This window comes from Streptomyces sp. NPDC001599 (assembly GCF_042893535.1).
Taxonomy (GTDB): Bacteria; Actinomycetota; Actinomycetes; order Streptomycetales; family Streptomycetaceae; genus Streptomyces.
The window spans coordinates 1-55898 of record NZ_JBIAVA010000028.1 but is presented as its reverse complement, the minus strand read 5'-3'; the positions used below and the strand labels follow the sequence as shown (position 1 = coordinate 55898).

At 71.8% G+C, this 55898-nt stretch carries 51 protein-coding genes, 3 tRNA genes, 1 pseudogene and 1 riboswitch (1 of these 56 running past the window's edge); of the genes and pseudogenes, 24 read left to right on the top strand and 31 right to left on the bottom strand.

The features are described from left to right. Positions 1-719 carry the 3' portion of a class I SAM-dependent methyltransferase gene (locus tag ACFYZ3_RS37760; protein ID WP_388527729.1) on the top strand. Its footprint begins 124 nt before the window's first position, so the window shows 719 of its 843 coding nt (coding positions 125-843); the start codon falls outside the window, past its left edge; its stop codon occupies positions 717-719. Positions 720-787: 68 nt separating this feature from the next. Here ACFYZ3_RS37760 and ACFYZ3_RS37755 read toward each other — a convergent pair whose 3' ends face one another. The 5 genes from ACFYZ3_RS37755 to ACFYZ3_RS37735 all read right to left on the bottom strand — a co-directional run bounded on the left by ACFYZ3_RS37755 (position 788) and on the right by ACFYZ3_RS37735 (position 2217). After that, positions 788-1216, bottom strand: a complete 429-nt coding sequence (locus ACFYZ3_RS37755; RefSeq protein WP_011029785.1) for a MaoC family dehydratase — start codon at positions 1214-1216, stop codon at positions 788-790. Positions 1217-1221: 5 nt separating this feature from the next. Next, positions 1222-1674 (bottom strand): MaoC family dehydratase N-terminal domain-containing protein, encoded by a 453-nt coding sequence (locus ACFYZ3_RS37750; RefSeq protein WP_388527727.1) that lies wholly within the window; start codon positions 1672-1674, stop codon positions 1222-1224. A 95-nt stretch (positions 1675-1769) separates the two neighbouring features. Beyond that, positions 1770-1934 carry a 50S ribosomal protein L33 gene (gene rpmG, locus ACFYZ3_RS37745; RefSeq protein ID WP_003948671.1) on the bottom strand — a complete coding sequence of 55 codons (165 nt, stop codon included), beginning with the start codon at positions 1932-1934 and terminating at the stop codon, positions 1770-1772. A gap of 91 nt (positions 1935-2025) precedes the next feature. Next, positions 2026-2098 (bottom strand) — tRNA-Met (locus ACFYZ3_RS37740). A 46-nt stretch (positions 2099-2144) separates the two neighbouring features. Next, a tRNA-Thr gene (locus ACFYZ3_RS37735) sits at positions 2145-2217 on the bottom strand. 246 nt (positions 2218-2463) lie between these two features. Between ACFYZ3_RS37735 and ACFYZ3_RS37730 the strand changes: the two genes are divergently transcribed. Beyond that, positions 2464-3768 (top strand): amidohydrolase family protein, encoded by a 1305-nt coding sequence (locus ACFYZ3_RS37730; RefSeq protein ID WP_388527724.1) that lies wholly within the window; start codon positions 2464-2466, stop codon positions 3766-3768. Positions 3769-3873: 105 nt separating this feature from the next. After that, positions 3874-4530, top strand: coding sequence for an SDR family oxidoreductase (locus ACFYZ3_RS37725; RefSeq protein ID WP_361010101.1), 657 nt, complete (start codon positions 3874-3876; stop codon positions 4528-4530). 6 nt (positions 4531-4536) lie between these two features. On the opposite strand, the gene ACFYZ3_RS37720 is transcribed toward ACFYZ3_RS37725, so the two are convergent. From ACFYZ3_RS37720 to ACFYZ3_RS37710, 3 genes are all read right to left on the bottom strand, one after another. Further along, positions 4537-4755, bottom strand: a complete 219-nt coding sequence (locus ACFYZ3_RS37720) for a hypothetical protein (RefSeq protein WP_388527721.1) — start codon at positions 4753-4755, stop codon at positions 4537-4539. Between the two features lie 66 nt (positions 4756-4821). Continuing rightward, positions 4822-7470 carry an FxSxx-COOH system tetratricopeptide repeat protein gene (gene fxsT / locus ACFYZ3_RS37715; RefSeq protein ID WP_388527719.1) on the bottom strand — a complete coding sequence of 883 codons (2649 nt, stop codon included), beginning with the start codon at positions 7468-7470 and terminating at the stop codon, positions 4822-4824. A 162-nt stretch (positions 7471-7632) separates the two neighbouring features. Further along, positions 7633-7714, bottom strand: a tRNA-Tyr gene (locus ACFYZ3_RS37710). Positions 7715-7949: 235 nt separating this feature from the next. On the opposite strand from ACFYZ3_RS37710, the gene ACFYZ3_RS37705 reads away from it, so the two are divergent. After that, on the top strand, positions 7950-8438 hold the full coding sequence (locus ACFYZ3_RS37705) for a YajQ family cyclic di-GMP-binding protein (protein WP_059299986.1): 489 nt from the start codon (positions 7950-7952) through the stop codon (positions 8436-8438). Positions 8439-8545: 107 nt separating this feature from the next. On the opposite strand, the gene ACFYZ3_RS37700 is transcribed toward ACFYZ3_RS37705, so the two are convergent. Beyond that, entirely contained in the window at positions 8546-8812 is a 267-nt protein-coding gene (locus ACFYZ3_RS37700; protein ID WP_003974334.1) for a GlsB/YeaQ/YmgE family stress response membrane protein, read from the bottom strand. A gap of 139 nt (positions 8813-8951) precedes the next feature. On the opposite strand from ACFYZ3_RS37700, the gene ACFYZ3_RS37695 reads away from it, so the two are divergent. Further along, positions 8952-10196 carry an APC family permease gene (locus tag ACFYZ3_RS37695; RefSeq protein WP_388527715.1) on the top strand — a complete coding sequence of 415 codons (1245 nt, stop codon included), beginning with the start codon at positions 8952-8954 and terminating at the stop codon, positions 10194-10196. 77 nt (positions 10197-10273) lie between these two features. Here the strand turns inward: ACFYZ3_RS37695 and ACFYZ3_RS37690 are convergent, their stop codons facing one another. From ACFYZ3_RS37690 to ACFYZ3_RS37630, 13 genes are all read right to left on the bottom strand, one after another. Then, on the bottom strand, positions 10274-10867 hold the full coding sequence (locus ACFYZ3_RS37690; protein ID WP_388527712.1) for an SMI1/KNR4 family protein: 594 nt from the start codon (positions 10865-10867) through the stop codon (positions 10274-10276). A gap of 96 nt (positions 10868-10963) precedes the next feature. Continuing rightward, a complete protein-coding gene (locus ACFYZ3_RS37685) occupies positions 10964-11380 on the bottom strand; it encodes a YccF domain-containing protein (protein ID WP_388527710.1) in 417 nt (138 codons plus the stop codon). Further along, complete coding sequence (gene htpX / locus ACFYZ3_RS37680; RefSeq protein ID WP_361010086.1) at positions 11377-12240, bottom strand: zinc metalloprotease HtpX; 864 nt, start codon at positions 12238-12240, stop codon at positions 11377-11379. The genes ACFYZ3_RS37685 and htpX overlap by 4 nt, the downstream gene beginning before the upstream one ends. A 223-nt stretch (positions 12241-12463) precedes the next feature. Then, positions 12464-14011: an NADH-quinone oxidoreductase subunit N gene (locus tag ACFYZ3_RS37675; RefSeq protein ID WP_388527707.1), complete on the bottom strand. Its 1548-nt coding sequence runs from the start codon at positions 14009-14011 to the stop codon at positions 12464-12466. Next, complete coding sequence (locus tag ACFYZ3_RS37670; RefSeq protein WP_388527704.1) at positions 14008-15612, bottom strand: NADH-quinone oxidoreductase subunit M; 1605 nt, start codon at positions 15610-15612, stop codon at positions 14008-14010. Before ACFYZ3_RS37670 ends, ACFYZ3_RS37675 begins: the two co-directional genes overlap by 4 nt. 6 nt (positions 15613-15618) lie before the next feature. Further along, positions 15619-17613, bottom strand: coding sequence for an NADH-quinone oxidoreductase subunit L (locus tag ACFYZ3_RS37665; protein ID WP_388527701.1), 1995 nt, complete (start codon positions 17611-17613; stop codon positions 15619-15621). Further along, a complete protein-coding gene (gene nuoK, locus ACFYZ3_RS37660; RefSeq protein ID WP_011029757.1) occupies positions 17610-18002 on the bottom strand; it encodes an NADH-quinone oxidoreductase subunit NuoK in 393 nt (130 codons plus the stop codon). The genes ACFYZ3_RS37665 and nuoK overlap by 4 nt, the downstream gene beginning before the upstream one ends. After that, the gene (locus ACFYZ3_RS37655) at positions 18002-18595 is read right to left on the bottom strand and encodes an NADH-quinone oxidoreductase subunit J (RefSeq protein ID WP_388527698.1); all 594 of its coding nucleotides are present in this window, start codon (positions 18593-18595) and stop codon (positions 18002-18004) included. The genes nuoK and ACFYZ3_RS37655 overlap by 1 nt, the downstream gene beginning before the upstream one ends. After that, entirely contained in the window at positions 18592-19206 is a 615-nt protein-coding gene (locus tag ACFYZ3_RS37650; protein WP_388527695.1) for a NuoI/complex I 23 kDa subunit family protein, read from the bottom strand. The genes ACFYZ3_RS37655 and ACFYZ3_RS37650 overlap by 4 nt, the downstream gene beginning before the upstream one ends. Further along, a complete protein-coding gene (locus ACFYZ3_RS37645; RefSeq protein WP_361010066.1) occupies positions 19206-20174 on the bottom strand; it encodes a complex I subunit 1 family protein in 969 nt (322 codons plus the stop codon). The genes ACFYZ3_RS37650 and ACFYZ3_RS37645 overlap by 1 nt, the downstream gene beginning before the upstream one ends. Beyond that, a complete protein-coding gene (locus ACFYZ3_RS37640; protein WP_388527692.1) occupies positions 20171-21472 on the bottom strand; it encodes an NADH-quinone oxidoreductase subunit C in 1302 nt (433 codons plus the stop codon). The genes ACFYZ3_RS37645 and ACFYZ3_RS37640 overlap by 4 nt, the downstream gene beginning before the upstream one ends. Next, the gene (locus tag ACFYZ3_RS37635; protein WP_388527689.1) at positions 21469-22152 is read right to left on the bottom strand and encodes an NADH-quinone oxidoreductase subunit B; all 684 of its coding nucleotides are present in this window, start codon (positions 22150-22152) and stop codon (positions 21469-21471) included. The genes ACFYZ3_RS37640 and ACFYZ3_RS37635 overlap by 4 nt, the downstream gene beginning before the upstream one ends. After that, complete coding sequence (locus ACFYZ3_RS37630; protein ID WP_059299971.1) at positions 22143-22583, bottom strand: NADH-quinone oxidoreductase subunit A; 441 nt, start codon at positions 22581-22583, stop codon at positions 22143-22145. Before ACFYZ3_RS37630 ends, ACFYZ3_RS37635 begins: the two co-directional genes overlap by 10 nt. Before the next feature lie 195 nt (positions 22584-22778). Between ACFYZ3_RS37630 and ACFYZ3_RS37625 the strand changes: the two genes are divergently transcribed. The 7 genes from ACFYZ3_RS37625 (at position 22779) to rarD (ending at position 31931) form a co-directional block, all read left to right on the top strand. Continuing rightward, the gene (locus ACFYZ3_RS37625) at positions 22779-24005 is read left to right on the top strand and encodes a sensor histidine kinase (protein WP_388527686.1); all 1227 of its coding nucleotides are present in this window, start codon (positions 22779-22781) and stop codon (positions 24003-24005) included. A 113-nt stretch (positions 24006-24118) separates the two neighbouring features. Then, positions 24119-25486, top strand: coding sequence for a sensor histidine kinase (locus ACFYZ3_RS37620; protein ID WP_388527683.1), 1368 nt, complete (start codon positions 24119-24121; stop codon positions 25484-25486). Positions 25487-25765: 279 nt separating this feature from the next. Next, positions 25766-26425, top strand: a complete 660-nt coding sequence (locus tag ACFYZ3_RS37615) for a response regulator transcription factor (protein WP_275898184.1) — start codon at positions 25766-25768, stop codon at positions 26423-26425. A 270-nt stretch (positions 26426-26695) separates the two neighbouring features. Beyond that, positions 26696-28633 (top strand): 2-oxoacid:acceptor oxidoreductase subunit alpha, encoded by a 1938-nt coding sequence (locus ACFYZ3_RS37610; protein ID WP_388527680.1) that lies wholly within the window; start codon positions 26696-26698, stop codon positions 28631-28633. Continuing rightward, the gene (locus ACFYZ3_RS37605) at positions 28626-29684 is read left to right on the top strand and encodes a 2-oxoacid:ferredoxin oxidoreductase subunit beta (RefSeq protein ID WP_388527677.1); all 1059 of its coding nucleotides are present in this window, start codon (positions 28626-28628) and stop codon (positions 29682-29684) included. The genes ACFYZ3_RS37610 and ACFYZ3_RS37605 overlap by 8 nt, the downstream gene beginning before the upstream one ends. Before the next feature lie 179 nt (positions 29685-29863). Beyond that, on the top strand, positions 29864-30718 hold the full coding sequence (locus ACFYZ3_RS37600) for an SDR family oxidoreductase (RefSeq protein WP_388527674.1): 855 nt from the start codon (positions 29864-29866) through the stop codon (positions 30716-30718). 160 nt (positions 30719-30878) lie between these two features. Further along, positions 30879-31931, top strand: a complete 1053-nt coding sequence (rarD, locus tag ACFYZ3_RS37595; RefSeq protein WP_388527671.1) for an EamA family transporter RarD — start codon at positions 30879-30881, stop codon at positions 31929-31931. 21 nt (positions 31932-31952) lie between these two features. On the opposite strand, the gene ACFYZ3_RS37590 is transcribed toward rarD, so the two are convergent. Further along, positions 31953-32597: a CGNR zinc finger domain-containing protein gene (locus tag ACFYZ3_RS37590; protein WP_388527668.1), complete on the bottom strand. Its 645-nt coding sequence runs from the start codon at positions 32595-32597 to the stop codon at positions 31953-31955. A 21-nt stretch (positions 32598-32618) separates the two neighbouring features. Here ACFYZ3_RS37590 and ACFYZ3_RS37585 point away from each other — a divergent pair, with 21 nt between their 5' ends. Together ACFYZ3_RS37585 and ACFYZ3_RS37580 are read left to right on the top strand one after the other, a co-directional pair. Then, positions 32619-33089 carry a VOC family protein gene (locus ACFYZ3_RS37585; protein ID WP_388527665.1) on the top strand — a complete coding sequence of 157 codons (471 nt, stop codon included), beginning with the start codon at positions 32619-32621 and terminating at the stop codon, positions 33087-33089. A gap of 184 nt (positions 33090-33273) precedes the next feature. Continuing rightward, on the top strand, positions 33274-34284 hold the full coding sequence (locus tag ACFYZ3_RS37580) for a M28 family metallopeptidase (RefSeq protein WP_388527662.1): 1011 nt from the start codon (positions 33274-33276) through the stop codon (positions 34282-34284). A gap of 39 nt (positions 34285-34323) precedes the next feature. On the opposite strand, the gene ACFYZ3_RS37575 is transcribed toward ACFYZ3_RS37580, so the two are convergent. From ACFYZ3_RS37575 to ACFYZ3_RS37550, 6 genes and pseudogenes are all read right to left on the bottom strand, one after another. Then, a complete protein-coding gene (locus tag ACFYZ3_RS37575; RefSeq protein ID WP_388527659.1) occupies positions 34324-35709 on the bottom strand; it encodes a tetratricopeptide repeat protein in 1386 nt (461 codons plus the stop codon). 214 nt (positions 35710-35923) lie between these two features. Then, a pseudogene (locus ACFYZ3_RS37570) lies at positions 35924-36049 on the bottom strand (flavodoxin); the annotation flags it as partial. A 113-nt stretch (positions 36050-36162) separates the two neighbouring features. Further along, a complete protein-coding gene (locus ACFYZ3_RS37565; protein ID WP_388527656.1) occupies positions 36163-37065 on the bottom strand; it encodes an ABC transporter permease in 903 nt (300 codons plus the stop codon). Next, positions 37052-38059, bottom strand: coding sequence for an ABC transporter ATP-binding protein (locus ACFYZ3_RS37560; RefSeq protein ID WP_388527654.1), 1008 nt, complete (start codon positions 38057-38059; stop codon positions 37052-37054). The genes ACFYZ3_RS37565 and ACFYZ3_RS37560 overlap by 14 nt, the downstream gene beginning before the upstream one ends. A 53-nt stretch (positions 38060-38112) precedes the next feature. Next, positions 38113-39351: an outer membrane lipoprotein carrier protein LolA gene (locus ACFYZ3_RS37555; RefSeq protein WP_388527651.1), complete on the bottom strand. Its 1239-nt coding sequence runs from the start codon at positions 39349-39351 to the stop codon at positions 38113-38115. Positions 39352-39610: 259 nt separating this feature from the next. After that, positions 39611-40621, bottom strand: a complete 1011-nt coding sequence (locus ACFYZ3_RS37550; RefSeq protein ID WP_361010018.1) for a polyprenyl synthetase family protein — start codon at positions 40619-40621, stop codon at positions 39611-39613. 734 nt (positions 40622-41355) lie between these two features. Continuing rightward, a riboswitch (cyclic di-AMP (ydaO/yuaA leader) is annotated at positions 41356-41528 on the top strand. Between the two features lie 4 nt (positions 41529-41532). Here ACFYZ3_RS37550 and ACFYZ3_RS37545 point away from each other — a divergent pair. Then, complete coding sequence (locus ACFYZ3_RS37545; protein ID WP_388527648.1) at positions 41533-42027, top strand: transglycosylase SLT domain-containing protein; 495 nt, start codon at positions 41533-41535, stop codon at positions 42025-42027. A gap of 52 nt (positions 42028-42079) precedes the next feature. On the opposite strand, the gene ACFYZ3_RS37540 is transcribed toward ACFYZ3_RS37545, so the two are convergent. After that, positions 42080-42889 carry an HAD family hydrolase gene (locus ACFYZ3_RS37540; RefSeq protein ID WP_388527645.1) on the bottom strand — a complete coding sequence of 270 codons (810 nt, stop codon included), beginning with the start codon at positions 42887-42889 and terminating at the stop codon, positions 42080-42082. Between the two features lie 365 nt (positions 42890-43254). Between ACFYZ3_RS37540 and fahA the strand changes: the two genes are divergently transcribed. The 8 genes from fahA to ACFYZ3_RS37500 all read left to right on the top strand — a co-directional run bounded on the left by fahA (position 43255) and on the right by ACFYZ3_RS37500 (position 52843). Further along, complete coding sequence (gene fahA / locus ACFYZ3_RS37535; RefSeq protein ID WP_388527642.1) at positions 43255-44502, top strand: fumarylacetoacetase; 1248 nt, start codon at positions 43255-43257, stop codon at positions 44500-44502. 292 nt (positions 44503-44794) lie between these two features. Beyond that, positions 44795-45733 carry a M56 family metallopeptidase gene (locus ACFYZ3_RS37530; protein WP_109035760.1) on the top strand — a complete coding sequence of 313 codons (939 nt, stop codon included), beginning with the start codon at positions 44795-44797 and terminating at the stop codon, positions 45731-45733. Between the two features lie 215 nt (positions 45734-45948). Further along, on the top strand, positions 45949-46737 hold the full coding sequence (locus tag ACFYZ3_RS37525) for a GntR family transcriptional regulator (protein WP_388527639.1): 789 nt from the start codon (positions 45949-45951) through the stop codon (positions 46735-46737). A 42-nt stretch (positions 46738-46779) separates the two neighbouring features. Continuing rightward, positions 46780-47007, top strand: coding sequence for a ferredoxin family protein (locus ACFYZ3_RS37520; protein ID WP_030145386.1), 228 nt, complete (start codon positions 46780-46782; stop codon positions 47005-47007). A gap of 20 nt (positions 47008-47027) precedes the next feature. Continuing rightward, a complete protein-coding gene (locus ACFYZ3_RS37515; protein ID WP_388527747.1) occupies positions 47028-48395 on the top strand; it encodes an ABC transporter substrate-binding protein in 1368 nt (455 codons plus the stop codon). Then, a complete protein-coding gene (locus ACFYZ3_RS37510; protein ID WP_388527636.1) occupies positions 48392-49291 on the top strand; it encodes an ABC transporter permease in 900 nt (299 codons plus the stop codon). The genes ACFYZ3_RS37515 and ACFYZ3_RS37510 overlap by 4 nt, the downstream gene beginning before the upstream one ends. Then, the gene (locus tag ACFYZ3_RS37505; protein ID WP_388527634.1) at positions 49269-50093 is read left to right on the top strand and encodes an ABC transporter ATP-binding protein; all 825 of its coding nucleotides are present in this window, start codon (positions 49269-49271) and stop codon (positions 50091-50093) included. The genes ACFYZ3_RS37510 and ACFYZ3_RS37505 overlap by 23 nt, the downstream gene beginning before the upstream one ends. Before the next feature lie 11 nt (positions 50094-50104). Next, positions 50105-52843 carry a fumarate reductase/succinate dehydrogenase flavoprotein subunit gene (locus ACFYZ3_RS37500; protein WP_388527631.1) on the top strand — a complete coding sequence of 913 codons (2739 nt, stop codon included), beginning with the start codon at positions 50105-50107 and terminating at the stop codon, positions 52841-52843. Positions 52844-52881: 38 nt separating this feature from the next. Here the strand turns inward: ACFYZ3_RS37500 and recQ are convergent, their stop codons facing one another. Next, positions 52882-54918, bottom strand: a complete 2037-nt coding sequence (recQ, locus tag ACFYZ3_RS37495) for a DNA helicase RecQ (protein ID WP_388527629.1) — start codon at positions 54916-54918, stop codon at positions 52882-52884. 232 nt (positions 54919-55150) lie between these two features. Here recQ and ACFYZ3_RS37490 point away from each other — a divergent pair, with 232 nt between their 5' ends. Next, on the top strand, positions 55151-55750 hold the full coding sequence (locus ACFYZ3_RS37490) for a Uma2 family endonuclease (RefSeq protein ID WP_388527626.1): 600 nt from the start codon (positions 55151-55153) through the stop codon (positions 55748-55750). Positions 55751-55898: the final 148 nt, after the last annotated feature.

Here is a 55898-nt window from a genome sequence, read left to right as displayed (position 1 = left end):
GTCCGCCCTACCCCGACGACCTGGTGGCGCGGGTCGTCGCGGGGAGTCCGGGCCCCGACGTCCTCGACGTCGGCTGCGGCACGGGCATCGCGGGCCGCCAGTTCCAGGCCGCCGGCTGCGCCGTGCTCGGGGTCGAGCCGGACGCACGGATGGCCGGCTTCGCCCGGGGCCGCGGACTGCCGGTCGAGGTGGCGGCCTTCGAGGCCTGGGAGCCCGCCGGCCGAGCCTTCGACGCGGTGATCGCCGCCCAGTCGTGGCACTGGGTGGACCCGGCCGCCGGCGCCGTGAAGGCGGCACAGGTGCTGCGCCCGGAAGGGCGCCTGGCGATCTTCGGGCACGTGTTCGAGCCGCCGGCCGAGGTGGCCGAGCCGTTCGCGGCCGCCTACCGTCGAGCGGCACCCGAATCGCCGTTCAGCGATCAGCCGGCGCGGCGTCCGCTGGAGATGTACCTGGCGGGGTACGCGCAGATCGCCGACCGGATCCGCGAGTCCGGGCGGTTCCACGAACCGGAGCAGTGGCGGTTCGACTGGGAGCGGTCGTACACGACCGACCAGTGGCTGGAGCTGCTCCCCACCACCGGCGGCCTCACCCGGCTCCGCCCGGATCGACTGACCGGAATACTGGAGGCGGTCGGCCGCGCCGTCGACGCTCTGGGCGGCCGCTTCACGATGCGGTACACGACGCTGGCGACCACGGCGGTACGCGTCGGCACCCGCTGACCCGCTGACCCGCTCCCCCCTCTGGACCGGCCTGGACCGGCCCGGCCAGAGGGCCGGGAGACGGTCCGTCAGCCCAGTCGTACGACCGCGCGGGACATGCCGAGGACCTTCTGGCCCGCGCTGGTGGCCGTGAGGTCGACACGGACGGTGTTGTCGTCGAGCTTGGCCGCCACCTTGCCGCTGACCTCGATCACGGCACCCCGGTCGTCGTTCGGGACGACGACGGGCCTGGTGAAGCGGACGCCGTACTCCACGACCGCACCCGGGTCGCCGGTCCAGTCGGTGACCACGCGGATCGCCTCGGCCATGGTGAACATGCCGTGCGCGATGACGTCCGGCAGGCCCACCTCCTTGGCGAACCTCTCGTTCCAGTGGATCGGGTTGAAGTCGCCGGAGGCGCCCGCGTACCGCACGAGCGTGGCGCGGTCCACGGGGAAGCTCTGCGCGGGCAGTTCGGTGCCGACCTCGACGTCGCTGTATGCGATCTTCGACTGCATCGCGCTCACGCCTCCTCGGCCGCGCGGGCCACGAGTTTGGTCCAGGCGGTCACGACGTGCTCGCCGGCCTCGTCGTGGACCTCGCCGCGGATGTCCAGGATGTCGTTGCCGGCCATCGACTTGATCGCCTCGATGGTCGAGGTGACCGTGAGCCGGTCACCGGCCCGGACCGGGCGGGCGTAGGCGAACTTCTGGTCGCCGTGCACCACGCGGCTGTAGTCCAGCCCGAGCTGCGGGTCCTCGATGACCTGACCGGCCGCCTTGAACGTGATGGAGAACACGAAAGTCGGCGGGGCGATCACATCCGGATGACCGAGCGCCTTGGCGGCCTCCGCGTCGGTGTACGCCGGATTGGCGTCACCCACCGCCTGAGCGAACTCGCGGATCTTCTCCCGGCCCACCTCATAGGGCGCGGTGGGCGGATAACTCCGCCCCACGAACGACTGGTCGAGCGCCATGGGCTCGCAACCTCCTGCTGCTGCTCGTCATGCCTGGGACAACGACACGAGGCCGCCCCCAAACCTCGGGGACGGCCTCGTGTACGAGCCTGTTTCTATCGCGTTTCGCGGTGCGCGGTGTGCGCGTTGCAACGCGGGCAGTGCTTCTTCATCTCCAGTCGGTCCGGGTTGTTACGCCGGTTCTTCTTGGTGATGTAGTTCCGCTCCTTGCACTCCACGCAGGCCAGCGTGATCTTCGGGCGGACGTCGGTGGCAGCCACGTGAGTGCACTCCTTGACGAACGGATTGATGGTATTAACGCAAGAAAGAGTAGCCGATTGAAGGACCGACCCCGCAATCGGCTACTGAGAGTAGCGGTGACCGGACTTGAACCGGTGACACAGCGATTATGAGCCGCTTGCTCTACCGACTGAGCTACACCGCTGTGATGCGATCGGGCCCCGCCTCGCGACGGGAACCTCTCACACCAGAGCCCCAAAACGGAATCGAACCGTTGACCTTCTCCTTACCATGGAGACGCTCTGCCGACTGAGCTATTGGGGCGAGCGATGAAGACATTACACGGTCGCCCGCCGTTCGCCCAAATCCGTTTCGCCGCCCCTGCCCCGTCCCGTCCCGACCGCACAGCGGGGCGGCCCCACCGCGCGGACGGCACCGGCACGGCGGCGGGACGGCACCGGTACGACTATTGCGCTCCTCCGCGCCACGGGCTGATCACCGTCCTAGGCTCGACTCACTCTGCGTGATCTTGCGTCCCCCACTGCGCAGCCCCGAGCCCAGAGGAGCGCGATGCCCGACAGCCAGCCGCAGCCGCCCCACTCGCCCTCCCCCTCGGACCCCGCCGACCGCGGCTCGCTCCTGCTCTGCGGGGCGCGGCTCACCGACGGCCGGACCGTGGACGTACGGCTGCACGGCGGACGCATCGAGGCGGTCGGCACGGCCGGCAGCCTGACCCCGGGCCGCGCGTCCGGTTCCGGCGGCCACCTGGACCTGGGCGGCTACCTGCTCCTGCCCGCCCCGGCCGATCCGCACGTCCACGCCGACACGGCACTCACGGCCGACGTCCCCGGCCCCGTCTCCTACGACCCCGAGGACGTCCAGCGACGGGCCACCGAGGCCGCCCTGCTCCAGCTGGCCCACGGCACCACCGCGCTGCGGGCGCACGTGCGGGTGGGCGACGTCGCCGGCCTGGGTGCGCTGACCGCCGTACTGCGGACCCGGCGCTCCCTGCGCGGCCTCGCCGAACTGAGCACGGTGGCGATGCCGAGGGTGCTGACCGGCGTGGCCGGTGCCGACGGGCTGGCGATACTGCGGGACGCGGTCAAGATGGGCGCGGACGTGGTGGGCGGGTGTCCGGACCTGGACCCCGATCCGGCGGGGTACGTGGAGACGGTCCTGGAGGTCGCCGCCGAGCACGGCTGCCCGGTCGACCTGCACACCGACGCCGCCGACCCGGCGCGGCTGGCCCGGCTGGCGGCCACGGCGGGCGGGTTGCGCCCCGGAGTGGCCATCGGCCCCTGCGACGGCCTGGGCCGGCTGCCCGCCGAGGCGGCCTCCCGGGCCGCGGACCAGCTCGCGGCGGCCGGTGTGACGGTGGTCTGCCTGCCGCAGGGCGCCTGCGGAACGGCGGACCACCCCGACGGCACGGCTCCGGTACGGCTGCTGCGGGCTGCCGGGGTGCGGGTCGCCGCCGGGAGCGGCGCGCTGCGGGACGTGTCCAACCCGGTCGGGCGCGGCGACCCCCTGGAGGCGGCGTACCTGCTGGCCTCGCGGCACGGGCTGCGCCCCGAGGAGGCGTACGACGCGGTGAGCGCGGCGGCACGCTCCGCCCTCGGCCTGCCGGAGGTGCGGGTGGAGGCGGGCTTCCCGGCCGAACTGGTCGCCGTACGCGGGGACCGGCTGGCGGGCGCGCTGTCGCTGGCGTACAGCCGGATCGTCGTGCACCGGGGGCGCGTGGTGGCGCGGACCAGCGCGGTACGGGAGTACGGCGACTCGACCACCGCGTCCGACCTGGGGCTGCCTCGGCAGGGGGGTGCGGGGCGGGGACGGCGCGAGGGGCGCGGCGGACCTGGCCGGCGGGGGGACACGGGCTGAGCGCGGCCGGGGCGCAGGGCTGAGAGGCTGAAGGGCTGACGGCCCGGCGCCGGGGTGGCCGAAGCCGTGCGGCGCGGGTGGTCGTCGGGGCGTACGGTCGGAGACATGCGCATTGTCATCGCTGGTGGTCATGGTCAGATCGCGCTGCGGCTGGAGCGGTTGCTCGCCGCGCGCGGTGACGAGGTGGCGGGCATCGTCCGCAAGGCCGAGCAGGCCGACGATCTGCGTGCGGCGGGCGCCGAACCGGTCGTGCTGGACCTGGAGTCGGCCTCTGTCGAGGAGGTGGCGGAGCGGCTGCGGGGCGCGGACGCGGCGGTCTTCGCGGCGGGAGCGGGGCCCGGCAGCGGGGTGGCCCGCAAGGACACGGTGGACAAGGCGGCGGCGGTCCTCTTCGCGGACGCGGCGGTCCGGGCGGGTGTACGGCGCTTCGTGATCGTGTCGTCCATGGGCGCCGACCCGGGGCACCGGGGGGACGAGATCTTCGACGTCTACCTGCGCGCCAAGGGCGAGGCGGACGCGTACGTCCGCTCACTGGACGCCTTGGACTGGACGATCCTGCGCCCCGGCGCCCTGACGGACGACGCGGGCACGGGCCTGGTGCGTCTGGAGGCGCACACCGGCCGCGGCCCCGTTCCGCGCGACGACGTCGCCGCGGTCCTGGCCGAACTGGTCGACACCCCGGCCACGAACGGCCTGACCCTGGAGCTGATCAGCGGCTCGGCGCCCGTGTCGGTGGCGGTGAAGTCGGTGGCCGGGAACTGAGGGCGGCTAGAAGAGGGGCAGCTGTCCGGGGAAGTCGGGGACGACGTACCCGTCCAAGGACGGCTGCGCCGCACCGAGTTGCGCCGACCGGCGCGAGCCCGGACAGGACACCAGCTCACCGCTCCCCCGGGCACCGGGGGGATCATGGCGCGCGTACCGCCCCGCGACGACGGCGATCTCGCGACGGCACACTGGGCAGGTTCTGCGACGGGAGGACGAGGCCATACCCCCAGTCTGCCCGCCCGGCCGACACCACGAGCGCGCCCACGGCGCTGCCTGAACGGTGCCTCGTCAACGGCGTTTGCGGCCGACGCGGCGTTTGCCCTTGCCCGGCTTCCCGCCAGTCAGCTGCTGCGCCTCATGCGTCCGGCCCATCGTGGTCAACACGGCGGCGAGATTCTGGGTGGCACGCTCTGTTCTGGGATGCTTCGCGCCGAAGAGGCGTACGTAGCTGGCGCGCACATCTTTCAAGAGAGCGACCGCCTCCGGGTACTGACGGAGAGCATGCAGGGTCTTGGCGAGGTTGTTGGCCGAGGTGAGGGTGTCGGGATGGTCCTCGCCCAGAACACGGCCACGACGCGCAAGAACATCCTCAAGCATGCGGCGGGCCTCCGCATGGTCTCCCAATTCGTTCAGGGTGCCGGCGAGGTTGTTGGCGGAATTGAGGGTGTCGGGATGGTCCTCGCCCAGAACACGGCCACGACGCGCAAGAACATCCCCATGCATGCGGCGGGCCTCCGCATCCTCCCCCAAGTGATTCAGCGTGCCGGCAAGGTTGTTGGCGGAAATGAGGGTGTCGGGATGGTCCTCGCCCAGAACACGGCCACGACGCGCAAGAACATCCTCAAGCATGTGGTGTGCCTCCGCATCCTGTCCCAATTCGTTCAGGGTGGTGGCGACGTTGTTGGCGGAGGTGAGGGTGTCTGGGTGGTCCTCGCCCAGGACACGGCGACGACGCGCGAGAACATCCCCATGCATGCGATGGGCCTCCGCGTGCTTCCCCAGGTACGACAAGTTGGTGGATGCGTCGTTGGCCGAGTGGAGGGTGTCGGGATGGTCCTCGCCCAGAACACGACGGCGACGGACAAGGGTGTCCTCGATGATGAGGTGGGCTTTCGCGTAGTCGCCCAGTTCGACGGTCGCGTGCCCCAGGAACTGTGCGCAGGTGAGGGTGTCGGGGTGGTCCGGCCCCAGATCGGTGCTCCAGGCCTGGTGCAGCGCCGCGCTGAGGTCGTGGGCGGCGCGTGGCAGGCCGCTGCAGATGAGGAAGTGAGCCGCTTTCGAGAACGTGGCGCGCAGTGCGGCCTGGTTGGCGAGCGCCGTGGTGACGTGGGGAGCGGTGAGGTGGGCCGTGAGAGAGGCCCACGCCGGCCAGTCGGCGGGAGACTGCGGATCCCCCGGGTCGACTGCGGCAAGGACGGCGGTGACGTCGTCGCGGATCGCGGCGACCGGGTCGGGACCGGTCTGGGTGCGGAGGATGGCCTGGGTCAACCGGTGGATCTGGAAGGCGTCGTAGTCGGTGCGGGCCAGTCCGAAGCGGCCGAGGGGCTGGAGGGCGTTGCGCAGCCACATCGGGTCGTCCGGGTCGCCGGGAATGGTGGCCAGTTGGGGGCGGGCCGCCTCAAGCCAGGCGGTGGGGATGGGTTCGGGGCCGAGGAACGCGCCGAGGCGGAGCAGAGCGGTGGCGTCCGCGTGGCCGTCGTCCACGAGGCGGGTGACGGCGATGTTGACCGTCGCGGCCAGCGGCGCAGGATGGTCACGCACGTCGCTCTCGTGCAGGAGGCGTGCGGTGTCCGTGGTCAGAAGCCGACGGTAGCGGTCCAGGGTCATGCCGCTGCGCAGAACTCCCGAAGCCTGGGCGAGCGCGAGCGGCAGGTCGCCGAGGTCCTGCGCCAGGAGATCGGCGTGCTCGGTGGTCATTCCCGAGATACGGCCCTTGAGGTAGGCGAGGGAGTCGGTGCGGGTGAACACGTCCAGGTCGCTCTGGTGAGCGATCCCGTGCCAGTCGGGGTTGCGTGAGGTGATCAGAACGTGGCCCGGCCCCTCGGGGAGCCAGGGCTCGATCTGATCGGGGTGTTCGGCGTTGTCGAGGACGAGAAGCCAGCGGTGCCGCGTCCGCAGGTGCTGGAGGAGGGCACGGGCGTTGGGTTCGGAGCCGGCGTCGGACTTGGCCATGCCGAGGCGGTCGGCGAGTTCGGTGTAGCGGACGGGCAACTGGTCGGCCTGTTCGGCGTCGACCCACCACACGAGGTCGTACTGGCTGGCGAAGCGGTGGGCGTACTCCAGGGCGATCTGGGTCTTTCCGATGCCGCCCATGCCGTGGAGCGCCTGGACCACTGCTTGGCGTCCGCTGAGCAGCCCGGTGCGAAGCTGCCCCATGACCGCCTCGCGGCCGGAGAAGTCGGGGTTGCGGCGACGGACGTTCCACACCTCGGGCAGGCCGACGCTACTGGGCAGTCGCGGGCGCTGTGCATCGGCTGGCGTGGGCGTGTCGGCGGAGGCGGCACCGGGGAAGCCGACTGGACCGGTAGGGGGAACCGGTCCGTGAACGGCTTCGAGCAGGGCGGCGGTGGCGGCGGTCTCGTCCAGCCCGTGAACGTCTGTGCGCAGTATTCCGGCCAGGAGGGCGGGGATGTCGTCGTCGGTCAGGAGCTCGATCGCCACCGGAACGAGACGCCCCCGCAGGGCCACGGCGGCCGACCACTCTTCCCTGGTCCATCGTTTGGGGTCGAAGTAGTGCCTGGAGAACAGGGCCACCACGGCGTCGGCCTTGCCGAGAGCCAGGTTCATCTTCTGGACGAAGTCGTCCCCGGTGCGCCAGTGCCACCGGTCCAGCTCGACCTGGTGCCCGGCATGCTGGAGCTGCCAGCCGGCCCACTCCGCCCAGGCCTGGTCCGGGCCCGCGTAGCTGACAAAGATACGTTGCGTGGTGTCGGTCACCGTTGACCCCCGAATCCCCTGACGCTCACAACGTGGAGCACGAGCCATGATCTCGCGTACGGCGTGGGCCAGGGCGGGGAACGCCCAGATCTCATGGGCCCCGGGAACGACGAAAGGGTCTGTGATCAGCATTGCTGCTGTTCACAGACCCTCTCGGTCGTGTGGCGGCGCCAGGATTCGAACCTGGGAAGGCTGAGCCGGCAGATTTACAGTCTGCTCCCTTTGGCCGCTCGGGCACACCGCCGGGGTTTGCTGCTCGTCGAACCGCTCTTCGGCGGTGCTCCGTGGCAACGACGTAAACAATACCTGATGTGGAGGGGTGCTTCGCCACCCGATTGATCGCCGCTCGGATCGCGGCGGGTGGCTAGGCTTGTCCGGATGCGGCCGAGGACCCCGCCGGGCCCGGCGGCCGCCGACGTATGCCGGTACGGACCCGATACGCGGCCCGACACGCACCCAGATACAAGGAGCCACAGGACATGGCCGACTCCAGTTTCGACATCGTCTCGAAGGTCGAGCGGCAGGAGGTCGACAACGCCCTCAACCAGGCCGCCAAGGAGATCTCGCAGCGCTACGACTTCAAGGGCGTGGGCGCCTCGATCTCGTGGTCCGGGGAGAAGATCCTCATGGAGGCCAACTCCGAGGACCGGGTGACCGCGGTCCTCGACGTCTTCCAGTCCAAGCTGATCAAGCGGGGCATCTCGCTCAAGGCTCTGGACGCGGGCGAGCCCCAGCTCTCCGGCAAGGAGTACAAGATCTTCGCGTCGATCGAGGAGGGCATTTCCCAGGAGAACGCGAAGAAGGTGGCCAAGCTCATCCGCGACGAGGGCCCCAAGGGCGTGAAGGCCCAGGTGCAGGGCGAGGAGCTGCGGGTCTCCTCGAAGAGCCGGGACGATCTGCAGACCGTGATCGCTCTGCTGAAGGGCCAGGACTTCGACTTCGCGCTGCAGTTCGTCAACTACCGGTGAGTTGCTGAGCGGGCGACGTAGTGGGCCGGTGGCGCGTAGGCCTTCGTTGACGGAAAAGGGTGGGCACCCCGGTGGTGCCCACCCTTTCGCGTCCGGTCCGCGCGCGTTCAGTCGCGGGAGTTGCCGAACAGGAGCCGGTAGGCGACCAGGAGCACCAGCGAACCGCCGATCGCCGCCGCCCAGGTGGCGCCGTCGTAGAAGTCCTTGCTGATCGGGTGGTCCAGCCAGCGGGCCGATATCCAGCCGCCGAGGAAGGCGCCCGCGATGCCGATGAGGGTGGTGCCGATGAGCCCTCCGGGGTCGCGGCCCGGCAGCAGGAACTTGGCGATGGCTCCGGCCAACAGTCCGAGGATGATCCAGCTGATGACGGTCATGCCGTGACCCTGCCCTTTCTCCCTGTGCCCACACTGTGCCAGTGCTGCGGGCCCGTTCCTCCGCGGTGTTCATGTCCTCTTGGTGGCGAGGACGTTCCGACCGCGCCGGGTGGTTGCGCTGATCAGTAGGGTGCGACCCATGACACCTGCGGGTTCGGAGCTGCGTCGCACTCTTGGCCTGGGCGACGCCGTCGTCGTGGGACTCGGTTCCATGATCGGCGCCGGGATCTTCGCCGCCCTGGCACCGGCGGCCCACGCCGCCGGCTCGGGTCTGCTCCTCGCCCTCGCCGCGGCAGCCGTCGTCGCCTACTGCAATGCCACGTCGTCGGCCCGGCTGGCCGCCCGGTATCCGGCCTCGGGCGGCACCTACGTCTATGGGCGTGAACGGCTCGGGGAGTTCTGGGGCTACCTCGCGGGCTGGTCCTTCATCGTCGGGAAGACGGCCTCCTGTGCTGCCATGGCCCTCACTGTGGGCGCGTACGTCTGGCCGGATCAGGCGCACACCGTGGCGGTCGCCGCCGTGGTGGCGCTGACCGCGGTGAACTACGGCGGCATCCAGAAGTCCGCCTGGCTGACGCGGGTGATCGTGGCGGTGGTTCTCGCTGTCCTCGCTTCCGTGGTGGTGGGGTGTCTCGGGTCCGGGCGGTCCGACGCCGGACGGCTGGACATCGGCTTGTCGGGCGGAACGGGCGGGGTCCTTCAGGCGGCCGGCCTGCTGTTCTTCGCGTTCGCGGGGTATGCGCGGATCGCGACCCTCGGTGAGGAGGTGCGGGACCCGCGGCGCACCATTCCGCGCGCGATCCCTCTGGCGCTGGGTCTCACCCTGGCGGTGTACGGGTGTGTCGCGGTGGCTGTCCTTTCCGTGCTGGGTCCGGTCGGTCTGGGGCAGGCGACGGCGCCCCTGGCCGACGCGGTACGGGCGGCCGGCCTGCCGGGGCTGGTGCCCCTGGTGCGGGCGGGCGCCGCCGTGGCCGCGCTGGGCTCGCTGCTGGCGCTGATCCTGGGCGTTTCGCGGACGACGCTGGCCATGGCCAGGGACCGTCATCTGCCCCGGGCGCTGGCCGCGGTGCACCCGCGTTTCCAGGTGCCGCACCGGGCGGAGCTGGCCGTGGGCGCGGTGGTCGCGGTCCTGGCGGCGACGGTGGACGTGCGTGGGGCGATCGGCTTCTCCTCCTTCGGTGTGCTGGCGTACTACGCGGTGGCCAACGCGTCGGCCTGGACGCTCGACCCGTCGGGGCTGTCGCGGGTCGTACCGGTGCTGGGGCTGGTCGGGTGCGTGGTGCTCGCGTTCTCGCTTCCGGCGGTGTCGGTCGTGGTGGGTGTGGGTGTGCTGGCGGTGGGTGTGGTGGCGTACGGGGTGCGGGGGCAGCAAGTTCCGCGGTGAACGGCAGTTGGGGCCCCGGCGGCCGCGCGTCGACACCTCGGGGTATCCCCCGATGGGAGGGGCTCGGCCGGTTTGCCTCAGGAGGCCTGTGCGGGCGACGTGCCGGTCGGGGCGGACCGTCTTCCGGTGCGCAGGGGGAGGGCGGTCCACGGGGTCGGTTCCGGGCCCTCGTGGGACTCCTCGTACCAGCCTCTGCCCTCGATCCAGGTGCGCAACCAGTCGGCGAGGCTCGGGGCGTCGACATACCAGGCATGGTCTGCGTCGCCCGCGTTGGGCTCGAAGAGGAGGACGGTGGCCTGCGGGGAGCGGCAGTCGACGCACGCGTACATCGCGCAACCCCAGTGGGATATGGGCAGGACGCCCTCGGGCCAGGGCCAGTCGGGGTCCTTCGCACCGCTGTCCCGGTTGGCCAGGTACTGGGCAACGGCGGCGGGCTCGCCCGAGGGCGCGTGGTCGAGCAGCGGCAACAGGCCGTACTCCGGGCCGAATCCGCCGTCTCCTATGCGCAGGTACAGCTCGGCGAGCAGTGCGGGGAGAGGAAAGCCCAGGGCGGCCTCGGCGCGGGCCGGCGCCTCCCCGTCCACGGGCTCGGGCAGGGAACCCCAGCCCCACGGTCGGGTGCTGCGCGCCTTGGCGGCCACCCGTTCCAGCAACTGCTCGCTCTCGGTCATGGATTCATGATGCAGGCTGCCACCGACATCCGTGCGGGCCTGTGGACAACCCTGAAGTTGTGGACAATCAGGGCCACGAGGGCCCGCGAAGGCCCCTTACCAACCGGACCGCTGCGTCGCTGCCGCGGCGGTGAACGGCTGGTCCGTGCGCACGATCTCGCGGCCCAGCGGGAGCAGTGAGACGGGGATCAGCTTGAAGTTGGCGACGCCGAGCGGGATGCCGATGATCGTGACGCACAGCGCGACGCCGGTGACGATGTGGCCGATGGCCAGCCACCAGCCGGCGAGGACGAGCCACAGCACGTTCCCGATGCAGGAGGGAGCTCCGGCCCCGCGCCGCTCGACCGTCGTGTATCCGAAGGGCCACAGGGCGTAGACGCCGATGCGGAAGGCCGCTATGCCGAAGGGGATGCCGATGATCGTGATGCAGAGGAGCGCGCCCGCGAGCAGGTAGCCGAGGAACAGCCAGAAGCCGCTGAGCACGAGCCAAATGACGTTGAGAATGGTCTTCACTGCTGACGACCTGCCATCTTTTCGAGTCGGGCGATTCGCTCCGCCATGGGCGGATGGGTGGAGAACATCTTCGACAGCCCCTGTCCCGGGCGGAAGGGGTTGGCGATCATCATGTGGCTGGCGGTCTCGAGCCGGGGCTCCGGGGGGAGCGGAAGCTGCTTGGTGCCGAGTTCCAGTTTCCGCAGGGCGCCGGCCAGGGCGAGCGGGTCGCCGGTCAGCTGGGCGCCTGAGGCGTCGGCCTCGTACTCCCGGGAGCGGCTGATCGCCAGTTGGATGACGGTGGCGGCGAGCGGTCCGAGCAGCATGATGAGGAGCATGCCCAGCAGACCGGGTCCGTCATCGTCGTTGGACCGTCCTACGGGGATCAGCCAGGCGAAGTTGACCAGGAACATGATCACCGAGGCGAGGGCGCCGGCGACGGAGGAGATCAGGATGTCGCGGTTGTAGACGTGGCTCAGTTCGTGCCCGATGACGCCGCGCAGTTCGCGCTCGTCCAGCAGGCGCATGATGCCCTCGGTGCAGCACACGGCCGCGTTGCGCGGGTTGCGGCCGGTCGCGAAGGCGTTCGGGGCGTCCGTCGGCGAGATGTACAGGCGGGGCATCGGCTGTCGGGCCTGGGTGGAGAGCTCGCGGACCATGCGGTACAGCGCGGGGGCCTCGAACTCGCTGACCGGGCGCGCGCGCATCGCGCGCAGGGCGAGTCTGTCGCTGTTCCAGTACGCGTACGCGTTGGTGCCCAGGGCGACGAGGACGGCGACGACGAGCCCCGCTCGGCCGAAGAAGCTGCCGATGACGATGATGAGCGCGGACAGTCCCCCGAGGAGTACTGCGGTCCTGAGCCCGTTGTGCCGGCGGTGCACGGTACGCCCTCCAAGTCGTGCAGCAGGGGAACCCTTTGCTTGCTGGTCTCGCTCGCTGTGGCTGCTTCCTGGTCTCCGGTGCCACCGGTGCCGTGGTGACACGTCCAGTGGACCCTTCCGTACTGGTCAACGCCAGGCGAGGGCCACCAGTTCCCCGGCGCCCGGCGCGGGGCGTGTGGTCCGTACGGGTGACGGCCGCGGCGGGCGGCACGCGCGGCTGCGTTCAGAAGAGCCCGGTGTCGGCGAAGCGCAGGATCAGCTGGGGCGCTCCGGAGAGGGCGACGGCGAGGACCGCCGTCACGGTGATCGCGGCCGTGAGGGGGGCGGGGGCGCGGTGACCGGCGGTCGCGTCCTCGGGGGCCCGGAACAGGAGCGCCGTCCATTGGAGGTAGTAGAAGAGCGCGATCACGACGTTGACGGCCATGACGACGGCCAGCCAGCCGAGTCCGGCGTCGACGGCCGCGGAGAAGACCGTGACCTTGGCGAAGAGGCCGATGATGCCGGGCGGCAGTCCGGCGAGGCAGAGCAGGAAGAAGGCCAGGAGCAGGGCGGTGAGGGGGTTGGACGCGTACAGGCCGCGGTAGTCCGCCACACGGTTCAACGCCTTCGTGCGGCCGACGAGCGCGGCCACCGCGAAGGCACCCAGGTTCACGGCGGCGTACATGAGGGCGTAGGCGACGGTGGAGCCGATGGAGTGTTCGGGGTCGTCCGAGTACGCGGCGGCGGCGATCGGCACCAGGAGGTAGCCGGCCTGGCCGACGGACGACCAGGCGAGCAGGCGTACCGCGCTGTACGCGCGCGTGGCCTGTTGCCGGAGGGCGCCGACGTTGCCCACCGTCATGGTGAGCGCGGCGAGTGCCGCGAGGGCGGGCCCCCAGACGTCGGCGTAGGACGGCAGGGCGACGACCGTGACCAGGATGAGGCCGGAGAAGCCGACCGCCTTGCCGATCACGGACAGGTAGGCCGCGATCGGCAGCGGGGCGCCCACATAGGTGTCGGGCACCCAGAAGTGGAAGGGCACGGCGGCCGTCTTGAAGGCAAAGCCGACGAGGGTGAGGACGACGCCGGTCTGGGCGAGGGTGGTGAACTGCCCGTCGACGTGCTGGATGCGGTCCGCCACCTGGGTGAGGTAGAGAGTGCCGGTGGTGGCGTAGACGAAGCTGATGCCCATGAGGCTGACCGCGGTGGCGGTGACCGAGGACAGGAAGAACTTCAGGGCGGCTTCGGAGGACCTGCGGTCGCCCTGCCGGAGGCCGACGAGGGCGAAGGCGGGCAGGGAGGCGACCTCCAGGGCGACGATCAGGGTCGCGAGGTCTCGGGAGGCGGGCAGGAGCGCGGCGCCGGCCGCGGAGGAGAGCAGCAGGAACCAGAACTCGCCCTCGGGCAGCCCTCGGTCCGCGTCCTTCACCGCGGTGACGGACAGGAGGGCGGTCAGCAGGGCGCCGCCGAGGACCAGGAACTGGATGGCGAGGGTGAAGGTGTCCGCGGTGTAGCTGCAGGCGCCGGGCTCAGCGGCCTGGCAGAACGTCGAGCGGTCGTCGTTCACCAGGGGCAGCAGCATGAGGGCGGAGGCGGCGAGTCCGGCGACCGAGATCCAGCCGAGCAGGCTCTTGCGGGCGTCCTTGACGAACAGGTCGGTGACGAGGACGACGAGACCCACGACCGCCGTGAGGGTGGGCGGCGCGATGGCGAGCCAGTCGACCGACTGCACGAGGTTCTGGGCCAGCGGTTGTGCCACGGGCTCCGCGAAGGGCTGGGCCGGGGAGCTCATCGGGGGCCTCCTGAGAGGAGCTGCTGCACGGCCGGGTCGGTCAGCCCGAGGAGGGTCCTGGGCCACAGTCCGGCGACGACGGTGAGGACGACGAGCGGCGTCCAGGCGGCGAACTCGTACGTGCGCACGTCGGCGAGCCTCGGCTGCGGGACGTCCTGCGGTACGGCACCCATGCAGACGCGCCGGACCACGATCAGCATGTACGCGGCGGTCAGCAGGGTGCCGAAGGCGGCGATCGCCATGAAGGTGAGGAAGGCGGGACGGCTGAGGTCGTCGTGCGGGTCGAAGGCGCCGAACAGGGCCAGCATCTCGCCCCAGAACCCGGCCAGGCCCGGCAGGCCGAGCGAGGCGACCGCGGCGAAGGCGAGCAGGCCGCCCAGGCGCGGTGCCTTGCCGTACAGGGCGTGGCCGGACTCCTCGGCGAGGGTGTCGAGGTCGGTCGTTCCGGTCCGGTCCTTGAGCGCGCCGACCACGAAGAAGAGCAGGCCGGTGATCAGGCCGTGGGCGATGTTGGCGAAGAGGGCGCCGTTGACGCCGGTCGGGGTCATGGTCGCGACGCCGAGCAGGACGAAGCCCATGTGGCCGACGGAGGAGTAGGCGATGAGGCGCTTGAGATCGCCCTTCGCGCCCCTTCTGGCGAGGGCGAGGCAGGCCAGGGAGCCGTAGATGATGCCGACGACGGCGAAGGCGGCGAGCCAGGGCGCGAAGGTGCGGAAGCCCTCCGGCGCGACCGGGAGCAGAATCCGGACGAAACCGTACGTGCCCATCTTCAGCAGGACGCCGGCCAGCAGGACCGAGCCGACGGTCGACGCGGCGGTGTGGGCGTCGGGCAGCCAGCTGTGCAGCGGCCACATCGGGGTCTTCACCGCGAGCCCGAGCCCGATCGCCAGAACGGCGATGACCTGCACGGATGTGGTCAGCGACCGGCCGTTGTCAGTGGCGAGTGCCACCATGTCGAATGTGCCCGCCGTGATTCCGACGAGGAGCAGGCCGAGCAGCATGACAACGGAGCCGAGGAGCGTGAAGAGGATGAATTTCCAGGCGGCCCCGGCCCGTCCCTCGCCGCCCCAGCGGGCGATGAGGAAGTACATCGGGATGAGGACCATCTCGAAGGCGAGGAAGAAGAGGATCAGGTCGAGGACGGCGAAGGTCGCGAGAGTGCCGGACTCGAGGACGAGCAGCAGCGCGACGAACGCCTTCGGGTTCGGGCCCGGGGGCCGCGGCGTCAGCCGGTCGTGTCGCTGCTTGAAGTACGAGTAGAGCGCGCAGAGGAAGGTCAGCAGCGCGGTCAGGACCAGCAGGGGGAGGGAGATGCCGTCGATGCCGAGGTGGATGCGTACGTCGAGTGCGGGGATCCAGCTGATGTCCGTGCTGGCCTGCATCTTCGACGGATGGTCGTGGTCGAAGCCGAACACGAGGACGATCGCCGCGAGGAGGACGGCGCCGGTGACGGTGACGCCGTGCCGGAGCACGGCCTGCTCGGGTGACTTCCCCTTCAGTCCGGGCGGGGCCGGCAGAAGGGCGGCGACGGCACCGAGGAGCGGGCCGACGACGAGGAACGCGAGAAGGACCTGCATCACGGACTCGTTGATATCGATCACGTCTGCTCACGCTCCCGCGGCGACGAGGACGGCGGCGACCGCGAGGACGACGGTGCCGGCGAGCAGCGCGCTCACATAGGTCTGCACATTGCCGGTCTGGGCACGTCGTACGGCGGCCCCGAGCAGGCCGGGCAGGACGCCCGCCGCGCGTACGTAGGTGTCGACGACTTCGCGGTCGAGGAACCGGACGAGGCTTGCGCCTGCCTGGACCGGGCGGATGAAGAGGGTCGCGTAGACCGCGTCCAGGTGGAAGCCCGCGGCCGCGTGCCGGTGCACCGGGCCCAGCAGGAGCCGTCCCGGATCCGACGGGTCGGGCGCGGAGGCCAGGTCTCCGTAGGCGGCCCGGTGGGCGGCGATCGCCTCGGCCTCCACCAGGCCGGCGTCGCCCTCGGGGTGGGCCGCGACGGCGCCCAGCGGGGTGCGGTCGGCGAGCGCCGTGGTGTGCCGCCAGGCGGCGTAGGTGACGATGCCGCCGACCAGGGCCACGCCCGTGCCGAGCACGGAGGTGGTGAGGGTCGGGGTGAGGTCCTGGCCGTCGAACCAGTCGGGCAGCAGGCGGAAGGCGAGTCCGCCCAGTGCGAGTGAGGGGAGGGCGAGCACCCAGAGCACCGCGTTCATGACCAGCGGCTGCCTGCCGTGGTCGGGGGCCTCGGCGCCTCGGCCGCGGAAGGTCAGCAGCCACAGGCGGGTCGCGTAGGCGGCGGTGAGCAGGGCCGTGATCAGGCCGGCGACGAGCACGGTCCAGCCCGCGGCGCCGGGCGCGTGCTCGGTGTGGCCGGTGGCGACGTGCTCCGCGGCGCCGAGGACGGACTCCTTGGAGAAGAAGCCGCTGAAGGGCGGGATCGCGGCGAGCGCGAGCAGGGCCACGGTCATCGTCCAGTAGGCGTCCGGGACGCGGTCGCGCAGGCCCCGCATCCGGGACATGGCGGCCAGCGAGTTGGTGCCGGCGGCGTGGATGATCACGCCGGCGGCCAGGAACAGCAGCCCCTTGAAGGCGCCGTGGGAGAGGAGGTGGAAGACGGCGGCGCCCCGGTCGCCCGTGGCGAGGGCGCCGGTCATGTAGCCGAGCTGTCCGATCGTCGAGTAGGCCAGGACGCGTTTGATGTCGTCCTGGGCGAGGGCGGCGAGCGCGGAGCCGACCATCGTGACGGCGGCCATGACGGCGAGGACGACCATCGCGGCCCGCGAGGCCTCGAAGAGCGGAAGGAGCCGGGCGACGAAGTACACACCGGCGGCGACCATCGTCGCGGCGTGGATCAGCGCGGAGACGGGTGTCGGGCCCGCCATCGCGTCGGGAAGCCAGGTGTGCAGCGGGAACTGCGCCGACTTTCCCGCGACACCGGCCAGGAGCAGCAGCGCGATCAGCGTCGGGTGGTCGAGCGAGCCGCTCGTGACCGCGCCGAGGATCTCGGTGATGCGGAAGGAGCCTGCCTCGGTGGCCAGCGCCAGCAGACCGATCAGGAAGGGGACGTCACCGAGCTTGGTGACCAGGAAGGCCTTGAGGGAGGCGGCGCGCGCCTCCGGGGTCTCCCAGTAGTGGCCGACCAGGAAGTACGAGCAGATACCCATGACTTCCCAGCCGACCAGCAGCACCATCAGGTCGCCGGAGTAGACGACCAGGAACATGGCGGAGGTGAACAGGGAGACGAGAGCGGCGTACGAGGCGTAGCGCGGATCGTCGCGCAGGTAACCCGTGGAGTAGATCTGCACGCAGGTCGCGACGGTGCCGACCAGGACGGCGACGAGGGCGGCGAAGCCGTCGATGTGCAGGGCGAGTTCGACGGGGACCGAACCGGTGGGCGTCAGCTCGGTGACGGCGTCGAGGGCCCGGCCGCCGCCCTGACGCGCCGCGACGAGTGCGGCGAGGACGAGTGCCGCCAGCGTCGGCAGGACGGCGAGGGGGCGGACGAAACCGGGGGCCGACCGGCCCAGGAGGAGACCGGCGGCTGCCCCGAGGAAGGGAAGGAGGGGGACGAGTACGGCGAGGGTGGTCGTGGTCACGCGGTGGCCTCAGCCTTCTCGGCGGCCGTCCCGGTCGCGGGAGTGTCGGTGTCGGGGCCGTCCGGCTCGTGGCCCTCGGCGGTGTCGCGGAGCTTGTCGATGTCCGAGGTGCCGCGGTTGCGGTGGACGGCGAGGACGATCGCCAGGCCTATGCCGATCTCGGCGGCCGCGATGGCGATCGTGAACAGGGTCAGGGCCTGGCCGGAGTGCAGGGTCTCCTCCGCGGCCCGGCTGAGCCAGACGTCGAAGGCGACCAGGTTGAGGTTGACGGCGTTGAGCATCAGCTCGACCGACATCAGGACCAGGATCGCGTTGCGGCGGGCGAGGACGCCGTAGAGACCCGTGCAGAAGAGGAGGGCGGAGAGGACGGCGGGGTAGGCGAGGTGCATCAGCGGGCACCGCCGGTCCGGGAGGTTCCGGGCTGGGACGCTTCGTCGGCGCCAGGCGCCTTGGCCTTGCGGGACAGGACGATGGCGCCGACCAGGGCGGCGAGGAGGAGGACGGAGAGGGCCTCGAAGGGGAGGACCCAGTTCTGGAACAGGCTGGCACCGGTGACGGCGGTCGAGCCCGCGGCCGGGCCGTCCAGGTCGATCCAGGTGGTGCGGAAGGCGTCGACGACGACCCACACCAGGGCTGCCGCGGAGGCCACGGCCACGGTGAGGGCGGCCCAGCGGTTGCCGGAGTCGGCGTCCGGCGACCGGCCGATGGGCGCCCTGGTGAGCATCAGCCCGAACAGGATGAGGACCACGACAGCACCGACGTAGATGAGGACCTGGACCCAGGCGATGAACTCCGCGGTGAGCAGCAGGTATTCGACGGCGAGGCCGCCGAGGGCCACCACCAGCCACAGGGCCGCGTGGACGAGCCGGCTGGTGGTCACGGTGAGGACGGCGGCCGCGAGGGTGACCAGACCGACGAGGAGGAAGGCGATCTCCACACCGGTCGGGGACAGGAAGCCGTGGGATGCGGCGGCGAGGGTCATGTCCGGTCCTCCTGGCCGGGCTGGTCCGGCTGCCCGGACCGGTTGGGCTGCCCGGGCTCGTCCGGCTGCCCGGGCTCGTCCGGCTGCTGCTGCGCGGCCAGCTTGTCGGCGGCCTTGCGGGCGGCGGCGAGTTCCTTGGGCTCCTCCGCGCCGGGGTCCAGGGCGGGCGGGGCCGGAACGGTCCACATCCACTCGCGGAGCTTGTCGCGCTCGTGGGTGAGGTCGCGGATGTCGGTCTCGGCGTACTCGAACTCCGGGGACCAGAACAGGGCGTCGAAAGGACAGACCTCGATGCAGATGCCGCAGTACATGCACAGGGAGAAGTCGATGGCGAAGCGGTCGAGGACGTTGCGGCTGCGGTCGCGTCCGCCGGGGGCGGCCGCGGGGACCGTCTCCTTGTGGGAGTCGATGTAGATGCACCAGTCGGGGCACTCGCGGGCGCACAGCATGCAGACCGTGCAGTTCTCCTCGAACAGGCCGATCACGCCGCGGGTACGGGGCGGCAGTTCGGGCTGGGTGTCCGGGTACTGCTCGGTGACGGTCTTCCGCGTCATCGTGCGCAGGGTGACGGCCAGGCCCTTGGCCAGGCCGCTGCCGGGGACGGGGGCCATTACGCGATCACCACCTTGACGATGCCGGTGAGGGCGATCTGGGCGAGGGAGAGGGGGACGAGGAGCGTCCAGGACAGTTTCTGCAGCTGATCCTCGCGCAGGCGCGGGTAGGTCACGCGGAGCCAGATCACGACGAAGGCGAGCACGGCCGCCTTGAGGAGGGTCCACACCCAGCCGAGGCCGTCGGCGCCCCAGGGGCCGTGCCAGCCGCCCAGGAATAGGACGGTGGTCAGACCGCACAGGACGACGATTCCGGCGTACTCGGCGAGGAGGAACAGGGCGAAGCGCAGGCCGGTGTACTCGGTGTAGGCACCGAAGATGATCTCCGAGTCGGCGACCGGCATGTCGAAGGGGGGCCGCTGCAGTTCGGCGAGCCCGGCGACGAAGAAGACGATCGCGCCGACGATCTGCCAGGGCAGCCACCACCACTCGAAGGCGTCGAGGATGCCGACGAGGGAGACCGTGCCGGCCGCCATGGCGACGGAGGCCGCGGTCAGCAGCATCGGGAGTTCGTACGCGAGGAGCTGGGCGGCGGTGCGCAGGCCGCCGAGGAGGGAGAACTTGTTGGCGGAGGACCAGCCGGCCATGAGCGAGCCGAGGACGCCCACGCCCATGACGGCGAGGACGAAGAAGATGCCCGCGTCGACGACCTGACCGACCGCGCCCTCTCCGGGCCCGACCGGGATGGCCAGGAGGACCAGGAGGTACGGCAGCAGGGCCACGGCCGGAGCGAGCTGGAAGATGCGGCGGTCCGCGTCGGCGGGGACCACGTCCTCCTTCTGCGCGAACTTCACGCCGTCCGCGACGAGCTGGGCCCAGCCGTGGAAGCCACCCGCGTACATCGGACCGAGGCGGCCCTGCATGTGGGCCATCACCTTGTGCTCGGTCTGGCCGACTATCAGGGGGAACGCGAGGAAGACGACGAAGACGACCAGAAGGCGCAGGGTGACGTCGAGCGCGTCGTTCACTGCCGGCCTCCTGGGGGGTTCGGTGGGTTACGGGGCGCGTCGGTGTCGCCCGGGGCGTCCGACTCCGCTTCAGGTGACTCGGTGGTCGCCTCCGGCCGCTCAGCCGCCTCCGGCTCCTCAGCCGCCTCCGGTTCCCGTGCCGCGTCGGGCCCGTCCGGCTCGTCGAACGCCGGGCGGGCGTGGTGCCACGGGGCGTCCGTGCTGCGCGGCGTCGAGGGCGCCGGCTTCGGGGCCGGTTCCTCCACGGGCGAGGAGCTGGTGCCGTCGCTGCCCTGCGGGGCGCTGCCGGAACCCGCGTCGTCCGGCTCCCCGGCGGCGGACGCCTCCCGCTGGCTCGCCGAGCCCTGCGACGCACTCCGGCTGCGGCGGGGGCCGGCGGTCCCGGCCGGCCGGCCCGACCGGGTGCCGGGTGTCCGTCCGGTCGCCGCGGCACGGTTGTCGGTGCCGTCCTCCTGCCCGGCAGCCGTGTCGGCGGTGGGCCCGTCCGTCGGACCGGCCGCTCGCTGGGAGGCGGACCCCTGGCTCGCACTGCGCGACCGCCGCGGCGCCGGTCCGGTCGTCGGTGCGCTGGTCGGTGCCGTCGTCGGCTCGTCGGCCTGAGAGGTCTGGCCGACGGAGCCCTCGGCGGCCGTACGGGTCCGGCGGGCCGGGCGTTCGCCCGCGCCGCGGACCGGGCGCTCCCCCGCCGCACGCCCCGCACCGCGTGCCGGGCGGGCCGGAGCGGGCGGCAGCTGGCCCTTCAGCGGCCCCCACTCGTTGGGGTCGGGGACGCCCGGCGGCAGCATCTGGCGGCGACGGGGACCGCCGTGATCGGACTCGCCGGGCTCCTTGGCCCCGGGCCAGGCCTTGGCGACGCGCGCGGCGAGGACGAAGTCCTTCCGCAGCGGGTGGCCCTCGAAGCCTTCCGGAAGGAGCAGGTGGTCCAGCGCGGGGTGGTCCTCGAAGGCGACACCGAACATCTCGTGGGTCTCGCGCTCGTGCCAGGCCGCGCCCGCGTACACCCCGACGGCGCTGGGCAGGGCCGGGGCGGCGTGCGGGACGGTCGTGCGCAGCAGCAGCCTGCGTACCGGTCCCAGCGCCGCGACATGTGCGGCGACACGGAACCCGGTGCCGGGTTCGTCGACCGCGCTCAGCCAGTCGAAGTACGTGCAGCCCAGCCGGTCACGCGCCGTCTCCAGGGCGGTGATCCAGGAGGCGGGCGGCACGTCGACGGTCAGGAGGTCGTACGACTCCTCCGCCGTGGCGTCCGTGCCGAAGAGCTCCTCGACGCCGGCGGGCAGCCAGCCGACCGCCGTCATCGGCCTCCCCCCGCATCCGAGGCCGAGTCCGAGTCCGAGCCCGAGCCCGAGCCCGAGCCCGGGTCCGGGGCCGAGTCCGGGCCCGGCGGTCGTACCAGGCCGCTCTGCAGCGCGGCCGTCGACGGCCGGGGCGAGACGCCGTACCGCTCCCCCAGGGACTCCCGCGCGATCTTCTCCTGGAGCTTGAGGATGCCCTGGAGCAGCGCCTCGGGGCGCGGCGGGCAGCCGGGGACGTAGACGTCGACGGGGATGATCTGGTCGACGCCCTTCGTCACGGAGTAGGAGTCCCAGTAGGGGCCGCCGCAGTTGGAGCAGGCGCCGAAGGAGATGACGTACTTCGGCTCGGGCATCTGCTCGTACAGGCGCTTGACGGCCGGTGCCATCTTGTCGGTCACCGTGCCCGAGACGACCATCAGGTCGGCCTGGCGGGGACCGGGCGCGAACGGGATGACACCGAGCCGGATGAAGTCGTGGCGGGCCATCGACGCGGCGATGAACTCGATGGCGCAGCAGGCGAGGCCGAAGTTGAAGACCCAGAGCGAGTAGCGGCGGCCCCAGTTCAGGACGACCTTCATCGGCTCCGGGGCGAGGCGGGCGAGCGTGCCCAGCCTCTTGGGCTCGGGGAGCGGCACGGGTGCCGGGCCTGCGGGGTCGGCGGGATCGGCGGGGTTCACGTCCACGACAGGACGCCCTTCTTGTATGCGTACAACAGACCCACGGCGAGGAAGCCGAGGAAGATGAACATCTCCACGAGGGTCGTGGCCCCGTAACCAGGGTCGGCGAAGACCGTCGCCCAGGGGAAGAGGAAGATCGAGTCGACCGCGAAGATGACGTAGAGGAACGCGTAGACGTAGTAGCGGACCTGGGTGTGCGCCCAGCCCTCTCCGACGGGGTCGACGCCGCACTCGTAGGTGAGCAGCTTCTCGGGCGTCGGGACCACCGGTCGCAGCAGCCGCCCGGCACCGAAGGCCACGGCGACGAAGAGCACCCCCACGACGGCGAGCAGGCCGACGACCGAGTAGGACTGGAAGTAGTCCGCGGCGAGCCCGACGGTCGCATCGGCGGTGGTCACGGCGCCGGCGGTCGCGTCGCCGACGGTCGGTTCCGGCACGTGCGCCCCTCGCTCCCTGTCGTGAACCTCGTGAACGCTGCTGTTCGACGATCCGTACGCACGGGAGTCTAGAGCCTGATAAAGAGACGGTAAGCAGCCCGTCGCACCTTGAGACGCGGGGGTGGGGTTTTCCTCAGTGCATCCCGGCGGTCCACCTCATGGCGCGGCGCCGCGCCAGACGGCACGCTGACGTGTATGACCGAACGCCTCTCGACATCCAGCCTCGCCGGGACCACCGGCGCAGCGGCCGGCGACCGCCTGCCGCCGGCCCGTTTCGCCTACGACCGGCACACCTGGAAGGAGATCGCCCACCTGCTGGCGAATTTCCCGGTGGCGCTGCTCGGCTTCACCTACGTGGTGACGATGCTGTCCGTCGGCATCGGATTGACGGTCACGGTGATCGGGCTCCCGCTGCTGGCGGGTGGCCTGCTGGGCGCGCGGCAGCTGGGCAAGCTGGAGCGGGCGCGGGCCAGAGCGCTGCTCGGGGTGCGGGTGGACGAGCCGAGCCCGCTGCCGTTGCGGAGCGGGCGCGGCTTCTTCGCGCAGTTGTGGATGTCCTTGAAGGACCCGGTGGGCTGGCGCACGGTCCTGTACGAGTTCATCCGGTTCCCCTGGGGCGTCGCCACGTTCCTCGTCACCCTGACGTCGTTGTTCGTGCTGTGGCCCGTGCTGCCGTTCATCGCGCGGGGCCTGACCAACGCCGACCGGGCGATGGTGCGGGGGCTGCTGTCCCCGTCCGACGAGCTGGAGCGGCGGATCGCCGAGCTGGAGTCGGACCGGGGGGTCGTGGTCGACACGGCCGCCGCCGACCTGCGGCGCATCGAGCGCGACCTGCACGACGGGGCACAGGCCCGGCTGGTCAACCTCGCCATGGGTCTCGGCCTGGCGAAGGAGAAGCTCCTGGAGGACCCCGACGCGGCGGCGGCCATGGTCGACGAGGCGCACGGCGAGGTGAAGCTGGCCCTCCAGGAGCTGCGGGACCTGGCACGCGGCATCCATCCGGCCGTCCTGACCGACCGCGGTCTGGACGCGGCGCTCTCCTCGGTCGCCTCCCGCTGCACCGTGCCGGTCAAGGTGACCGCCGACCTGACGGAGCGCCCCGCGGCCGCCATCGAAGGCATCGCCTACTTCACGGTCTCGGAGCTGCTCCAGAACGTGAGCAAGCACAGTGGGGCGAGTTCGGCCTCCGTGGAGGTGTGGCGGTCGTCCGACCGGCTGCTCATACAGGTGGGGGACAACGGCCACGGCGGCGCGAGCCTCGACGGTGGTACGGGGATGAAGGGCCTCGCCGACCGGCTGTCCGCCGTCGACGGTCTCTTCGTCGTCGACTCGCCGGCGGGTGGCCCGACCACGATCACGGCCGAGCTGCCGTGGCGGGACCGCACGGGAGCCGACGCGGCCGGCTCGCGCCCCAGGGGGTAGGGAAAACCCCACTCCGCAGACGCCGACGGGCTCCATGGGCCGTGGCGCCGCGGTCGAGGAGGGTGGAGTTACGACAGCACAGCCGTAGCGCGACTAGGAGAGGGACGGCACCGATGGCCACGGAATACGGACAGGGTTACGGGCTCGGGAACGGGTCCGGCTTCCCCGGGCACACCGGTGAGCGGCACCACCGCCTGCCGGCGGGGCTGCGGGCACCGTTCGAGGCGCGCAGCTGGCGGGAGTTCGGCTATGTCCTGGTGGGCCTGCCGGTCGGCATCCTGCTCTTCACGTACGCCGTGACGATGGTGTCGCTGGGGGCGGGCCTGCTGGTGACGTTCCTGGGGGTGCCGGTGCTGGCGGCCGCCCTCGCCGGGTGCAGGGGCTTCGGGGCGATGGAGCGGGCACGGGCCCGTGCCCTGCTGGGGCTGCGGGTCCCCGAGCCGGAGCCGCTGCGGCTGAAGAAGCAGGGCGCGATGGGCTGGATGGGGGCCGTGCTCAAGAGCGGCGCCTCCTGGCGGAGCCTGCTGTACGCGGTGCTGCAGTTCCCGTGGTCGGTGTTCTCGTTCGTGGTCGCCGTGAACGTCTGGGCGTTCGGGTGGGCGATGGTGACGTACCCGCTGTGGTTCTGGGTGTTCCCGATGTACGCGGGCCAGGACGGACTCCAGCTGTACGGCGACGAGACGCACCGGATCTACCTGGACAACCCCTTCGAGATCGCCGTGACCGCGCTGGTCGGTCTGTTGTTCACGCTGGCTACGCCGTGGCTGGTGCGGGCGCTGACGACGGTGGACCGGGTCATGGTGCACGGGCTGCTCGGACCGTCGCGGCTGGCGACGCGGGTCGTGGAGCTGGAGTCCGACCGGGGGGTCGTGGTCGACACGGCCGCGGCCGACCTGCGGCGCATCGAGCGCGATCTGCACGACGGGGCGCAGGCCCGCCTGGTCAACCTCGCCATGGACCTGGGTCTGGCCAAGGAGAAGCTGAAGGAGGACCCCCGGGCCGCGGCCGTCATGGTGGACGAGGCGCACGGTGAAGTGAAGACGGCGCTCCAGGAGCTGCGGGACCTGGCCCGGGGCATCCACCCCGCGGTCCTGACCGACCGCGGTCTGGACGCGGCGCTCTCCTCGGTCGCCTCGCGCTGCACCGTGCCGGTGCGGGTCGAGGTCGACCTGGCGGAGCGGCCGGCTTCGGCGATCGAGGGGATCGCCTACTTCACCGTCTCGGAGCTGCTCCAGAACGTCAGCAAGCACGCGCGGGCCACGTCGGCCGCCGTGGAGGTCTGGCGGGTGGAGAACCGGCTGATGCTCCAGGTCGTGGACAACGGCGTGGGCGGCGCCGACGCGTCCGCCGGGTCCGGGCTGGCCGGTCTGGCGGAGCGGCTGGACGCGGTGGACGGGATCCTCGTGGTGGACTCGCCGGCCGGAGGCCCGACACGGATCACGGCGGAGCTGCCCTGGCGGAACGAGCCGCTCACCGGCTGATCGGCACAGCGGCGGCGGGCCCCGGCGCCGTGAGGCGGAACCGGCCGTCGAGAACCGGCCATCGAGTGGCCGATCCCGTACCGGTGTCGAGCCCGGTACGGAGACCGGTACCGGGATCGATGTCCAGGACTTCCCGTTCTCTTCCCGTTGCCCCGGGGCATCCGGCCTCCGATGCTGGGATGCTGGACCTGTCGCACGGACGGTTCGTGGACGCGGCGCGTGCCGCGCGGGCCGTGAGGTGCACGGGGCTGTGGGGGGCCGAGGATCGTGGAGGACAGGGTGCGGGTGGTCATCGCCGAGGATTCAGTGCTGCTCCGAGAGGGGCTGACCCGGTTGCTGACCGACCGCGGGCACGAGGTCGTGGCCGGAGTCGGCGACGGTGAGGCACTGGTCAAGACCATCACCGAGCTGGACGCGCAGGGCGAACTGCCGGACGTCGTGGTGGCGGACGTACGGATGCCGCCCACGCACACCGACGAGGGGGTGCGGGCCTCGGTGCGGCTGCGCAAGGCGCATCCCGGTCTCGGCGTGCTGGTGCTGTCCCAGTACGTGGAGGAGCGCTACGCGACGGAGTTGCTGGCCGGTTCCAGTCGGGGCGTGGGCTATCTGCTCAAGGACCGGGTGGCCGAGGTGCGGGAGTTCGTGGACGCGGTGGTGCGGGTGGCGCAGGGCGGTACGGCGCTCGACCCGGAGGTGGTCGCGCAGCTGCTCGGACGCAGCCGCAAGCAGGACGTCCTCGCCGGGCTCACCCCGCGTGAGCGGGAGGTGCTCGGGCTCATGGCCGAGGGCCGGACGAACTCGGCGATTGCCCGGCAGCTCGTGGTGAGCGACGGGGCCGTCGAGAAGCACGTCAGCAACATCTTCATGAAGCTGGGGCTGTCCCCGAGCGACGGTGATCACCGCAGGGTGCTCGCGGTGCTGACCTATCTCAATTCCTGACATCGGCGGCCCACGCCTCGGAAGCACCGGCCCGGTCCGGCGAGGCGAACGCTCATCCGGACGAATGAGAAACCGGAGGACGGGCGGCGTGCGTCCTCACCGGCGCCGGGGTGGGAAAACCTTGGGATTCCAGGGCCGTGGGCCATCTCGAAGTCGTGTCCATCATGCGAATGTCCACCGGAAGTCACGGCGCACGGACGTAGGGTTGATCCTGGGACGGTCGGTGGGAGACCAGTCCCCGGACAGCCGTCCCGAGGGAGGTCCAGTTAAGTGACCAGCCAGGTCAGCAGCCCAGCGGAGCAGGCCGACGGAGCCGACGAGACCGTCGTGGGAGCACAGCGCAAACCGGTTGGGGCGAAGGACGTCCGCCGGCTGGACCGGGTGATCATCAGGTTCGCGGGGGACTCCGGCGACGGGATGCAGCTCACCGGCGACCGTTTCACCTCGGAAACCGCGTCGTTCGGCAATGACCTGTCGACGCTGCCGAACTTCCCGGCCGAGATCCGGGCACCCGCCGGCACCCTGCCGGGCGTATCGTCCTTCCAGCTGCACTTCGCCGACCACGACATCCTCACGCCCGGCGACGCCCCGAACGTGCTGGTGGCGATGAACCCGGCCGCGTTGAAGGCGAACGTGGGCGACCTGCCGCGCGGCGCGGAGATCATCGTCAACACCGACGAGTTCACCCGGCGGGCGATGCAGAAGGTCGGCTACGACACCTCGCCGCTGGAGGACGGTTCCCTCGACGGCTACCACCTGCACCCGGTGCCGCTGACCACGCTGACCGTCGAGGCACTCACGGAGTTCGACCTCAGCCGCAAGGAGGCCGAGCGCAGCAAGAACATGTTCGCGCTCGGGCTGCTGTCGTGGATGTATCACCGGCCCACCGAGGGCACGGAGACGTTTCTGAGGTCGAAGTTCGCGAAGAAGCCCGAGATCGCCGCCGCGAACATCGCGGCCTACCGGGCGGGCTGGAACTTCGGTGAGACCACGGAGGACTTCGCGGTCTCCTACGAGGTGGCACCGGCGGCGACGGCGTTCCCGCCCGGCACCTACCGCAACATCTCCGGGAACCTGGCACTGGCCTACGGCCTGATCGCCGCGTCGCGGCAGGCGGACCTGCCGCTGTTCCTGGGCTCGTATCCGATCACTCCGGCCTCCGACATCCTGCACGAACTCTCGAAGCACAAGAACTTCGGGGTGCGCACCTTCCAGGCGGAGGACGAGATCGCCGGGATCGGCGCGGCGCTGGGTGCGGCCTTCGGCGGGTCGCTGGCGGTGACGACGACCTCCGGTCCGGGCGTGGCGCTCAAGAGCGAGACGATCGGGCTGGCGGTGAGTCTTGAGCTGCCGCTGCTGGTGGTGGACATCCAGCGCGGCGGCCCGTCGACGGGTCTGCCGACCAAGACGGAGCAGGCCGATCTGCTGCAGGCGATGTACGGGCGCAACGGCGAGGCGCCGGTCCCGGTCGTCGCCCCGCGCACCCCGGCCGACTGTTTCGACGCCGCTCTGGAGGCGGCGCGGATCGCGGTGACGTACCGGACTCCGGTGTTCCTGCTGTCCGACGGCTACCTGGCCAACGGCTCCGAACCCTGGCGGATCCCCGAGCCGGACGAACTTCCGGACCTCACCGTGCAGTTCGCGCAGGGCCCCAACCACACCCTCGACGACGGCACCGAGGTGTTCTGGCCCTACAAGCGCGACCCGCAGACCCTGGCCCGGCCGTGGGCGGTGCCGGGCACACCGGGCCTGGAGCACCGCATCGGCGGCATCGAGAAGCAGGACGGCACCGGGAACATCTCCTACGACCCGGCCAACCACGACTTCATGGTCCGCACCCGGCAGGCCAAGGTCGACGGCATCGCCGTCCCCGACCTGGACGTCGACGACCCCGACGGCGCGCGGACACTCGTGCTGGGCTGGGGCTCGACGTACGGGCCGATCACCGCCGCCGTACGCCGGCTGCGCACCGCCGGGGAGGAGATCGCCCAGGCCCACCTGCGCCACCTCAACCCCTTCCCGGCCAACCTCGGCGACATCCTGGGCCGCTACGACAAGGTGGTGGTCCCGGAGATGAACCTGGGCCAGCTCGCCACCCTGATCCGAGCGAAGTACCTGGTCGACGCCCGCTCGTACAACCAGGTCAACGGCATGCCGTTCAAGGCGGAACAGCTCGCCACGGTCCTGAAGGAGGCCATCGATGGCTGACGGCAACGCACTGCTCCAGCTCGTGCCGAAGGCCGAGGGCAAGCAGTCCATGAAGGACTTCAAGTCCGACCAGGAAGTGCGCTGGTGCCCCGGCTGCGGCGACTACGCGATCCTCGCCGCCGTGCAGGGCTTCATGCCCCAGCTCGGACTGGCGAAGGAGAACATCGTCTTCGTCTCCGGCATCGGTTGCTCCTCCCGCTTCCCGTACTACATGAACACCTACGGGATGCACTCCATCCACGGCCGCGCCCCCGCCATCGCCACCGGCCTCGCCTCCTCCCGCCGCGACCTGTCCGTCTGGGTCGTCACCGGCGACGGCGACGCCCTCTCCATCGGCGGCAACCACCTCATCCACGCCCTGCGCCGCAACGTCAACCTCAAGATCCTGCTGTTCAACAACCGGATCTACGGCCTGACCAAGGGCCAGTACTCCCCCACCTCCGAAGTCGGCAAGATCACCAAATCGACCCCGATGGGCTCGCTGGACGCGCCCTTCAACCCCGTCTCCCTCGCCCTCGGCGCGGAGGCGTCCTTCGTCGCCCGGACCGTCGACTCCGACCGCAAACACCTCACCGAGGTGCTGCGCCAGGCCGCCGAGCACCCGGGCACGGCGCTGATCGAGATCTACCAGAACTGCAACATCTTCAACGACGGCGCCTTCGACGCCCTCAAGGACAGGGAGCAGGCCGAGGAGGCGGTGATCCGTCTGGAGCACGGACAGCCGATCCGTTTCGGCGCCGACGGCGCCAAGGGCGTCGTACGGGACCCGCGCACCGGTGACCTGGAGGTGGTCGCCGTCACCGCCGACAACGAGGCGGACATCCTCGTCCACGACGCCCACGCCACGTCCCCGACCACCGCCTTCGCACTCTCCCGCCTCGCCGACCCCGACACCCTGCACCACACCCCCATCGGCGTCCTGCGCTCAGTCCAGCGCCCGGTCTACGACACGCTCATGTCCGAGCAGCTCGACACCGCCGTCGAAAGAGACGGCAAGGGCGACCTCGCCGCGCTCCTTACCGGCAACGACACCTGGACGGTCGTCGGCTGACGAGACCGCCGTTCACCGCACACACGGTCCCCGCACACGAGAGGGGCCCGGACGATTTCCGTCCGGGCCCCTCTCGCTTACCTGCATGTAAGTACCTTACTTCAAAGTGGGCACTTTCCTTTGGTTAGCGCAGCTCTTAGGGTTAGTGGCAACGAACCCCCACAAGGAGCACTGAAACCATGAGCATCGTCGTCACCGGAGCCACCGGACACCTCGGCCGCCACGTCGTGCGGCAACTGCTGGAGAAGGTGCCGGCCGACCAGGTCACCGCGGTCGTCCGGGACCGCGACAAGGCCGCCGACCTCGCCGCCCGGGGCGTGCGGCTCGCGGTCGCCGACTACAACTCCCCCGAGACCTTCGACGGCCTGTTCGCGGCCGGCGACCGGGTCCTGCTGATCTCCGGCAACGAGTTCGACAAGGGTCGCGTGCGGCAGCACACGATCGTGATCGACGCGGCGAAGAAGGCCGGCGTCGCCCTGCTCGCCTACACCAGCGCACCCGAGAGCCTCAAGGCCGCGCTCGCCGACGACCACCGCGCCACCGAGGAGGTGCTGGTCGGCTCGGGCGTGCCGTACACGCTGCTGCGCAACGGCTGGTACCACGAGAACTACACCGAGCAGCTCGCCCCGGTCCTGGAGCACGGCGCCGTCGTCCAGGCGGCCGGCGAGGGCCGGATCTCCTCCGCCTCCCGCGCCGACTACGCGGCCGCCGCCGTCGCCGTACTGACCGGCGAGGGCCACGAGGACACCGCGTACGAACTGGGCGGCGACGAGGCCTGGAGCTTCGCCGAGTACGCCGCCGAGCTGAGCCGGCAGACGGGCAGGGAGATCGCCTACAACCCCGTCTCCGTCGAGGCCTACACCGGCATCCTGACCGGCGCCGGGGTGCCCGGACCGCTCGCGGACGTCTTCGCGGGCGTGGACGCCGCCATCGCCAAGGGCGAGCTGGTCGTCTCCACCGGCGACCTGTCCCGGCTGGCCGGCCGCCCGACGACACCGCTCGCCGAGGCCGTCGCCGTCGCGCTCAAGGGCTGACCTGCGCCCTCCCCGGAGCCGCCCCGTCCCCGTCCCCGTCCCACCCCGCCTGTCATGACCGTATTCCGATACGGGCATGACAGGCGGCCGGGTGCGGCGCTACCTTCGTCCTGGCATGCCTCCCCGTCCCCGGCATGCCGTGTGCGAGAAGGAGGTGCCCGTGGCCGGGTCGTCCAGGAGTGATCAGCGAGTAGGCCTGCTGAACGGCTTCGCGGCGTACGGGATGTGGGGGCTCGTCCCGCTGTTCTGGCCGCTGCTCAAGCCCGCCGGGGCCGGGGAGATCCTCGCCCACCGGATGGTGTGGTCCCTCGCCTTCGTCGCCGTCGCCCTGCTCTTCGTACGGCGCTGGGCCTGGGCCGGCGAGCTGCTGCGGCAGCCGCGCAGGCTCGCCCTGGTCGCGGTGGCCGCCGCGGTCATCACCGTCAACTGGGGCGTCTACATCTGGGCCGTGAACAGCGGCCATGTCGTCGAGGCCTCGCTGGGCTACTTCATCAACCCACTGGTCACCATCGCGATGGGCGTGCTGCTGCTCAAGGAGCGGCTGCGGCCCGCGCAGTGGGCTGCGGTCGGCACCGGCTTCGCGGCCGTGCTCGTGCTCGCCGTCGGCTACGGCCAGCCGCCGTGGATCTCGCTCTGCCTCGCCTTCTCCTTCGCCACGTACGGCCTGGTGAAGAAGAAGGTCAACCTCGGTGGTGTCGAGTCGCTGGCCGCCGAGACGGCGATCCAGTTCCTGCCGGCGCTCGGCTACCTGCTGTGGCTGGGCGCGCAGGGCGAGTCGACCTTCACCACGGAGGGCGCCGGGCACTCGGCCCTGCTCGCCGCGACCGGCGTCGTCACGGCGATCCCGCTGGTCTGCTTCGGCGCGGCGGCGATCCGCGTTCCGCTGTCCACGCTGGGGCTGTTGCAGTACCTGGCACCGGTCTTCCAGTTCCTGCTCGGCGTCCTCTACTTCGGCGAGGCCATGCCGCCCGAGCGCTGGGCCGGCTTCGGGCTGGTCTGGCTGGCGCTGACGCTGCTCACCTGGGACGCGCTGCGCAGGGCCCGCCGGACCGCACGGGCGCTGCGGGAGCAACTGGACCGGGCCGGCGCGGGCGTACCGCCGCTCAAGGGAGCCGCCGCCGCGCGGGAGCCCGGGGTCGTGGCCTCCGGGACTCCGGCGCCGGATTCCACCGACACACCCCAGCAGCACGGCGCCAGGGCGGGGAAGCCGTAACGGCACCCCGTGGTCGCCGGGTCAGTGCTCGTCCGGCGCCTGCCGGGCACGGTGGGCACGGACCTTCTCCCGGTTGCCGCAGTGTTCCATCGCGCACCAGCGGCGGCGCCCGGGGCGCGAGGTGTCGACGAACAGCAGGAAGCAGTTGTGCGCACCGCACTCGCGGATGCGGTCCGCGTACGGGCCGGTGAACAGCTCGATCGCGTCGCGCGCCACCGTCGACAGCAGCCGGGGCCCGGTGGCGCCCGGGGCCCAGGCGCGCGTGCCGTCCGGTTCGAGGCGGGTGGCGAGCGGGGGCACGGCCGCGGCGGCGTTGACGACGTCCAGGTGGTCGGGGCGGAGCGGTCGTCCGTGGGCGCGGTCCGCGGCGAGGACGAAGAGGGCGTCGCGCAGATCCCGGGCCCGTGCCACGTCCGTCCGGTCCACCGACAGGTCCAGCCCGTCCGGCAGCCGGCTGCGCTCGACCCAGGTCACCAGATCGGCGGGCTCGTGCAGCACCTCCCAGCGCGCGAAGGCGCCCGGCCCTCCCGTCGTCAGCAGTTCGAGGCAGAGCGCACCCGGGTCGAAGCGGTACGACTTCCCCTGGGACGACACCAGCGTCAGTCCGGGAGGGCGGCCCGGGACCAGCTTCGGCGATTCCCGCGATTCCGCTGTCCACTCGCTCATGAAACCAGTATAAGTGGTTACATGACATCGACCTCAAGGCCCGCACCTCTGCACATCAAGATCGTCATCGACGCGGCCGCCCCGCACGCACAGGCGGACTTCTGGGCCTCGGCCCTCCACTACGAGGTGGAGGACAACAGCATGCTCATCGAGAAGCTGCTGGGCTTCGGGGCGGTTCCGGCGGAGCTGACCGTCGAGTCCCACGGCCGCCGCGCCTGGCGCGACCTGGCCGCCGTGCGCCACCCCGACGACCCCTTCCAGGAGGAGAGCGGCACCGGGCTGGGACGCCGACTGCTGTTCCAGCGCGTGCCTGAGGCCAAGACCGTCAAGAACCGGGTCCACCTCGACGTGCACGCGCCGGACGGCGGGCGCGAGGAGGAGGTGGCCCGACTCCGGGCACTGGGGGCGAGCGTGCAGCGGCAGGTGAAGGAGCCGGGCGGGGAGTGGGTGGTGATGACGGACCCGGAGGGGAACGAGTTCTGCGTCCACTAGGACCGGCACCGGGTCGGACCCGGACCGGACTCACCGGGGCGCGATCGGGGTGCTTCCGCTATGTGCGACGCCATGGCCGAATAGCGGTCTTGACGGGCAGTCAGTCCCACCCGCACCATCCAGGCACCCCATTCACTGCGGGGTCCCCTCCCCAGGGACCCCCTAGGAATTCGGAGCCCCCCACATGAAGCTCCTCCATTCCGGGCGCGCACTGACGGCCGGAGCCGCCGCCGTCGCCACGCTGGTGGCCGGCGGTTCCGCCGCCGGTGCGGCGCCCGCGCCCGCGCACCCCACCGACACCGCCACCGCTACCGCCACCGGAACTGCCGCTACGGCCACCGCCACCGGAACTGCCGCCGCCGCGCCCGACATACCGATAGCCAACGTCAAGGCCCATCTGACGCGGCTGCAGTCCATCGCCACGGCGAACGGCGGCAACCGCGCCCACGGCCGCGCCGGCTACCAGGCCTCGCTCGACTACGTGAAGGCCAAGCTGGACGCGGCCGGGTTCACCACCCGCGTGCAGCAGTTCAGCGCCTCGGGCCGCACCGGGTACAACCTGATAGCGGACTGGCCCGGTGGCGACGCGAATCAGGTTGTCATGGCCGGGTCACACCTGGACAGCGTCGTCTCCGGTCCCGGCATCAACGACAACGGCTCCGGCTCCTCGGCCGTACTGGAGACCGCGCTCGCCGTCGCCCGGTCCGGCTACCAGCCGACGAAGCACTTGCGCTTCGCCTGGTGGGGCGCGGAGGAGCTGGGACTCGTCGGCTCCCGCCACTACGTCAACAGCCTCGGCTCCGCGGAACGCGCGAAGATCAGCGGCTACCTGAACTTCGACATGATCGGTTCGCCCAACCCCGGCTACTTCGTCTACGACGACGATCCCACGATCGAGAAGACGTTCAAGGACTACTTCGCCGGTATCGGCATCTCCACGGAGATCGAGACCGAGGGCGACGGACGCTCCGACCACGCGCCCTTCAAGAACGCGGGCGTTCCCGTGGGCGGCCTCTTCAGCGGAGCGGACTACCGCAAGACGTCCGCGCAGGCGGCCAAGTGGGGCGGCACCGTGGGCCAGCCGTTCGACCGCTGCTACCACTCGTCCTGCGACACGACCGCCAACATCGACGACACGGCCCTGGACCGCAACAGCGACGCCATCGCCCACGCGGTCTGGGAACTGTCGCGGTAGGACGAGCGGCCCCGCGCGGGCACCGACCCGTCGACGTCGTCAGCCGGCCTGGGCGCGGGCGCGTTCGGCGAGGCGGCCCATGCGGGTGCGGGCGGACTCCAGTTGCTCGGCGTCCTCGGCGGCCGGCCCGTCCTCGGCGGCGAGTTCGGACCACAGGCCGACCAGGTGGTTCCCCAGCTCCAGGCCCCGTGCGGGGTCGCGTACGGCACGCCAGGCGGTCGCGGCGCTCTGGACGTTGCCGTACGCGGCCTCGGCGTCGCCCGAGCGCCGGTGTATCCGGGCCAGGTCGAGGGAGAGCTGGAAGGCACGGTCCGGGTCGCCGGACAAGTAGGCGATGTACGCGGCGAGTTCACGGAGCCGGAGCACCTCGGCGTGCTCCGGCCCGAGCGTGCGCGAGGCCTCCGTCACCGTCTGCTCCGCCAGCCGTGCCGCGGCCTCCGTACGTCCCTCCTTGACGGCCTCGTTGATACGGGCCGTCGGCTCCGCGAGCAGGGCCGGGGCAGTGGCGTCGCCGGGTGCGGTGAGCGGCGCGTCCCCGAGCACGGCCTCGGCCACGGCGTCGAAGCCGCGGGCCGGAGTGGGCTTGGGGTCGGGGTCGAAGTACGGGTCGGGGACCGACTTGGGCGCGGGAGCGGGCATGGGCGCAGCGGGCGTGGGCGCGGGCGTGACTTCCGGCTCGGGGATCGACTGGGGGATCGGCTCGGGGGTCGACTGGGGGATCAGCTCGGGGACCGGGGCCGGCACCGGTGCGGCGAAGGGGCCGAACGTCGGCCGCGGCGCCGCGTCCCGCGCGGCGCCGGTCGTGGACGCACCGTCCATGCGCGGCGGCGGCCCGAACGCACCCGTCGGCGGCGCCACCGTGCCGGGCGGCGTCCCCGGGGCCGGTTCCGGCAGGGCGCGCAGCGTGAAGGTCGGCGCGGAGGCGCTGCCGGACCACTCCCGCTCCGTACCGGACACCGCCGGCAGCGGAAACGTCGGCGTGCCGTCCCGGGCCGGTACCACCGAGCGCAGGACGTGCGTGGGCCGGTCGTGCCGTACGGGGGCCTCGACGGGTGTCTCGACGGGGGCCTCCACGGCAGCTTCCTCCTGTGTCTCCTCCTCCGATGCCGTCGGCACCGGGTCCGCGGCGAGGTGGCTCGAGCCGTCCGGGTCGACCCGGAGGGGGACGGAGTAGCCGAGGCGCCGGTCGTGGATCGTGGCGAGGACGGGACGACCGGCGGCGAGGGCGAGACGGTGGAGGCGGTTCAGGACGGCGTTCTGAATCTCCTCGCCCGGGGCCGCGACGACCGGTGAGCCGTCGACCGAGGCACCGCGCGCGCCGGAGTCGCCGTCCGGCACATGGACGTCGATCGGCGTCGTCGCGGAACCGGGCGAGCCCTCGGCGCGCTCGTGTTCCCGCTGCTTGTCGCGGCCGAGTCGAGACATCGTTCCCCCACTCATCGGCGGCTTCCGTCGGCGGTTCCCGTTCCCTGCCGTCCAGAGCCTGTCATGCCTGTCGTGCACCTGCTTCGAGTCTCTCCGCTCGCTCCCGATTCTCACGTCACCGGGGTGTCACAGGCTCGTTCCAGGAGGTCACGCCACGCGATGGGCCGTGCCCACATGGCCATGGCAACGCACGCCTGCTGCTCGACGCCACCCTCGCCTGGGTCGATTTGAAGTCGAGGCCGGGGCGCGCGACCGGCCGGCAGTGGTCAAGGTAGCGCTCGACCGGTGTGGACAGCGTGTACCAGTACCGGGGCGAGGCGATCACGATGTCCGTGGTTGCGGGACACGGAGGCGCCGGCCCGCGCCAGGACCTGCCTCGCGCGGAAGGCGCCGTTCGCGCGGTTCCCGTACGAGCAGGCGGAGGCCGTGACCGCGCCATGGCCGAGCCCCGGACTACGCGGTGATGTCCTTCGTCGTGAACCGGGCCCAGGCCGCCGAGCCGAAGACCGCGGCGTAGAGGGCCTGGAGGCCGAGGTTCTTCACCAGGTCGTCCCAGTAGACCGGTTCGCGCATCACGTCGGCGAAGGAGAGCCAGTAGTGCGAGAAGAAGTACGGCTGGAGGGCGTCGAGCTGGGGGATCTGGTCGAGGATCTGGACGGTGATCAGCAGTCCGACCGTGGTGGCCATGGCCGCGATGCCACTGCCCGTCAGGGTGGAGACGAACAGGCCGAGAGCCGCGATGCCGACGAGTGAGGCGGCCACGACCAGGGCGATCAGCAGCGCCCGGCCCAGCCCCTCGGCGTAGGTGATCCGGGTGCCGGAGATGGTGATCAGGTCACCGACCGGGAACAGCAGGGCGCCGACCGCGAGCGCCGAGACCGCGACCACCAGGGTGGCCGCGAGGCAGAAGGCGATCACCGTGGCGTACTTGGTGAGCAGCAGCCGGGAGCGGCCGGCCGGGGCGACCAGGAGGTAGCGGAGCGTGCCCGCGCTCGACTCGCCCGCGATCGCGTCGCCCGCGACGACGCCGATGGCCATCGGCAGGAAGAACGGGAGGGTCGCGGCGAGCGCGGTGAAGACCAGGAAGAGCCCGTTGTTGCTGACCTGCGAGATGAACGCCGGTCCCGCGCCGCCACCGCCACCACCGCCGCCGGGCGAGGACCCGTCGCTCGTCTCGATCTTCACGGCGATGCCCACCAGGATCGGCACGGCGGCGAGGACGGCCAGCAGGGCGAGGGTCCGCCAGCGCCGGAAGGTGGTCAGCAGCTCACTGCGGAACAGCCCGAGGGACCACAGCGGACTCGGGGTCCGCGCGGACCGCCCCACCGGCTCGCCCAGCACATCAGCCCGCGACATCGAAGCCCTCCCCGGTCAGCGCCACGAACGCGTCCTCCAGCGAGGCCCGTTCCACAACGAAACCCCGGACCCGGACGCGGGCCACGACCAGCGCCGCGTTCACCTCGGCGAGGTCGCGCTCCGGTGGCTCCGCCGTCACCCGGTCCCCGTCGACGACCACGTCCGCGGCTCCCTGCTCCTTCAGCACCCGGGCGGCGTCGCCCGCGTCCGGCGTGGTCACCACCAGCCGGCCGCGTGCCCCGGCCGCCAGGTCGGCCACCGCGCCCTGGGTGATCAGCCGTCCCTGTGCCATCACGGCGGCGTGGGTGCACACCTGCTCGATCTCGTCCAGCAGGTGGGAGGAGAGGAAGACGGTGGTGCCGTCGGAGGCCAGCTCGCGCACGAGGGTGCGGATCTCGCGCATGCCCTGCGGGTCGAGTCCGTTGGTCGGCTCGTCCAGGACGAGCAGCCGGCGCGGCTGGAGCAGCGCAGCGGCGAGACCCAGCCGCTGCTTCATACCGAGCGAGTACGCCTTCGCCTTCTTGCCGCCGGCGGCCGCGAGGCCCACCCGGTCCAGCGCCGCCGCGACGCGCTCGCGCCGGGTGCGCGGGTCGGCGGTCGGGTCGGCGGCGTCGTAGCGCAGCAGGTTGTCCCGACCGGAGAGGAAGCCGTACAGGGCCGGGCCCTCGATGAGGGCGCCGACCCGGGGCAGTACGGCGCGGGCCGCGCGCGGCATGGGCCGGCCGAGGACCCGGGCGCTGCCCGAGGTGGGCTCGATCAGCCCCATCAGCATCCGGATGGTGGTGGTCTTGCCGGAGCCGTTGGGCCCGAGGAAGCCGAAGACACTGCCCGCCGGGACGGTCAGGTCCAGACCGTCGACGGCGAGTTGTCCGCCGCGGTAGCGCTTGGTGAGCGCGCGGGTGGCGATGACGGCGTCATCCGCGCTCTCCCGGTCCGGATCCCGGTCCGGATCCCGGCCCGGGCGCTCCGGCTCCGTGGCGGACGCTTCGGCCATCGGCTCCCTCTTCTCGTCCTCTTCGCCGTACGGGTGGGAATGCTGCGCGGGTCCTACTTCGCCGCGTCGGCCGCCTTCACCAGCGCGTCCTTGGTGACCGCACCGGCGTAGACCTTGCCGTCGTCCGTGATCAGGGCGTTGACCAGGCGGGTCTTGAAGACCGTGCCCGAGCCGAAGTCACCCTTGACCTGGTCGCCGAAGGAGCCGAGGAAGCCGCCGAGGTCGCCGCCCGCGGAGGCCATGGGCAGGCCGCCCTGGGCGCCGGTGTCGAAGGTGGCGATCGAGTTCCAGCCCTCGCCGATGACCTCGAGGCCGTCCATCCCCTTGGCGAGCTCGCCCTCGGCCTCGCGCCCGTGCTCCGGGGCCTTGGCCCGCTCACCGGCCTCGTCGGCCTCGGTGACCTTGGCCCCCTCGGGCGGCGTGAAGTCGAACGTGGACGCGTCCGGCTTGGCGAAGCTGACCTTGGTGAAGCCCACGTCCACGACGGCGGCGCCGCCGCTCGCCGGGGTCAGGGTGAACTTCAGCGGCGTGCCGGACTCGGCATCCACCGCCACGGTGATCGCACCGACCGTGGACCCGTCCTGCTTGGGCTCGACGACCAGGCGGTAGGCGTCCCGGCCGGCCACCTGCGCGGTGCCGCCGACGGTCACGGACGTGGTGTCGTCGACCGACTTGAGCGCCTGCTCGGCGAAGTCCTTCGGCGTGGCCGGCACGTCCTGGCCCGGCACGTCCTTCTCCAGCCGCTCGGCGCCGTCGGGGGCGGTGGAGTGGTAGACCTCGTTGGACTGGCTGTCGTAGCCCCAGACGTCCTTGCCGTTGTGGATCAGGCTGTACTCGGCGGCGTTCTCCAGCAGGGACAGCTTCTGCCGGTCGGGGCCGTCGGCCGCGACGCGCAGTGTGTGGCTGCCGGACACCAGCTCGGTGAGCTTGGCCGAGGGGTCGGCGGCGGAGCCCTCGTCGTCGCCGCCGGAGCCCGGACCTCCGGACATTCCGGACATCAGGCCGCTCTCCAGCCCACCGAGGTCCGGCAGGCCCAGGTCGGTGTTGATGCGCACCGTGCCGGACAGCTGCTGGACGTCCGACTTGGCGATCTTCTCTATGAGCTGCTCCGCCGTGACCTTCGGCAGATCGGGGTCCCCGGAGTCGGCGAGCGCGGGGACGAGCCCGATCGTCGCGGCCGCCACTCCCATCACCGCGACCGGGACGACGTACCGCGCGGCCTTGCGCCGTCCGGCCCGCAGCTCCTCGCCCTCCCCGGCGGTCGTGTTGTCGTCGGAATCGATCGGTGCCATGTGTGCCCTACCTCCGTCGTCGGCGGCGGCTGTCTCGCGACCTCGCACTCGTTCACCCGTGAGCCGCCATTCTCACCCGAATCGGTGAGGATTGGTGTTTTTCCGTGGTGTCCATCTGACCAAATCGCCGGAGCACAAGCGTCAGACCGCGGGCTCAACTCCGCCTACTCCTGCGGGATGACACGCAGGGGTGCCGACTCCCCCGGCCCGTAGGGGCCCGGGACGGACCGCGGGGGCGGCGAAGGACCGCCGGGTGCGGTCAGCCGGCCCGGTGGACCACCGCGTCGCACAGCTCCACCAGCGCGGCCTTCGCGTCGCACTCCCGCAGCGGGGCCAGCGCCGCCCGGGCCTCCTCGGCGTACCGGACGGTGTCCCGGCGGGCCTGCTCCAGCGCGGGGTGGGCGCGCAGCAGCCGCAGCGCCTCGGCGTGCCGCGCGTCGTCGCTCAGGTCGGAGTCGAGCAGCTCGCACAGCGCGATGTCCTCGGCGAGTCCCAGCCGGGCCGCCCGCTCGCGCAGCCGCAGTACGGGCAGGGTGGGGATACCCTCGCGCAGGTCCGTGCCGGGCGTCTTGCCGGACTCGTCGGAGTCGGAGGCGATGTCCAGGACGTCGTCCGCGAGCTGGAAGGCGACGCCGAGCCGCTCGCCGTACTGGGTGAGGACGTCCACCACCGTCTCGTCGGCGCCGGACATCATCGCGCCGAACCGGCAGGAGACCGCCACCAGGGAGCCCGTCTTGCCACCCAGCACGTCCAGGTAGTGGTCGACCGGATCGCGGCCGTCCTGCGGGCCGGCCGTCTCCAGGATCTGACCGGTGACCAGCCGCTCGAAGGCGAGGGCCTGGACGCGGACCGCCTCGGGGCCGAGGTCGGCGAGGATCTGGGAGGCGCGGGCGAACAGGAAGTCGCCGGTGAGGACCGCGACGGAGTTGTCCCAGCGGGTGTTCGCACTGGGCACGCCGCGCCGCACGGCGGCCTCGTCCATCACGTCGTCGTGGTACAGCGTGGCGAGGTGGGTCAGCTCCACGACCACGGCCGAGGGCACGATCCCGGGGGCGTAGGGGTCTCCGAACTGGGCCGAGAGCATCACCAGCAGCGGCCGGAACCGTTTCCCGCCGGCCCGCACCAGGTGCTGGGCGGCCTCCGTGATGAACGGCACCTCGCTTTTGGTTGCCTCAAGCAACCCTTCCTCGACAGCAACCAATCCGGCCTGGACATCGGCTTCCAGAGCCTGGTCCCGCACGCTCAGCCCGAACGGCCCGACGACGGTCACGAGGGGTCTCCTGTCTGCTGGTGTCTACTGGCGATTACCTGGTTTGTCGATAGGTCGCTGCCACCACTCAAGTCAGCGTATCCGGTCACGTTTCGATCACCGCTAGCGCCCACCGTTACAGGCTGGGCGGTATCGGATCATGAACGGTATGTTTTTGATCAGGTGATATGAGCAGATTTTGGTTGATATCGCCAGAGGGGACGAGCCGGAGCCGGAGGGCGAACGGGCCGAAGCCGCCACCGAAGATCCCACCACTCCTCCCAACGGCCCGCACTTCGAGAACGTCACCCGATCGACACACCTGCCCCCTCCCCCGTCCCCCCGCTTCCTCGCTCCCTGCCCCCTCTCTCCCCACTCCCTTTCCCGCCGCTTCCCCCTCCCCGTTTCCCGTCGCTTCCCTCTCCCCGTTTCCCGCCCCTCCCGGCTCGACACCCGAAGCCGTCCCCACCTGCGGTCGGTTGGCTCCTAGTTGGGGTTAATGCCCCATTTGCCGTGCTTGTTGAAGCCAGTGAGTTGGCTCACTCCCGACACCCGAGAGGCAACCCCGTCGGAACCTGTGCCCTCCCTTTGCCCCGCAAGCCAGTTGGGGATTGGCGACAGCAAATGATCAAGAGCCATAAAGGCCCCAGACCAAGGTCAACAGGCACGTTGGGTGATTCCTGCACTTGTTCCGGACATGTGCTCTCGCATACGTTCCCGGCCTGTCGGGTGGACGCCGAATCCTGCCACCGCCCGTCGCACAGTCATCCATCCAACAAACTCGCAGGCAGGAGCGGGGGACCCAGGTAAGTCGCCGCACCGGTCACCACCGGAGCGGCTCGGGGTGAAGCCGTACCCGTCAGGGCACGGCCGGGCACCTCCCCGCCCGAACCCGACAGCTCACCTCGTAGGCGTAAGGAGAGGGACACCGCATGTCTGCCAACGGTCTGAACCGTCACGCCCGCACCAGCCGCCTCGCCCGCAAGCTCGCCGTGGCCGGCACCGGTGCCGCGGTGCTCGCGCTGCCGCTCATCGGCGCCACCACCGCTTCCGCGGCCACCCCGGCCGCCGCCACGACCGCCACCACGGCGGCCACGACGACCTACCCGGACAACCTCGACGGCTGGATCCGCGAGTCGCTCGACATCATGGCCCAGCACGGCATCCCCGGGACCTACGAGGGCATTCACCGCAACATCATGCGTGAGTCCTCCGGCAACCCGCTCGCCATCAACAACTGGGACATCAACGCGATCAACGGCACCCCGTCCAAGGGCCTGCTCCAGGTGATCGACCCGACCTTCCAGGCGTACCACGTCGAGGGCACCTCCTGGGACCCGTACGACCCGGTCGCCAACATCACCGCCGCCTGCAACTACGCGGCCGACCGCTACGGCTCGATGGACAACGTCTTCAGCGCGTACTGAGCAGCACCGCCGCGGCAGCGCACCGAGCGGCAGTGCATCACGAGGCAGTGCATCAAGAGGTACCGAAGATCCGCTCGAGGACGACGGCCACGCCGTCGTCCTCGTTCGTCGTCGTGACCTCGTCGGCCACCGCCTTGAGTTCGGGGTGGGCGTCGGCCATGGCGACACCGTGGGCCGCCCACTGGAACATGGGGATGTCGTTGGGCATGTCCCCGAAAGCGATCGTCCGCCGCCGCTCCATGCCAAGGTGCTCGGCGGCCAGCGCCAGGCCGGTGGCCTTGGTGATGCCGCAGGGCTGGAGCTCCACCGTGCCGGGCCCCGACATGGTGACCGTCGCGAGGGAACCGACCACCGCGCGAGCCGTCGCCGCCAGTTCGTCGTCGGTCAGCTCGGGGTGGCGCAGCAGCACCTTGCTGATCGGCGTGGACCACAGCTGCGCACGCCGCTCGACGCGCACCGCGGGCAGCGTCGGGTGGGGCATCAGGTAGCCCGGCTCGATGAGCGTCAGCCCGTCGACGCCGTCCTGGTCCACGGCGGCGTGCACCTGGCCCACCTCGGCCTCGATCTTGCCGAGCGCCGTCTCGGCCAGCTCCCGGTCCAGGGTGACCGACCACAGCATCCGGTGCGCGCCGGCGTCGTACACCTGCGCGCCCTGTCCGCACACCGCGAGCCCCGTGCAGCCGAGCCGGTCGAGCAGGGAGCGCACCCGGGGTGCCGGCCGCCCCGTCACCACCAGGTGCCGCGCACCGGCCCCGGCGATCCGCGCCAGCGCGGCCAGCGACCGGTCGGAGACGGTGTCGTCGCCTCGGAGCAGCGTGCCGTCCAGGTCGGTGGCGACGAGTGAATATGCGGTGCGGTCCATGATCAGAGAATACGGACACCGCACCCGTCCGACTCACCCGTGACCGCTTCCGAACGAGGGCGTAGCGAGTGCGCTCGAACCCGCACGGGGTTGCACGAGGACGCCCGATGATGTCCGGATCCTGACACATCATCGGCTAAAGCCGGTTCAGGGCCTGTGTCCCGGTTGGCAGCGACATGGCGCGCCGTCCACCCGCCGGCGCCAAGATTGCGTCCCGGGCGCCGCCGCCTCCGGTCGCACTGCCCAAGAGCGGCACGCCACCCGTAACGTGTGGCCCGACCACGTGTCACGCGACACACACCGATCACGTGGCGCACACGGCGCGCACGGCGCACATGGCGAGCACGAAAGCGAGGCAGCACCCGATGCCCCTCTTCGACGTCCCCGAGGGCGACCCCTTCGGCCCGCACAACCTTCCGTACGGCGTGTTCTCGATCCCCGGCTCGCTCGACCGGCCGGACCGGACGGTCGGCGTCCGGCTGGGCGACCACGTGCTCGACGCGGGTGCGGCGGCCCACGCGCTCGGCTCGCCGTACGCGGCCCTCCTCGCGCAGCCCACCCTCAACCCGCTGCTGGCGGCCGGGCGTACGGCGTGGTCGGACGTGCGGCGCGCGCTGACGGCGTGGGTGTCGGTCCCCTCCCACCGCGAGGCCCTGGAGCCGTTCTTCCACCCGCTGTCGTCGGTGACCCTGCACCTGCCCTTCGAGGTCGCCGACTACGTCGACTTCTACGCCTCCGAGAACCACGCCCGCAACGTCGGCCAGATCTTCCGCCCCGACGCCGCCGACTCCCTCACCCCGAACTGGAAGCACCTCCCGATCGGCTACCACGGCCGCTCCGGCACGGTCGTCGTCTCGGGCACGGACGTCGTACGCCCGTCGGGGCAGCGCAAGGCCCCGGCCGACGCCGCACCCGTCTTCGGCCCGTCCGTCCGGCTCGACATCGAGGCGGAGGTCGGCTTCGTGGTGGGTGTGCCGTCCGAACTGGGCAGTCCGGTCGCGCTCGGCGACTTCCGCGAGCACGTCTTCGGGCTCTGCCTGCTCAACGACTGGTCCGCGCGGGACGTCCAGGCCTGGGAGTACGTCCCCCTCGGTCCGTTCCTCGGCAAGTCCTTCACCACCTCGGTGTCGGCGTGGATCACTCCGCTGGACGCGCTGGAGGAGGCCCGGGTGGCGCCGCCCGAGCGCACGCACGAGCTGCTGCCCTACCTGGACGACACGGACACCGACCAGGACGACCCCGGCGGCTACGACCTGCGGATCTCCGTCGCCGTCAACGGCCACGTCGTCTCCGAGCCGCCGTTCTCCACCATGTACTGGACGGCCGCCCAGCAGTTGGCCCACATGACGGTCAACGGAGCCTCGCTGCGCACCGGCGACCTCTACGGCTCGGGCACGGTGAGCGGGCCCACCGAGCGGGAGCGGGGGTCGCTGCTCGAACTGACCTGGAACGGCCGCGACCCACTGGAACTCCCCGACGGCAAGCGGACGTTCCTGGAGGACGGCGACGTGGTGACCCTGTCGGCCTGGGCCCCGGGACCGGACGGTGTCCGGGTGGGGTTGGGAGAGGTGACCGGGCGCGTGGTCGGCCGGGGGGTCGGGCAGGGCGTCTGACGGTACGCCCGACGGAGGGGGGCCCGCACGCCCAAGGCCCCGCGCGTCCAAGGCCCCATACGTCCAAGGCCCGCACACCCGAGGCCCGTACCGTCCAAGGCCCATACGTCCAAGGCCCGCACACCCGACGCCCGTACGCCCAGGTTCCGGAACCGGTGACCGCCGACACCTGACTCACACCGCCCGGCCCCGTCATACTGGCGTCGGGCGGTGTGCGCGCACGACCCGGCCCAGCACCACCCCTGTACAGCCAGAGCCGCCCATCCTTCGACCAGGATCCGGAGCCAGTGGCATGACCGTCTGCCTGCTCCTGCTGTTCGTCGTCGCCGTGACCGCCGCGGTGCCGGTGCCCCGCGCGCTGACCCGTTCCGCGTGGCCCGAGCGGGATCCCGTGGTCGGGCTGTGGGTGTGGCAGTGCCTGGTCGCGACGGTGCTGCTGTGCTGCCTGACGGCACTCGCCCTCGGCGCCACCGCCGTCTTCGGGACCGTCCGCGCCCAGCTCTTCGCGCCGGCGCCGCCCGCGGTGACCGCGGCGTACAACCTCTCCGCCGGCCCGGTCTGGGCGGCCGCCCTCACTCTGCTGCTGGCGGCGGGCGCCGCCTGGACGACCGCGATGCTCGCGCGTGAACTCGTCGAGGCCCGCCGCCGGCGCGCCCGGTCCCGCGCCCACCTGCGCGAGCGCGCCCCCGACCTGCCCGCCGGGCTCCCGGCCGCCCGCGGGCCCCTGCTGGTCCTGGAGGACGAGTACCCGGACGCCTGGTGGATGCCCGGCAGCCCACCTCAGCTGATCGTCACCACCGGCGCCCTGCACCGCCTCACCGACCATCAGCTGGACGCCGTCCTCACCCACGAACGCGGCCACGCCCGCGCCCGTCACGACTGGCTGCTGCACCTGTCGACCGCCCTGGCCACCGGTTTCCCGAGCGTCCCGCTCTTCGCCCACTTCTGCGACCAGACCCACCGCCTGGTCGAGCTCTCGGCCGACGACACCGCCTCCCGGCGCTGCGGCCACCTGACCACCGCGCTGGCCCTGATCGAGCTGAACCAGCACCGCGGCGTCCTCTCCTGCGCCTCCAGCCACCGCCTCCTCGGCGAACGCGTCGACCGCCTCCTGGAACCCCGCCCTCGCCTGCCCCGCCGCCACCGGGCCCTGACCACGGCGACAGCGGCCCTGGTCCCGCTCATCCCCCTCCTCATCACCTTCGCCCCGGGCCTGACGGCCCTGGCCTGACGCCCCTGACCTGACGGCGCCCGCCCCACTACGGGAACCTCGCGACCCCGGCAGGAAGACCCCCGGCTGGAAGACCCCCGGCTGGAAGACCTCCGGTGGCAGAACTCCCCCATCCCCAAGAGAAACCCCAGCTCACCCGTGCGACCGGCGGAGCCCCCGGTGGCGCAACATTCCCGCAACACCACTAATCCCACCGGATAGGTATGGTTCCAGCCATGCCGCCCACCGACCGCATCCGAGACCACGCCGGCCAGGGCGCGACCACCGTCGCAGCCCACCGCACGCGGCGCCGGCTGCGCGCCGACCGGGCCCGTCAACTCGCCGACCTGCTCCGCCGCCAGCTCCTCGACGACGCCTTCCCCGATGGCACCCTCCCCCACGAGGACACCCTCGCGGCCGAGTACGACACCACCCGCAACACCGTCCGCCAGGCGCTCGACCTACTGCGCGCCGAAGGCCTCGTGGCGCGGCAGCCCGGCATCGGCACGGTGGTCGTGGCCCGCAAGTACGCCCACGGGCTGGACCGTCTGATGGGCCTCGCGGAGACCCTGCACGAACACGGCCGCGTCACCAACGAGGTCCGCACGACCGTCCCCGTCCCGGCCCCCGCCCCCGTCGCCGAACGCCTACGCGTCCCTCCCGGCGCCGACGTCCTCTACATCGAACGCCTGCGCCGGCTCAACGGCGTCCCCCTCTCCCTGGACCTCACCTACCTCCCGCTCGACATCGGGACCGCCCTGCTCGGCGCCGACCTGGAGAACACCGACGTCTTCCGGCTCCTGGAATCCGTCACCGGCCGGCCACTCGGCCACGCCGAGATCACCCTGGAGGCCGTCACCGCCGACGCGCACTCCGCCGCCGTACTGGAGGCCCCGCGCGGCACGGCGGTCCTCATGCTGGAACGGCTCACCCACCTCGCCGACGGCCGCCCCGTCGACCTGGAGTTCGTCCGCTTCCGCGGCGACCGCATCGCGATGAGCGGCCTGCTGCACCGTTCCCTGTAATCCCCCTCACCACCCTTTCGCGCACCCTCCCTGGAGACAGCCATGCCCTTGGCGCCCCAGCGGGCCGACGTGCCCGTGACCATCGACGAGTCGAAGTGCATCGAAGGCTGCACGCTCTGCGTGGACATGTGCCCGCTGGACTCCCTCGCCATCGACGAGCGCAACGGCAAGGCGTACATGCACGTCGACGAGTGCTGGTACTGCGGCCCGTGCGCCGCGCGCTGCCCCACCGGTGCGGTCACGGTCAACATGCCCTACCTGCTCCGGTGAGAGGCCGACTCCCCATGAACATGAAAGCGAAACGCACCGCACTCCCCGCCACCGCCGGCGCGGCAACCGTGGCCCTGCTCCTCCCCCTCACCGCCTGCGGCGGCGACGCGTCCGCCGACGGGAACGGCTCCACCGTCACCGTGACGGTCGGCTACCAGTCCAGGACGATCAACACGGTCACCGCCGGCACCCTGCTGCGTTCCCTCGGCTACTTCGAGAAGCAGCTCAACTCCCTCGGCGACGAGGTCACCTACAAGGTCGACTGGCAGGACTACGCGACCGGCGCGCCCATCACCGCCCAGATGACCGCCGGGAAGATCGACATCGGCTCGATGGGCGACTTCCCCCTGCTCATCAACGCGGCCCGCGGCAAGCAGCTCGGCAAACCGACCCGCCTGGTCTCGGTCACCGGCTACAACCTCCGCGGCGGCCTCAACACCATCGTCGTCGCACCCGGCTCGCCCCTCACCTCCCTGAAGGACCTCAAGGGCAAGAAGGTCTCGACGAGCGTCGGCTCGGCCGCCGACGGCACCCTCGTCCGCGCCCTGCAACGCGCCGGCCTCGACCCCGCCGAGGACATCGAAAAGCTCAACCAGCAGCCCGCGGTGGGCGCCTCGGCCCTGGACTCGGGGAGCGCGGACGCCCTGTCGCAGTTCGTCGCCTGGCCCGGCCTGCTCGCCCAGCAGGGCAAGGCGAAGGCCCTGTACGACGGAGCCCGGCTGGACCTGCCCACCTTCCACGGCGTCACCGCCGTCGAGGAGTTCGCGAAGAAGCGCCCCGCCGTGCTGGAGGCGTTCCTGAAGGCCCAGACGCAGGCGACCGACTATCTGGACGAGCATCCCGTGGCCGCCGCCGAGAAGGTGGCGAAGGCCACCGGCCTGCCTGCCGAAACCGTGTACCTCTACAACGGCGCCCAGGGCATCGCCACCTTCGACCCGGCGATCAAACCGCAGCTCGTCGCAGCCCTCAAGGAGGACGTCTCGGTCCTCAAGGACGCGAAACTCACCGGCGACGTGGACGTGGACGCCTTCGTCGACGACCAGTACGTGCAGAAGGCGCTCGGCCCGACCGTGTACGCCGAGCGGCTCGCGGCGGCGCCTCCGAAGCCGGCCGGCGAGGTCTGGCCCAAGGGCGCGGGGAAGACCCTCTCCTTCGCCTCCCCCACGGCGCTGCTGCGGCACGTGGCCGGGCATCGCGACGCAGTCCGGGCCGCGTACGTCCCCGACGCCACCACCGGCACTCCGTGGTTCGCCGACCGGGCGGTCTGGGTGGTCGACGGCGGTGCCCTGCTGCCCTTCGTCGCACCGGAGACCGCACGGGCGTACATCGCAGGGCACGGCGGAGCGCGCGTCGTGCCGTACGCCGAGGCACTGGAGCTGGCGTCGTGAACCGCTCCGCCCGCTACGCGCTGCGGATCGCCTCGCTCGCCGTCGCCCTGGGCCTGTGGCAGCTGCTGACCAGCCAGGACATCGACCTGTGGCTGCGCTTCTCGCAGTTCCCCACCGTCACCGACGTGGCCCGCACCTTCGCCGAGCGGCTGGCGGGGCCCGACTACTGGACGGACCTCACCGACAGCCTGACCCGCATACTCACCGGCTTCCTGCTCGCCGCCGTCCTGGGCGTGGCCACCGGTGTGCTCGTGGCCCGCTCGCGGCTGGCCGAGGACCTGCTCGGTCCGGTCCTGGAGGTGATCCGGCCCATTCCCGCCATCGCCCTCGTCCCCGTGGCGATCCTTCTGTTCCCCTCCAACGAGCAGGGCATCGTCTTCATCACCTGCACCGCCGCCTTCTTCCCGGTGCTGGTCTCCACCCGGCACGCGGTACGCGCGCTGACGCCCGTGTGGGAGGAGGCGGTCCGCACCATGGGCGGCGGCCGGTGGCGGGTCCTCGGCTCGGTGGTCCTGCCGGGCGCGCTGCCCGGTGTCTTCGGTGGCCTGTCGGTCGGCATCGGCGTCTCGTGGATCTGTGTGATCTCCGCCGAGATGATCTCCGGCCAGTACGGCGTGGGGTACCGCACCTGGCAGGACTACACGGTCGTCGACTACCCGGGCGTCTTCGTCGGCATGGTCACCATCGGCGTGCTCGGCTGGCTCACCTCCACGGCCGTGGAACTGCTGGGCCGCCGCCTGACCCGCTGGCTGCCACGCACGGCGCAGGGTCCCACCGCCCGCCCGAAGTCCGCGCGGTCCGGGGCGGCGCCCCCGCCCGCGGCCGCCGCCGGACGCGAGGACTCCATCCGCACCCGTCCCGAGGAGGCACGCGATGAGCACCTCGTCCGAGACTGAGACCGCGACCGCGACCGCGATGGGGACGAGGACTGGGACTGGGGCGGGGACCGGTGCCCGGGCCCCCGGCCGCGGCACCCGGCTCGCCTTGCGCGACGCCGCCCTCGGCCGTCCGGACGCCGCCGCGGTGAGCGGTGTGGACATCGACGTCTCCGCCGGCGAGATCCTCACCGTGGTCGGGCCCTCGGGCTGCGGCAAATCGACGCTGCTGCGCACACTGGCCGGTCTGCTGCCGCCGCTGGCCGGAACGGCGGAACAGGACGGGCGACCCATCGACGGCCCCGGGGCGGACCGGGCACTGGTCTTCCAGGAGGACGCCCTCCTGCCCTGGCGCTCCCTGCGCGCCAACGTCGAACTTCCCCTCGCCGTCCAGGGCCTGCCCCGCGCCGAGCGCCGGGACCAGGCGACGGCCTGGCTGGAGCGGGTCGGCCTCGCCGAACAGGCCGGGCAGTTGCCGCACCGTGTCTCCGGGGGACAGCGCCAGCGCGCCCAGTTGGCCCGTGCGCTGGCCGGACGCCCCCGCGCCGTGCTGATGGACGAGCCCTTCGGCGCCCTCGACGCCCAGACACGCGCCGGGATGCAGGACCTGCTGGTGGAGGTACTGCACGGCACCGGAGCCACGGTCGTGTTCGTCACCCACGACGTGGACGAGGCCCTGTTCCTCGGCGACCGCGTCGCCCTGCTCGGCGCCGGGCGCCTGACCGCCGTACGCGACGTGCCCCGTCCCCGGGACCGCACCGCGCACGACGACCCGGCCCGCACGGCGCTGCGGCGCGACGTCCTGACATCCCTCGGCACCTGAAAGGCCCCCTGGTGGAGATTCCCGCCCTCACCGACGCCGAAGAACTCTCCTGCGACGTCCTCGTCATCGGCGGCGGCACCGCCGGCACCATGGCCGCGCTGACCGCCGCCGAGCACGGTGCGAACGTACTGCTGCTGGAGAAGGCCCATGTCCGCCACTCCGGCGCCCTCGCCATGGGCATGGACGGCGTCAACAACGCCGTCGTCCCCGGCCGCGCCGAACCCGACGACTACGTCGCCGAGATCACCCGCGCCAACGACGGCATCGTCGACCAGTCCACCGTCCGCCAGACCGCCACCCGCGGCTTCGCCATGGTCCAGCGGCTCGAGTCGTACGGCGTGAAGTTCGAGAAGGACGAGCACGGCGACTACGCCGTCCGCCAGGTGCACCGGTCCGGCTCCTACGTGCTGCCGATGCCGGAGGGCAAGGACGTCAAGAAGGTCCTGTACCGGCAGCTGCGGCGGCGCGAGATGCGCGAGCGGATCCGCATCGAGAACCGGGTGATGCCGGTGCGGATCCTGACCGCGGGGGGACGGGCGGTGGGCGCGGCGGGCTTCAACACCCGCACGGGGCGGTTCGTGACCGTCCGCGCCGGTGCCGTGATCCTCGCGACCGGCGCCGCGGGCCGGCTCGGTCTGCCCGCCTCCGGCTACCTCTACGGCACCTACGAGAACCCCACCAACGCCGGTGACGGCTACTCCATGGCCTACCACGCGGGTGCCGAGCTGACCGGCATCGAATGCTTCCAGATCAACCCGCTGATCAAGGACTACAACGGCCCGGCCTGCGCCTACGTCGCCAACCCCTTCGGCGGCTACCAGGTCAACCGGCACGGCGAGCGCTTCGTCGACTCCGACTACTGGTCGGGCCAGATGATGGCCGAGTTCGCCGCGGAGGTCGCCAGCGATCGCGGTCCGGTGTACCTGAAGCTCAGCCACCTCCCGGAGGAGTCGGTCTCCGCCCTGGAGTCCATCCTGCACTCCACCGAACGGCCGACGCGCGGCACCTTCCACGCCGGCCGCGGGCACGACTACCGCACCCACGACGTCGAGATGCACATCTCCGAGATCGGCCTGTGCGGCGGCCACTCCGCGTCGGGCGTCCGCGTCGACGACCACGCCCGCACCACCGTCCCCCGTCTCTACGCAGCCGGCGACCTGGCCTGCGTGCCGCACAACTACATGATCGGCGCGTTCGTCTTCGGCGACCTGGCGGGCGCGGACGCCGCCCAGTACTCGGCCTACGCCGGTGAACTGCCGTCCGAGCAGCTGCGCGAGGCGCACGAGCTGGTCTACCGCCCGCTGCGCAACCCCGACGGCCCGCCACAGCCGCAGGTCGAGTACAAGCTGCGGCGCTTCGTCAACGACTACGTGGCGCCGCCGAAGTCCGGCGCCCGGCTGTCGCTCGCCCTGGAGTCCTTCGAGCGGATGCGCACGGACATCGCGGCGATGGGCGCCCGCACCCCGCACGAGCTGATGCGCTGCGCCGAGGTCACCTTCATCCGCGACTGCGCGGAGATGGCCGCCCGGTCCTCCCTGGCCCGCACGGAATCCCGCTGGGGCCTGTACCACGAGCGCGTCGACCTCCCCGAGCGCGACGACGCGTCCTGGTTCCACCACCTCGATCTGCACAAGTCCCCCTCCGGTGCAATGGAGTTCACGGCACGTCCCGTGGCTCCCTATCTGGTTCCGATCGACGAGTTCACGCCGGTCGGCGGTCCCTCCCGGCACCTGGGCGAGGTGCACCCGGAGCAGGTGGCGACGGCCGGGGACCGCGATGCCGCGCCCCTCGCCACCGGGGCCCGCCCCACGGCCACCCCGGTCACCCCGGTCACCCCGGTCACCGCGGCCACCGGGCCCGGTGCCGCCGGATCCCCCAGGCTGCTGGAACTGCTCGCCCTGGCCGAGCACGAACCCGACCTCTCCACCCTCCGTCCGTACCTGTCCGACCCCGCACCGGGCGTCCGGCGCACAGCGGTCACCGTGCTCACCGAGACCGTCCCGGCCGGTACCGGTCCGGCGCTCGCCGGCGCCCTGTCCGATCCCGACGGCGAGGTGCGCGCCGCCGCGGCCGCCTCCCTGCGTGAACTGGCCGAGACACTGACGCCCGAACCCGCCCTGGGTGAGCCCCTCGCCGAAGCCCTGGCCCGGCCCGACCCCGTCGTCCGCGCCACCGCCCTCGACCTGCTGCGCATCCTGCGGCTGGGTCACGCCGACACGTTCGCCGCCGCTCTGAGCGACCCCGACGCCCCGGTGCGCATCGAGGCGGTGCGCGGGCTGGTCTCGCTGGACGCAGCGGAGTCGCTCTCCCCGGCCGCCGAGGATCCGTCCCGCGAGGTGCGGGTCTCCGTCGCCAAGGCGCTGGGGACGCTGCGGGCGGCGCCCCGCACCGGCGGCCCCCTCGACCGGCTCACCGAGGACCCCGACGCCCTCGTCCGCGGCGCCGCCCTCGCGGCTCTGGCGGACACGGGCTGCCCCGCCCCCCTGGCGGCCCGTGCGGTCACCGCGCTGTCCGACCCCGCCTGGCAGGTGCGGGCGGGCGCGGCCACCGCGCTGTCCGCGGCCGGTTCCGACCGGGCGGTCCCCGTCCTCGCCAAGGCCCTCGCCGACCGGAACGCCGACGTCCGCAAGGCGGCCGTCCTCGCCCTGACCCGGCACACGGCCACCAGCGAGGACGCCCGGACGGCGCTGGCGACGGTCACGGGAGACACGGACGCCGACGTCAGGGCGTACGCGGCCCGGGCGCTGTGACGCCGTCGACGGACGCGGAGGAATCCCCCGGCACGTCCCTATATCCAGTCGTCGGGCTCGGGCTCGGGCTCCGGCTCGTGGTCGGGCCAGTCGTCCCCGCCGGAGTGGGACGCGGAACCGGCGACCCGGGCGATCGGGGCGACCGAGGGGGCCGACCCGGGCTCCGGGGCTTCGGCAGCCGGTCCCTCCAGCCCCGCCAGCACCTCGACCACACCCTCCCCGTACGTCGCCAGCTTCTTCTCGCCGACCCCGCTGATGCCACCGAGCTGCCCGACCGAAGTGGGCCACACGGTGACGATCTCCCTCAGGGTGGCGTCATGGAAGATGACGTACGCCGGGACGCCCTGCTCGCGTGCCTGTTCCGCGCGCCAGGCGCGCAGCGCCTCGAAGGCGGGGACCAGCTCCGCCGGCAGCTCGGCCGCGGCCGCCTTCGCCTTGCGCTCGCCGCGTCCGCCGCCCGCCGACTTGGCCGCGGCGGGCTTCTTGGGCTCCTTGCGCAGCGGCACCTCCCGCTCCCGCCGCAGGACCTCACCGCTGGTCTCGGTCAGCACCAGCGTGCCGTACTCCCCCTCGACCGCGAGCAGGCCCTGGGCCAGCAGCTGCCGGGCGACGCCCCGCCACTCGCCCTCCGTCAGCTCCTCGCCGATGCCGAACACGGAGAGCTGGTCGTGATCGAACTGGATCACCTTGGCGGTGCGCTTGCCCAGCAGGATGTCGATGATCTGCCCGGCGCCGAACTTCTGCCCGCGCTCGCGCTTCAGCCGGACCACCGTCGACAGCACCTTCTGCGCCGCCACCGTGCCGTCCCAGGTCTCGGGCGGGGTCAGGCAGGTGTCGCAGTTGCCGCACCCGGCTTGGTCCGGGTCCTGTCCGAAGTAGGCGAGGAGCTGGCCCCGGCGGCACCGGGCGGTCTCGCACAGGGCGAGCATGGCGTCCAGGTGGGACTGGGCACGGCGGCGGAACGCCTCGTCGCCCTCGCCCGACTGGATCAGCTTGCGCTGCTGTATGACGTCGTTGAGGCCGTATGCCATCCAGGCCGTGGAGGGCATACCGTCCCGCCCCGCGCGGCCGGTCTCCTGGTAGTAGCCCTCGACCGACTTCGGCAGGTCCAGGTGGGCGACGAACCGCACGTCCGGCTTGTCGATGCCCATGCCGAAGGCGATGGTGGCCACGACCACCAGGCCCTCCTCGCGCAGGAACCGCGACTGGTGCGCCGCCCGGGTGCCCGCATCCAGTCCCGCGTGGTAGGGCACCGCCTCGACGCCGTTGCGCGACAGGAACTCCGCGGTCTTCTCGACGGAGTTGCGCGAGAGGCAGTAGACGATGCCCGCGTCGCCGGGGTGCTCCTCACGCAGAAAGCTCAGGAGCTGCTTCTTGGGGTCGGACTTCGGCACGATCCGGTACTGGATGTTGGGCCGGTCGAAGCTGGCCACGAAGTGCCGCGCCGACGGCATGTGCAGCCGCTCGGTGATCTCGCGGTGGGTGGCGTCGGTGGCCGTCGCGGTGAGCGCGAGCCGGGGCACGTCCGGCCAGCGCTCGCCCAGCAGGGACAGGGCGAGGTAGTCGGGCCGGAAGTCGTGGCCCCACTGGGAGACGCAGTGCGCCTCGTCGATGGCGAACAGGGAGATCTTGCCGCGGGAGAGCAGGTCGAGGGTGCTGTCCAGCCGCAGCCGCTCGGGCGCCAGGTACAGCAGGTCCAGCTCGCCGGCCAGGAACTCGGCCTCGGTCACGCGCCGCTCGTCGAAGTCCTGCGTGGAGTTCATGAATCCGGCCCGCACGCCGAGCGCCCGCAGCGCGTCGACCTGGTCCTGCATCAGCGCGATCAGCGGCGAGACCACGATGCCCGTGCCGGGCCTGACCAGGGACGGGATCTGGTAGCACAGCGACTTCCCACCGCCGGTCGGCATGAGCACCACGGCGTCCCCGCCGGCGATCACGTGCTCGACGACCGCCTCCTGCTCGCCGCGGAAGGCGTCGTACCCGAAGACCCGGTGCAGGGTGGCCAGCGCCTCGCTGTCCCCGTCCCTCACCTGCGCCGTCTCTGCCATCTCGCCGATCACGCCCGTCCCGCCCATCGTCTGGTCCCCCGTACGTACTACCTCGCCCGTCCGGCCTGCCTGGTCCGTCCTGCCCCGACCACTGCCTCAACGATAGGGGGCCGCGCCGACAGCCCGGGAGTTATCCACAGGCTGCCCGGCGCCGCCCGCGTCAAGGACACGACGTTCGTTCACACGTTCGCGGGAGACCCGCCCGTTTCCGGCGGATAGTCTGATTGCACCCGCGAGACTCCGTCCCATGGGAGCACTGATGAGCGTCGCACCGAAGGCGTCCACACCCGACTGGCCGACCCCGCCGGAGGGCGGCTGGACCGCGGACGACCTGGACCGGCTTCCGAACCTGCCTCCGCACACGGAGCTGATCGACGGGAGCCTCGTCTTCGTGAGTCCGCAGACTCTTTTCCACTCACGCGCTGTCGACTTCTTCAACTGGCAGCTTCAGTCCCTCGCCCCGGCGGAGTTCGAGGTCGTCCGAGAGTTCACCATCGACATCGACCGGCAGAACCGGCCGGAGCCGGACGTGATCGTCGTGCGAGGCGACGTGGTGGACGACCCGGAGCAGACCCGCTACCCCGCCGAGGCCGTCACCCTGGCCATCGAAGTCGTCTCCGCGGAGTCCGTCTCCCGCGACCGCGAGACCAAGCCCCTGAAGTACGCCCGGGCGGGCATCGCCCACTACTGGAGGGTGGAGAACGAGAAGGGCCTCGCCGTCGTCCACGCCTTCGAGCTGGAGCCCACCACCGGCGCCTACACCAGCGTCGGCATCTTCAGGGAGCGCATGAAGGTGAGTGCGCCCTTCCCGATGGATCTGGACCTGACCGCCATCAAGCCGCGCCGCGCCGGCGAGTAGCCCGGCACACAGGGCTGTGGTGGGGGCCCCCCCCCCCCCGGGGGGGGGGCCCCCCCCCCGCGGCCCCCCACCCCCCCCCCCCCCCCCGCCCCCCCCCCCCCCCCCCCCCCCCCCCCCCCCCACGCCCCGCGGGGGGGGCCCCCCCCCC

Coding starts and splice junctions, on each gene's coding strand:
- ACFYZ3_RS37690 (WP_388527712.1), bottom strand. CDS start 10,867: ATGACCGAGAGCGAGCAGTTGCTGGAACGGGTGGCCGCCAAGGCGCGC.
- ACFYZ3_RS37530 (WP_109035760.1), top strand. CDS start 44,795: ATGACCGTCTGCCTGCTCCTGCTGTTCGTCGTCGCCGTGACCGCCGCG.
- ACFYZ3_RS37700 (WP_003974334.1), bottom strand. CDS start 8,812: ATGACCGTCATCAGCTGGATCATCCTCGGACTGTTGGCCGGAGCCATC.
- ACFYZ3_RS37505 (WP_388527634.1), top strand. CDS start 49,269: ATGAGCACCTCGTCCGAGACTGAGACCGCGACCGCGACCGCGATGGGG.
- ACFYZ3_RS37580 (WP_388527662.1), top strand. CDS start 33,274: ATGAAGCTCCTCCATTCCGGGCGCGCACTGACGGCCGGAGCCGCCGCC.
- ACFYZ3_RS37540 (WP_388527645.1), bottom strand. CDS start 42,889: ATGGACCGCACCGCATATTCACTCGTCGCCACCGACCTGGACGGCACG.
- recQ (WP_388527629.1), bottom strand. CDS start 54,918: ATGGGCGGGACGGGCGTGATCGGCGAGATGGCAGAGACGGCGCAGGTG.
- ACFYZ3_RS37755 (WP_011029785.1), bottom strand. CDS start 1,216: ATGCAGTCGAAGATCGCATACAGCGACGTCGAGGTCGGCACCGAACTG.
- ACFYZ3_RS37655 (WP_388527698.1), bottom strand. CDS start 18,595: ATGACCCTCGCCGCCGCATCCCACGGCTTCCTGTCCCCGACCGGTGTG.
- ACFYZ3_RS37520 (WP_030145386.1), top strand. CDS start 46,780: ATGCCCTTGGCGCCCCAGCGGGCCGACGTGCCCGTGACCATCGACGAG.
- ACFYZ3_RS37620 (WP_388527683.1), top strand. CDS start 24,119: ATGGCCACGGAATACGGACAGGGTTACGGGCTCGGGAACGGGTCCGGC.
- ACFYZ3_RS37545 (WP_388527648.1), top strand. CDS start 41,533: ATGTCTGCCAACGGTCTGAACCGTCACGCCCGCACCAGCCGCCTCGCC.
- ACFYZ3_RS37605 (WP_388527677.1), top strand. CDS start 28,626: ATGGCTGACGGCAACGCACTGCTCCAGCTCGTGCCGAAGGCCGAGGGC.
- ACFYZ3_RS37695 (WP_388527715.1), top strand. CDS start 8,952: ATGACACCTGCGGGTTCGGAGCTGCGTCGCACTCTTGGCCTGGGCGAC.
- ACFYZ3_RS37565 (WP_388527656.1), bottom strand. CDS start 37,065: ATGTCGCGGGCTGATGTGCTGGGCGAGCCGGTGGGGCGGTCCGCGCGG.
- nuoK (WP_011029757.1), bottom strand. CDS start 18,002: ATGCACCTCGCCTACCCCGCCGTCCTCTCCGCCCTCCTCTTCTGCACG.
- ACFYZ3_RS37640 (WP_388527692.1), bottom strand. CDS start 21,472: ATGACGGCGGTCGGCTGGCTGCCCGCCGGCGTCGAGGAGCTCTTCGGC.
- ACFYZ3_RS37515 (WP_388527747.1), top strand. CDS start 47,028: ATGAAAGCGAAACGCACCGCACTCCCCGCCACCGCCGGCGCGGCAACC.
- ACFYZ3_RS37725 (WP_361010101.1), top strand. CDS start 3,874: ATGCGCATTGTCATCGCTGGTGGTCATGGTCAGATCGCGCTGCGGCTG.
- ACFYZ3_RS37560 (WP_388527654.1), bottom strand. CDS start 38,059: ATGGCCGAAGCGTCCGCCACGGAGCCGGAGCGCCCGGGCCGGGATCCG.
- ACFYZ3_RS37575 (WP_388527659.1), bottom strand. CDS start 35,709: ATGTCTCGACTCGGCCGCGACAAGCAGCGGGAACACGAGCGCGCCGAG.
- ACFYZ3_RS37720 (WP_388527721.1), bottom strand. CDS start 4,755: ATGGCCTCGTCCTCCCGTCGCAGAACCTGCCCAGTGTGCCGTCGCGAG.
- ACFYZ3_RS37590 (WP_388527668.1), bottom strand. CDS start 32,597: ATGAGCGAGTGGACAGCGGAATCGCGGGAATCGCCGAAGCTGGTCCCG.
- ACFYZ3_RS37525 (WP_388527639.1), top strand. CDS start 45,949: ATGCCGCCCACCGACCGCATCCGAGACCACGCCGGCCAGGGCGCGACC.
- ACFYZ3_RS37650 (WP_388527695.1), bottom strand. CDS start 19,206: ATGGCCCCCGTCCCCGGCAGCGGCCTGGCCAAGGGCCTGGCCGTCACC.
- ACFYZ3_RS37555 (WP_388527651.1), bottom strand. CDS start 39,351: ATGGCACCGATCGATTCCGACGACAACACGACCGCCGGGGAGGGCGAG.
- ACFYZ3_RS37625 (WP_388527686.1), top strand. CDS start 22,779: ATGACCGAACGCCTCTCGACATCCAGCCTCGCCGGGACCACCGGCGCA.
- ACFYZ3_RS37490 (WP_388527626.1), top strand. CDS start 55,151: ATGAGCGTCGCACCGAAGGCGTCCACACCCGACTGGCCGACCCCGCCG.
- ACFYZ3_RS37585 (WP_388527665.1), top strand. CDS start 32,619: ATGACATCGACCTCAAGGCCCGCACCTCTGCACATCAAGATCGTCATC.
- fahA (WP_388527642.1), top strand. CDS start 43,255: ATGCCCCTCTTCGACGTCCCCGAGGGCGACCCCTTCGGCCCGCACAAC.
- ACFYZ3_RS37750 (WP_388527727.1), bottom strand. CDS start 1,674: ATGGCGCTCGACCAGTCGTTCGTGGGGCGGAGTTATCCGCCCACCGCG.
- ACFYZ3_RS37600 (WP_388527674.1), top strand. CDS start 29,864: ATGAGCATCGTCGTCACCGGAGCCACCGGACACCTCGGCCGCCACGTC.
- ACFYZ3_RS37730 (WP_388527724.1), top strand. CDS start 2,464: ATGCCCGACAGCCAGCCGCAGCCGCCCCACTCGCCCTCCCCCTCGGAC.
- ACFYZ3_RS37705 (WP_059299986.1), top strand. CDS start 7,950: ATGGCCGACTCCAGTTTCGACATCGTCTCGAAGGTCGAGCGGCAGGAG.
- ACFYZ3_RS37675 (WP_388527707.1), bottom strand. CDS start 14,011: ATGAGCTCCCCGGCCCAGCCCTTCGCGGAGCCCGTGGCACAACCGCTG.